The sequence below is a fragment of the Achromobacter aegrifaciens genome, from assembly GCF_902859735.1.
In the GTDB taxonomy this organism is placed as follows: Bacteria; Pseudomonadota; Gammaproteobacteria; order Burkholderiales; family Burkholderiaceae_B; genus Achromobacter; species Achromobacter aegrifaciens.
In genome coordinates, this window is record NZ_CADIJY010000015.1 from 57036 (window position 1) to 109426 (window position 52391).

Here is a 52391-nt window from a genome sequence, read left to right on the forward strand (position 1 = left end):
CAAGGATTTCGCCTTCAAGCGCGTGACCTTCCTGCCGATCCCGGACACCACCGTGCGCCTGTCCAACCTGCGCGCGGGCGACCTGGACATGCTGGAGCGCCTGAATCCCTCCGACGTGCCGCAGGTCAAGAGCGACGCGAGCCTGACCTTCGCGCCGGTGGCCGGCCTGGGCTTCCAGCAGTTCATGTTCAACGTCGCCAACGGCAAGCGCGCCGAGGACAATCCGTTCAAGAACAAGCTGGTGCGCCAGGCGTTCCAGTACGCCATCGACCGCAACGCCATCAGCGAAGTGGCCGGCGGCGGCATCTTCGATCCGGCGCAGCAGCCGTTCCCGCCCGCCAGCCCCTACCACAGCGACAAGTTCCCGCCGACCAAGCGCGACGTCGCCAAGGCCAAGGCGCTGCTCAAGCAGGCGGGCTTTGACCGCGTGAAGGCCGAGGTCATGTTCGGCAACAACACCACCACGTCCTCGATCGCCGAGATTGTGCAGGCCATGGCGTCCGAGGCGGGCTTCGACCTGTCGCTGCGCCCGACCGAGTACGCCGCGCTGCAAAAGGAATCGGCCGGCGGCAACTTCCAGGTCGTGATGCTGGGCTGGTCGGGCCGGGTCGATCCGGACGGCAACATCCACGCCTTCGTCACCTGCAAGGGCGCGCTGAACGATGGCCACTACTGCAACCCGGAAGTGGACAAGCTGCTGAACGAGGCCCGCACCGTGCCCGACGAGGCCAAGCGCCGCGCTATCTACGACCAGGCCCAGACCATCATCCAGGACGAATTGCCCGGGGTGTATAACTACTACCAGCCCTGGCCCTTCGCCATGGCCAAGAAGGTCAAGGGCTTCACGCCTTATCCTGACGGCATGATCCGCCTGAAAGGCGTGACCTACGCGCAGAAGTGATCGCGGCGCGGCAGTCAAGCGCCGCGCCAGCCGGACGCGCCTTGCGCGTCCGGTTGTCGTTTGCGGCGGCTGGGCGCGGTTTATCCTGCGCGTCCCGTCCGCCGTTCCTGTCTTACGGTTTCTCATATGCTTAAACTCATCTTGCGCCGCGTGCTCGTCGCGATACCGACACTGATACTGGTGTCGATGATCGTCTTCATGCTGCAGAAAATCCTGCCCGGCGACCCGGTGCTGACACTGGCCGGCGAAGAACGCGATCCCGCCGTCCTGGACTACCTGCGGGACAAGTACCGCCTCAACGATCCGCTGCCCGTGCAGTACGCCGCCTGGGCCGCGCAGGTCGTGCAAGGCGACCTGGGCAAGTCGCTGCGCACTGACGTCCCCGTCACCACGCTGATCGGCCAGAAGCTGCCGGTCACGCTGCAATTGGCCGCCATGGCCATGTTCTTCGCGCTGCTGATAGGCATCCCCATGGGGATCGTCGCCGCGGTGCGCAAGGGCAAGCCCATCGAAATGGGCGCCAACATCGCCGCGCTGTCCGGCATGTCCATCCCCAATTTCTGGCTTGGCATCATTCTCATCATGGTGGTGTCGGTGCAATGGAAGCTGCTGCCGGCCTCGGGCTATGTGTCGCCGTCCGAGGACTTCTGGCTGTCGATCAAGACCATGCTGATGCCGTCCCTGGTGCTGTCCACGGCCATCGCCGCGTATCTGATGCGCCATACCCGTTCGGCCATGCTGGAAGCCTTGTCGGCCGATTATGTGCGTACCGCCCGCGCCAAGGGCGTATCTCCGCGCAGCGTGGTGCTGCGCCATGCCTTGCGCAATGCGCTGATGCCCATTGTCACGCTGGTGACGCTGCTGTTCGGGGAACTGTTGGCGGGCGCAGTGCTGACCGAGCAGGTCTTCACGATCCCGGGCTTCGGCAAGCTGGTGGTCGACGCCGTCTTCACGCGCGACTACGCGGTGGTGCAGGGCGTGGTGCTCTGCGTGGCGGTGGGTTTCATCATCATGAACCTGCTGGCCGACATCCTGTACATCCTGGTCAATCCCCGCCTGAGGCACTCATGAGCGCAATTCCTGCAACGGCCGCAGCCGTCACGCCGCCCCGCAGCCGCAACCGCGCCTGGGGCAAATTCAAGCGCAACCACATCGCCATGCTGGGCCTGGGGATCGTGCTGTTCTTTGTCGTGATCGCCATCCTGGCGCCGCTGATCGCCAGCCACGATCCCTTCCAGACCAGCTTCACCACCATCCGCAAGGCGCCTTCGGCGTCCTACTGGCTGGGCACGGATGAATTGGGCCGCGATATCTTCAGCCGCATGGTCTATGGCGCCCGCGCCTCGCTGATGGCGGGCCTGGTGTCGGTCCTGATCGCGCTGGCGGTGGGCGTGCCCTTCGGTCTTGCCGCCGGCTATTTCGGCGGCTGGACCGACAGCATCATTTCCCGCGCCACCGAGGCGCTGCTGGCCATTCCCTTCCTGATCCTGGCCATCGCGCTGGCCGCCTTTCTCGGCCCCAGCCTGACCAACGCCATGATCGCAATCGGCGTCTCGGCCGCGCCCAAGTTCATCCGCCTCACGCGCGGACAGGTGCTCGCAGTCAAGAACGAGGATTACGTGCAGAGCGCGCGCGCCCTGGGCGCGTCCGACCTGCGCATCATCGGCCGGCACGTGTTCCCCAACGTGATGCCGCCGCTGATCGTGCAGGCCACCATCACCATCGCCACGGCCATCATCGCCGAGGCCAGCCTGTCGTTCCTGGGCCTGGGCCTGCAGCCGCCGAACCCGTCCTGGGGCTCGATGCTGAACACCGCCAAGAACTTCATGACCCAGGCCCCCTGGATGTCCATCTTCCCCGGATCGGCCATTTTCCTGGTGGTGCTGGGCTTCAATCTGCTGGGCGACGGCCTGCGCGACGCGCTCGATCCGCGTCAGGAAAAGTAATCACCATGGCAACAACAATGGACCCCAAGCGCGTCGTCCAGGTCAACGACCTGACCGTGCGCTTCAAGACCCCCGAGCGCACCGTGGAAGCGGTGCGCAAAGTCTCCTTCCACGTCGACCGCGGCGAAACCCTGGCCATCGTGGGCGAATCCGGCTCGGGCAAGTCAGTGACCTCGCTGGCGCTGATGCGCCTGGTCGAGTATGGCGGCGGCCGGATCGTCAATGGCGGCATGTTGCTGCGCCGGCGCAGCGGCGAAGTGCTGGATCTGCTCAACGCGCCCGACAGCACGCTGCAGCGCGTGCGCGGCGCGGACGTGGCGATGATCTTCCAGGAGCCCATGACGTCCCTGAACCCCAGTTTCACGGCCGGCAACCAGATTGCCGAAGCCCTGCAGCTGCACCAGGGACTGGACGCCGCCGCGGCCCGCGCCGAAACGCTGCGCATGCTGGAGCGGGTGCGCATCCCCGAAGCCCGCGCCATCCTGGACCGCTATCCGCACCAGTTGTCGGGCGGCATGCGCCAGCGCGTCATGATCGCCATGGCCCTGTCGTGCAAGCCCCAGTTGCTGATCGCCGACGAACCGACCACGGCCCTGGACGTGACCATCCAGGCCCAGATCCTGCAGCTGATCCGCCAGTTGCAGGAAGAAATGGACATGGGCGTGATCTTCATCACGCACGACATGGGCGTGGTAGCGGAAGTCGCCGACCGCGTGCTGGTCATGTACCGCGGCGACAAGGTCGAAGAGGGCAGCTCGGACGAGGTCTTCGCCCGCCCGCAGCACGCCTATACGCGCGCGCTGCTGTCGGCGGTGCCGCGGCTGGGCGCCATGCAAGGCACGGACGAACCCGCGCCGTTCCCGCTGCTGCGCGTGGACGACCCCACGGCGCGACCGCAAGCCGCCGCCGCGCCCGTCGCGGCTGCGTCCACCGTGCGCCGCGAGAACGGCCCGGTGCTGAAGGTGCGCGACCTGACCACCAGCTTCGACATCACCGGCGGTATCCTGGGCCGGGTGCAGAAGCGCGTGCACGCCGTGGAGAAGGTCAGCTTCGACCTGTATCCGGGCGAGACGCTGTCGCTGGTGGGCGAGTCCGGCTGCGGCAAGACCACCACCGGCCGTTCGCTGCTGCAGCTGGTCAAGAGCAAGGCCGGCAGCATCGAATTCGACGGCAAGAACATCGGCGCGCTGCGCGGCAGCGCCATGCAGACCCTGCGCCAGCACATCCAGTTCATCTTCCAGGATCCGTTCGCCTCGCTGGATCCGCGCATGACGGTGGGCTATTCCATCATGGAACCGCTGCTGATCCACGGCGTGGCGCGCGGCAAGGCGGCCCAGGACCGGGTGCGCTGGCTGATGGACAAGTGCGGCCTGCTGCCGGAAATGATCGACCGCTATCCGCACGAGTTCTCGGGCGGCCAGCGCCAGCGCATCTGCATCGCGCGCGCGCTGGCGCTGAACCCCAAGGTGGTGATCGCCGACGAATCCGTGTCGGCGCTGGACGTGTCGATCCAGGCGCAGATCGTCAACTTGTTGCTGGACCTGCAGCGCGAGCTGGGCGTGTCGTTCCTGTTCATCTCGCACGACATGGCGGTGGTCGAGCGCGTCAGCCACCGGGTGGCGGTGATGTACCTGGGCCAGATCGTCGAGATCGGCCCGCGCCGGGCCATCTTCGAGAACCCGCAGCATCCCTACACCAAGAAGTTGATGGCGGCGGTGCCCATCGCCGACCCGCAGCGCCGCCACCGCGAGCGCTCGCTGCTGGTCGACGAGATCCCCAGCCCGATGCGCAAGCTGGGCGACGATCCGCTGGTCGAGCCGCTGGTCGCCGTGGGCGAGGGCCATTTCGTGGCCCGCCATTCGATCGGGGTCTATTGAGGCAGGTGGCCGCCCGCTGGCAGCCGGTGGCCGCTTGCATCCCCCCGCTGCGCGCGGGGGGCCGAAATTAGCGCTTTTCCAGCGCCAGCTTCAGCCCGAAGGCGATGAAGACCGCGCCCGTCATGCGGTCCAGGCCGCGCATCACGGCCGGCCGCGACAGCCAGCGCGCCAGCGGGCGCGTCGCTGCCACCAGCACGCCAAACCACAGTATCCCCAGCATCGCGTGGATGCCTGCCAGCAGCAGGCTGAAGCGCAGCACGTCCGCGCCCGCGGGAATGAACTGCGGCAGGAAGGTGATGTAGAAGATCCCGATCTTGGGATTGAGGGCATTGGTCAGGCAGCCGCGCATGAACCAGCCGCCAGCGCTGGCTGCCGCGGCGGGGGCGGGCGGCGCGGAATCGGGTGCGGCCTGCTTGCCTGGCCGGGCGCCCCACAGCAGTTTCACGCCCAGATAAAACAGATACAGCGCCGCGCAGATGCGCAGCGTGTCGTAGGCCAGGGTCGATACCAGCAGCAGCGATCCCAGGCCGAATGCCGCCACCACACCCCAGGCCAGGCATCCGGCGGCGATACCCAGGCCAGCCATGAGCGCGCGGCGGCCCCCCTCGACGGCGGCGGTGCGCAGCACCAGGGCGGTATCCATGCCGGGCGTGACGGTCAGGATGGCGGCGGCCAGGGTAAAGGCGAGCAGGGCTGCGGTGGCGGTCATGGGCGGGATCCGGTGGCGGGCGCGGCGAAGCGGAGCCGCTCAGTGTAGCGCCGCCGGGCCGGCGCCTGCAGCCGTCTGTGGACGTGCCGCAGCGCCGCAGGCGTTATCATGGCGGCCTTCAGCAATTCGCTACATTCACCGGATTTACGCCATGGCCCTGCGCGCCACCATCTACAAGGCCGAGCTCAACGTCGCCGACACCGACCGCCACTACTACGGCAGCCACGCGCTGACGGTCGCCCGCCATCCCTCGGAAACCGACGAGCGCATGATGGTGCGGCTGGTCGCCTACGCCCTGCACGCGCAGGAAGAGCTGGCCTTCACCAAAGGCCTGAGCGACACCGACGAACCCGACCTGTGGGTCAAGGACCTGACCGGCGCGGTCAAGCTCTGGATCGAAGTCGGTCAGCCCGAAGAACGCCGCATCCTGCGCGCCTGTGGCCGCGCCGACGAAGTCATCGTCTATTGCTACGGTGGTTCCGCCAGCAAGATCTGGTGGGACGGCGTGAAGAACAAGCTGGAACGCACGCGCAACCTCAAGATCGTGAACCTGCCCTCGGAACAGACCCGTGCGCTGGCCCAGCTGGCCGAGCGCACCATGCGCCTGAATGCCAATATTTCGGACGGCGTGGTGTATTTTTCGGCCGACAAGGGCGAGGTCAGCGTCGAACCGGAAGCCTGGCGCTAGGCTCCCGGCCGCCTCAGTCGCAGGCGTCGGCGGCCTGATTCGCGGGATCGGCGCAGGCGCGCCAGCGGGCCTCGTCCATCGCAGGCAGCAGCAGCACCCGGCTCATCAAGTCCGAGTACCAGAAGATCCTGCCAGGCTTGTCGCGCATGGCCTGCCAGACGCGCGCCTGCGCGTCCGCCGCAAGCAGCGCGCGGCCTTGCGCATCGGTCACGCCCTGGGCCAGGATGGTCTGCGTGTCCGGATTCCAGGACTGCATGTCCGTGTCGTCCAGCGGCACGTCGTCGGCGATGCTGACGATGCGCCAGTCATTGCCCGGCACCTCGGTGGACAGCTGGTTCAACTCTTCCCGGTGCACTGGATAAGGGCGGGAGTCAGGGGAGGCGTGCGCGACATGGGCGTAGGATCTGGCGCCATCCCCGGGGGAATGGCGGCGCACATAACGTTGTTCCGGCTTGGCCTGGGCATCATAGGTCTGGACCTGGAACGCGCCGCCTTGCGCGGCGATATCGATGGCGCGCAGCAGGCGGCCCGCGGCGTCGCGCGCGTAGAACCGGCCGGCGGCCGGTTGTTGCTTGTCTTCGCAAGCCTCATTGGTGAAGGCGGTCAGCGCGCCCCGGGCATCGCGTTTCAGGCAGGCCTGGCCGCTTGCCTCGTAGGTGGCGGGCCGGCGGACCGCGGTCTGTTCGTACTCGACCACCCGCGTCAGGGCGCCGGCGCCGTCGTACTCCAGGGTGTAACCGCCCGACAGAAAGGGTGGGCCGTCGCCGCGCCGGGGAAGTTCATAGGATTCCGCGCGGCACAGCCGGCCATCGCCGTCGAAATACAGTCTGGCGGGCGCCCGAGACACGTTGTCCAGCTGGTAAGCGGACCAGTCGACCTTGTCCATCCAGGTCCGGGGCAGTGGATCGCCGGTTTCGTCGACCCATACCGGTTGGTTGCGGGCGGCAATGCGTTCGCCCTGTCGGCCCAGCAGGACACGGTCGCCGCCCAGGCCGACCGAGACGGGAACCGCCTTCAGCGGCACGGGCGCGGTGAAATCGACGGCGGCCGGGCCGCAGGCCGCGAGGGCTGGGCCGGCGTGCGCGATGGCCGCCAGCAGCAGGACCAGTCGCCTAGGCATATTGCAGCGTATCCATGAACCTCACCAGCTCCCAGAATTCCTTGGACACGCCGCCCAGCCGCAGCTTGCCGTCATGTTCTTCGAACAGCAGGAAGGGGTAGGCGTCGCGCTCCAGGGTGCCGGGCGCGGGCAGGCGGTAGGGTTTGAAGTGCTCGGGGTCGTTGAAAAAGGATTCCAGACGGCCGCCGCCATCCACGTGCATGTAACGCACACGCAATACTTGTTTCTGATACTTGGCCTGCGTTTCCGGGTAGTCTCCGCCGTCGCCCGCCACCACGGCGTCGGCCAGGGCGGCCAGGAAGACACGTTGCAAGCCTGCGTAGTGGATCTCGCCGCTGGTGGAGTCGCCCGGCGCCTGCGCCAGCGTCCTGACCAGCTGGGTGCCGCGGGAACCCGGCACGATGGTCTTCGCGAACAGGCTGTCGATGTCGGCCTTTGCCGAATCGGGCGATTGCCGCAGACGCTGGAGGTCGGCGCGGAAGTCTTCCAGCCATTGCCGGTAACGGGCGTTCTCCGCCTGGCGATCGAACGCCTGGGCGTGGGCCAGGCCGCCGTGAAGGGTGATCAGCAAGGCCAGCAGCAGTAGCCAGGCGCGTTGCAGCACGCGGGTAGGGTGTTCCATAGGCCGGTGATCATATCGTTCAAAATGATGCTATTTTGGTGCAGAGCGTGACAAAATGTCAGACATGGCCACCGGCATGGCCATGTTTATGAATCTCGTGTTGAGTCAGGTCCAGACATGCCAGCAACAGGTGACGTTCCTCCTGCAAGCGCGCCGGCCGGCGGCGCGGAAAATGTGCAAGCCGGGCTCGACGGCCCCCTGGACCGGCTCGTCCGCTTGGCCAGGCGGCAGTTCGGCGTGGACATGGCGCTGGTCGCCTGCAGCGACGCCGATGGCGTCTGGCAGGCCCAGGCGGGCGCCTTGCCCGCAACCGCGGCCGGTACGCTCCCTTTCTCCGTGGATTGCCCGCTGCGCGCCAGCGATGGCCGCCGGCTGGGCACGTTCCGGCTGCTGCATGCCCAGCCGCGGGATTTCGGCGACGAAGACCTGGATGCCTTGCACGATTTCGCCGAGCTGGCCGTCGCGGCCGTCGAGAAGCGCGAGGCCCTGGCGGCGGAGCGGGCGGCGGAAGACGGCTGGCGTACCGAGGCGCGCAACCTCTCCATGGCCATCGCAGGCAGCGGCACGGGGATCTGGGATCGCAACGTCGTAACCGGCGAAATCACCTATTCGCCGGGCTGGAAGGCCCTGCTGGGCTACGCCGAATCCGAAGTCACCAACCGCATCGAAGACTCCTACAAGCGCCTGCACCCAGACGATGCCGACTATGTGCGCGCCGCCATGCAGGCGCATTTCGAGGGCAAGACCGAGAGCTACGAGGTCGAGCACCGCATCCTCTGCAAGGACGGCAGCTACAAGTGGATCTGCAGCCGCGGCAAGGTCGTCAGCCGCGACGCGCAGGGGCGGGCCTTGCGCATGATGGGCACCACCACTGACATCAGCGCCATGCGCGCGATGTCGGAGCGCCTGCGGCGCACGGCGGACCTGCTGGTCAACCTGACCGACGCCGTGCCGGGCATGGTATTCCAGTGCGGCCAGCGGCCCGGAGGCGGGTCGCGCTTCCTGTACGTCAGCGCGGGCATCTGGGACATGTTCGAACTCACGCCTTACGAGGTGCGCACCAGCCCCGCGGCGATCGAGCAGCGCGTCCATCCCGAGGACCTGGCGACCTACCACGCCTCGCTGCAGGCCGCGGCCGCGGCGCAGACGCCCTGGCACCTGGAGTTCCGGGTGTGCCTGCCGCAGCAGGGCCTGCGCTGGCGCCAGGGCGACGCCAGTCCGCGCAAGGCGGCCGACGGCACCGTGGTCTGGCACGGCTTCGTGACCGACATCACCGACCGCAAGCGCGCTGATTTCGAACTGCGTGAACTCGCCGCCACGGACGCCCTGACCACGCTGCCGAACCGCCGCCACTTCATGTCGCGCATCGCCGCGGAACTGGCCCGGATCAAGCGCCAGGGCAGCGATTGCGCCGCCGTGCTGATGTGTGACCTGGACCATTTCAAGCGCATCAACGACACCTGGGGTCACGCCATTGGCGACGGCGTGCTGCAGCACTTCGCCAACACGCTGCGGGCCCAGCTGCGGGCGGTCGACCTGGTGGGGCGCATCGGCGGCGAGGAATTCGCCGTGGTGCTGCCGGATACCGACATCGAGCGCGCGCACGCCTTCGCCACGCGGGTGCAGCAGCGCATCGCGGCGGCGCCGTTTTCGCTGGGCGACGACCGTCATATTCCGCTGACGGTCAGCATCGGCATCTCGACCATGCACACCATGGACGCGGACGCCGAACTGGCGCTCAGCCGCAGCGACCGCGCCCTGTATTACGCCAAGCAGCGCGGGCGTAACCGGATCGAATCCGCGCCCTCAGTGTTTTCCCGATAGAACAACCCTCAAAGCCATTTGTTCCATTGACGGTACATTAGGACACTCCTAGAGTTCCCGTCATGGGAACCTCATTACCTCTGCCGAAGTACCACCAGATCTACCTCGTCCTGCGCGAACAGGTGCAGGAAGGGCGCTTCGATCAGGACGGCGTGCCAGGCGAGCACGCGCTGGCCGACCAGTTCGACGTGGCCCGCATCACCATCCGCAAGGCCATGGAGATGCTGGTGGCCGACGGGCTGGTGTCGCGCCGGCCCGGCCTGGGCACCTGGCCGCTGCGCGCGCCGGCGACTCCGGCCAGCGCGCCCAAGGCCAATCCGCCGCAGAAGGCCCATCTGACCGGCCTGCTGGAAAACATCGTCAACATGGGCCTGCGCACCTCGGTGCAGGTGCTGGACAGCGCCCTGGTGTCGGCGCCGCCCGTGGTAGCCGAAGCGTTGGACCTCGCGCCCGGCGCGCCCGTGCACAAGAGCCTGCGGGTGCGCAGCACCGAAGCCGGGCCGCTGTCCCACATCACGACCTACGTGCCGCAGGCCGTGGCCGATTTCACGCGCGAAGACCTGGAGCGCGAACCCCTGCTGATGTTGCTGGAAGCGGCCGGCGTGGAGTTCGGCGGCGCTACCCAGACCATTTCGGCGCGGCTGGCCGATGCGCAGGTGGCGCGCCATCTGGACGTGGCCGTGGGCTCCGCGCTGCTGGCCGTGACGCGCATCGTGCGCGACGTGAACGAGCGGCCCGTGCAGCTGCTGCAAGGCCTGTATCGCCCCGATCGCTATCAGTACCAGTTGCAGCTGTCACGCGTCGGCAGCATCGACGCCAAGGTATGGGTCAGCGAAGAGCTGTCCGCCCAATTCCATTGAACTCTCGGAGATCGCCCATGAATTCGCGCCGCACTTTCCTCTATCAATCCGCCGCCGCAGCTGCCCTGGTGTCGGCGCCATGGGTGGTACGCGCCCAGGGCGCCAAACCCGTCAAGGTCGGCATCCTGCATCCGGTGACGGGGGCGCTGGCCTATTCGGGCCAGCAATGCCGCCTGGGCGCGCTGCTGGCGATCGAGGACATCAACAAGGCCGGCGGCATCAAGTCGCTGGGCGGCGCGCCGCTGGAAGCCATGCTGGGCGACGCGCAGTCGCGCCCCGAGGCGGGGTCGGCCGAGGTCGAGAAAATGAACGAGGCGGGCGTGTCGGCCATTGTCGGGGCCTATGCGTCGGCGATCTGCCTGGCCACCACGCAGACCGCCGCCAAGTACAACCTGCCGCACGTGGTGGACGTGGGCGTGGCCGACCAGATCGTCGAGCGCGGCCTGAAGAACACTTTCCGTTTCGGCCCGGGCTATCGCGCCTGTAGCGAACGCGCCATCACCGACCTGGCCGCGCTCAACGACGCGGCAGGCAAGCCCGCCAAGACCGTGATGATCGTGCACGAGGATTCGCTGTTCGGCACCGGCACCGCGGCGCTGCTGTCCAAGGCGCTGCCGCAGCATGGCTTCGAGGTCAAGGACGTGGTCAAGCACCCGAACCCCACCCGCGACTTCAACAACATCGTGCTGCGCATGAAGTCCCTCAATCCGGACATCGTGATCCCGGCCAACTACTACAACGAATATGCCTTGCTGCTGCGCGCCATGAAGCAGCAGAAGGTGCAGCCCAAGGCGATCTACTCGGTGCTGGGCGGCGCGGCCTCCAGCTACAAGTTCCTGAAGGAATTCCCCGACATCGCCAATGGCATCCTCGACTGCAACCACTGGTTCAACCCCAAGGATGCGCGCGTGGCCCCGTTGAAGGCGCGCGTCGAAGAGAAGGGCGCCTACTTCAGCTACGAGGTCTTCATGACCTACACCTCGGTGCTGCTGCTGGCCGACGCGCTGGAACGCGCCAAGTCGGCCGACCGCGCCGCCATCATCGACGCGCTGGCTTCCAGCACCTTCTCGGACCACATCATGCCCTACGGCCCGACCAAGTTCGTGAACGGCCAGAACACCGGCGCGCAGCCCCTGCTGACGCAGGTCATCGGCGGCGACATCAAGGTCGTCATCCCGGCCGACTACCGCCAGGCCGACGCCATCTTTCCGCTGAAGGCCTGAGCGTGCTCGATCCCGCCATCCTCTTTTCGTCGGTGCTCAACGGCCTGACCACGGGCGCGGTGTACGCGCTGATCGCCCTGGGCCTGACCTTGATCTACGGCGTGCTGCACATCATCAACTTCGCCCATGGCGCGGCGCTGATGGTGGCGCTGTACGCGGTGTATCTGCTGAAGGACCGCCTGGGCATCGACCCGTACGCCGCCTTGCCGCTGGTGGTGGCGGGCATGTTCGCGCTGGGCTACGCCTTGCAGCGTTACGTGATCAACCGCGCCAGCCACGGCAAGGACGAGAACATCCTGCTGGTGACGCTGGGCCTGGCCATCGTGCTGGAGAACCTGGCGCTGGTGTGGTTCAAGTCGGATACGCGCACCATCGACACGGCCTACACGCTGTCCACCGTGGAGATCGGGCCGGCCATGATCGCCTTGCCCAAGGTCATCGCCTTCTGTGGCGCGCTGGCGGTGGCGGCGGTGCTGTTCTGGATCATCCGCAGCACCGACCTGGGCCGGGCGATCCGCGCGGTGGCCAAGGAAAAGCAAGGCGCCAAGCTCATGGGCATAGACGTGGAAAAGGTCTATGCATTGTCGTTCGGCATCGGCATGGCCTGCCTGGGCGCGGCGGCCTGCTTCCTGCTGCCGGCCTACTACGTCAATCCGCAGGTCGGCGGCGGCTTCGTGCTGGTGGCCTTCACCATCGTGGTGCTGGGCGGCATGGGCAGCTTCGTGGGCGCGCTGGTCGGCGGCCTGCTGATCGGGGTGGTGGAGTCCATCGGGGGCCTGTTCCTGGGCGACTCGCTGGGCCAGATGGGCATATTCGCGATCTTCATCGCGGTGCTGCTGTTTCGCCCGCAGGGGCTGTTCGGGGCGAGGGGCTGAGCATGGGCAAGGATCTTTTGACTATCGCGCTGTTCGGCGCGGCGCTGGCGGCCGCCGCCACGCTGACCGAATCGGGCGTGGCGCTGACGTTCGTCATGATGTCGCTGTACGCGGCCCTGTTGTCGCAGGCCTGGAACATCCTGGGCGGCTATGGCGGCCAGCTGTCGTTCGGCCATGCGCTGTTCTTCGGCGTGGGCGCCTATGCCCAGGCGCTGGGGCAGCTGAACCTGGGCATCAATCCCTGGCTGGCGCTGCCGATGGCCATCGCGCTGGGCGCACTGGTCGGGCTGGCGGTGGGCGGGCTGACGTTCCGCTATGGCCTGAAGGGCTCTTACTTCGCGCTGGTGACGCTGGCGTTTGCGGAAGTGTTCCGCATCCTGGCGTTGTCGGTGTCGTTCACCGGGGGCGGCGTGGGCCTGATGGTGCCGTTGCAGGAGGGCGTGGCGAACATGCAGTTCGGTTCGCGCCGCGGCTACATCTACCTGCTGCTGGGCTTCGTGCTGCTGGCGCTGGTGGTCACGGCATGGCTGCGCCATTCGCGCTTCGGCGCCTACCTGCAAGCCGTGCGCGACAACGAGGACGCGGCGCGCGCCATCGGCGTGAATCCGCTGCGGGTCAAGCTCGGCGGCATCGCGCTGTCTGCGGCCTTCATGAGCGCCGCGGGCGCCTTCTACGTGCAGGTGTTCCAGTACATCGATCCGGGCATCGCCTTCGGCTCGGCCGTGTCGGTGGAGGCCCTGGTCGGCGCCATCGTCGGCGGCCTGGGCACCTTGTGGGGGCCGGTGCTGGGAGCGGTCACGCTGCATGCGCTGAGCGACCTGACGCGCAACCTGTTTGGCGAACTGCCGGGCATCAGCATGGTCATCTACGGCGTGGTGCTCATCGTGATCGTGATGTTCCTGCCCCGCGGCATCACCGGCAGCGGCCAGGCTTTGGGCCGGCTGTTCAGTGCCAAGGAGCGCGCCCGTGTCTGAGATCCTGCTGCAAGCGCGCAATCTTTCCATCACTTTCGGCGGCCTGAAGGCGGTCCAGGATGTGAGCCTGGACGTGCGCCAGGGTTCGCTGACGGCCCTGGTCGGTCCCAACGGCGCGGGCAAGACCACGCTGTTCGGCCTGCTGTCAGGTTTCCTCAAACCCGGTTCCGGCTCGGTGCATTTCGCCGGCGCCGACATCACCGGCCGTCCGCCGCACGAATCGGCGCGGCTCGGGCTGACCCGCACCTTCCAGATCGTGCAGCCCTTCGGCGCGCAGACGGTGCGCCAGAACATCGCCGTGGGTGCGCACTTGCGCCTGGGCAATCGCCGCGAGGCGCTGCAAGCGGCCGAAGAGGTTGCGGCGCGGGTCAATCTGGCGGCCCTGCTGGACCGGCCGGCGGCGGATCTGACGGTGGCCGGCCGCAAGCGCCTGGAGCTGGCGCGCGCGCTGGCCACGCGGCCGCGCCTGCTGTTGCTGGACGAAGTGTTGGCGGGGCTCAACCCCAGCGAGATCGACGAGATGATACCGGTGGTGAAGAAGCTGGCCGAAGACGGCGTGACCGTGCTGATGATCGAACACGTGATGCGCGCGGTGATGAGCCTGGCCGAACATGTATGGGTGCTGGCGCAGGGCCGCCTTATCGCCTCGGGCACGCCGGGCGAGGTCACGCGCGATCCGGCGGTGGTCGAGGCCTATCTGGGCCAGGGCGCGGCGGCCAGGCTGGCCGCGCAGGGAGCGCCGGCATGAGCGCGCTGCTGGAAGTCCAGGGATTGCGCGCCGGCTACGGCCGCATGGAAGTACTGCGCGGCGTCGACCTGCGGGTCGACCAGGGCGAGATCGTGGTGCTGCTGGGCAGCAATGGCGCGGGCAAGTCCACGCTGAACAACACGGTCTGCGGTCTGTGCCGGCCCTGGGGCGGCACGGTCCGCTTCGAGGGCCAGGACCTGACCGGCCGCCATTACCGCGACGTGGTCAAGGCCGGGCTGATCCAGGTGCCGGAAGGCCGGCGCGTGTTCCCCAACCTGAGCGTGCGCGAAAACCTTGAACTCGGGTCATTCACCCGGGCGCGCGAGCGCCGCGCCGCCAACCTGGAGAAGGTGCTGCACATCTTCCCGCGCCTGCGCGAACGCCTGGCGCAACTGGCTGGCACCATGTCCGGCGGTGAACAGCAGATGCTGGCCATCGGCCGCGGCCTGATGGCCGAGCCGCGCCTTCTGATCCTGGACGAGCCGTCGCTGGGCCTGTCGCCGCTGATGGTCGAAGAGCTGTTCGGCCTGATCGCGCGCCTCCATGGCGAGGGACTGGCGATCCTGCTGGTGGAGCAGAACGTGGGGCAGTCCCTGGAGACGGGACAGCGCGCCTACGTGCTGGAAAACGGGGCGGTGCGCTATAGCGGCGCCTGTCCGGAACTGATGGCCAGCGACGACGTGCGCCGGGCCTATCTCGGGATGTAGCCATGGCCGAGCCTCAAACGCTGGCGCAGAAGCTGATCGCGGCGGCCTGCGGCCGTGCTTCCGTTGCCGAGGGCGAAATCGTCACCTGTGCGGTCGACCTGGCCATGTTCCATGATTCCAGCGGTCCGCGCCGCCTGCAGCCCATGTTGCAGGAACTGGGCGCCACGCTGTGGGATCCATCCAGGATCGTGCTGGTCATAGACCACTACGTGCCCGAATCCGATGACGAGTCGCGCCGCATCGTGCGCATCGCGCGCGATTGGGCGGCCGAACAGCGGTTGCCCAACGTCTATGACTCGCTCGGCATCTGCCACGTGGTGGTGCCGCAGCATGGGCATATCCGCCCCGGCATGTTCTGCGTGGGCGGGGACTCGCATTCGCCTACCGGCGGGGCATTCGGCGCCTACATGTTCGGCATCGGCAGCACCGAGATGCTGGGCGTGGCCGTCACCGGGCAGATCTGGGTGAAGGTGCCGCAAACCCTGATGATGCGCTGGAGCGGCCGGCTGGCGCCGGGCGTGACCGCCAAGGACATGATGCTGCACATGATAGGCCGCTACGGCATGAACGGCGGCCGCTACCAGGCGGTGGAATTCTGCGGCGAAGCGGTGCGCGCCTTGTCGATGCAGGAACGCATGACCCTGTCCAACATGAGCGCGGAGCTGGGCTCGCAGGTCGGCCTGATTGCGCCGGATGCCACCACCGTTGCCTACCTGCGCGAGGCAGGCGTCACGGACGAGATCGATCTGGCGCGCTGGCGCAGCGACGAAGGGGCGCAGGCCGAATGGCACGATTTCGATGCCGCGGCGCTGGCGCCGCAGGTCGCCGCGCCGCACAGCCCGGCCAATGCGCGCGACGTGGACCAGTATGGCGACGTGCCGCTGCAAGTGGCCTATATCGGCGCCTGCACCGGCGCCAAGCTGGAGGACCTGCGCGCCGCGGCCAGCGTGTTGCGCGGCCACCGGCTGGCCGCCGGCATGCGCCTGATGGTGGCGCCGGCCAGCCGGCAGGACCAGCGCCAGGCCGAGGCGGAAGGGGTGATGCAGGCGCTGCGCGATGCCGGCGCGGACGTGCTGGCCACATCCTGCGGAGCCTGCGCGGGCTACGGCGGGTCCATCCCCGACGGCGCCAGCGTCATCGCCACCACGGCGCGCAATTTCAAGGGGCGGATGGGCTCGGAGACGGCCCAGGTCTATCTGGCTTCGCCCTATACGGTGGCGGCATCGGCGATAGCCGGCCGCATCGCCGATCCGCGGGAGTTCATGGCATGACCGAGCAGTCCGTGACGCACCGCGTCTGGCGCGTGGGCGCAGATATCGACACCGACGCGCTGGCGCCGGGCGCGTATATGAAATTCGGCATCGACGAGATCGCGCGCCACTGCCTGCAGCGCGTTCGGCCCGAGTTCGCCGCCGGCGCGCGGCCGGGCGACGTGCTGGTGGCCGGTCCCAACTTCGGCATCGGCTCCTCGCGCGAGCAGGCTGCCGCGGCGCTGGTGCGCCTGGGCATCGCCGCGGTGGTCGCGCCGTCCTTCAACGGCCTGTATTTCCGCAACGCCTTCAACGTGGGCCTGCTGCTGTTGACCTGCCCACAGGCCGAAACCCTGCAAGAGGGCGAGCGCATCGCCCTGGATCCCGCCGCCGGCCGCATCCGCCGCGCCGCGGGAGAACCTGCGGAACTGCATTGCGACACCGTGCCCGCCTTCCTGCTGGAAATGGTGCAGGCCGGCGGACTGCTGAATTTGCTGAAACAGCGCAAGACTCATTAGGAACCACATCATGCTTGACCCCGTCACACTCGCGGTCCTGAAAGGCCGCCTGGAACAGATCGCCGACGAGATGGACGCCACGCTGTACCGCAGCGCGTTCAACCCCATCATCGCCGAGGCCCACGACGCCTGCCACGGCATGTACGACGCCGCCACCGGCGCCACGCTGGTGCAGGGCAAGTCCGGCCTGCCGGTATTCGTGGGCGCGATGGCATTCGCCGTCAAGGCCGCGGCCAAGGCGGCCGCCGAGCGCGGCGGCATGGTCGACGGCGACGTCTGGCTGTTCAACGATCCCTACGAAGGCGGCACCCACGCCAACGACTTCAAGCTGGTGCGTCCGGTGTTCCGCGGCGGCAAGCTGTTCTGCTTCCTGGCCTCGGCGGCCCACTGGCATGACGTCGGCGGCGCGGTGCCGGGCAACTACAACCCCGCCGCCACTGAATGCTGGCAGGAAGCCGTGCAGATTCCGCCGGTGCGCATCGTGCGCGCGGGCGTGCTCGACCTGGACGTGCTGGCCATCCTGAAGGCCAATACGCGCCTGCCGGACAGCCTGTGGGGCGACCTGAACGGTCAGTTGGCGGCGCTGGAACTGGGCGCGGGCCGGCTGGATGGCCTGCTCGACGAATACGGCGACGCCACCGTGCTGGAATCGCTGGACACGCTGCGCGAACGGGCGCGCCGCCTGATGCGCGACCATATCTCGCGCCTGCCCGACGGCGAGTACGCCTTCGAAGACATGCTGGACAACGACGGCGTGCGCGACCAGCCGTTGCGCATCGCGCTCAATCTCATAGTCCAGGGCGAGCGTCTGACGCTGGATTTCACCGGTACCTCGCCGGCCTGCGCCGGGCCGGTGAACATCTCCCGCGCCACGGCGATCGCGGCCTGCTACGTGGCCCTGAAGCACCTGTTCCCGGACGTGCCGGCCAACGCCGGAGTGCTGGACGCGGTGGACGTGGTGCTGCCGGACGGCCTGGTGATCTCGGCGGACCGCCCGCGTCCGGTCGGCGGCTATACCGAAACCATCCTGCGCATGATCGACGTGATCTTCTGCGCCATGGCCCAGGCCGAGCCGGCGCGCGCGCTGGCGCAGGCCTACGGCACCATCAATGCCTTGTCGATCGCCGGCTACCGCAGCGACCCCGCCCGGCGCGGCCAGCGCTGGGTGATGTTCAGCTTCTTCGGCGGCGGCCACGGCGGCCATTCAGACGGCGACGGGCTCAGCCACGGCAATGCGCCCATCTCTACGGCCACCATTCCGCCGCTGGAGATCCTGGAGGCGGCCTATCCCGTGCGTTTCACGCAATGGGCGCTGCGGCCCGATTCGGCGGGCGACGGCCAGCACCGCGGCGGGCTGGGCGCCATCTATGAAATCGAACTGCTGGAAGACAGCGCCGAAGCCTTCATCTTCGGCGAGCGTGGCAAGAGCGCGCCCAAGGGCATCGCAGGCGGCAGGGAAGCGGCGCTGAACGTTTTCCGCTATCAGCAGGACGGCGGCTGGCAGACCCCGCCCATGCGTTCGAAGATGCTGGGCATCCAGCTCCAGCGCGGCGACCGGGTTCGGCTGGAAACGCCCGGGGGAGGCGGCTATGGCGAGCCTGCCGCGCGTACGCAGGCGGCGCGCGAGCATGACCGCAAGATGGGCTATGTAAGTGGAAATCTGAAGGAGCAGTCGGCATGAGCGCGGCACAAGGCTTGGTCGTAGGCGTGGACGTGGGCGGCACGTTCACCGATATATTCGTGCTGGACGAGGCGGGCGGTAGCGCCCGCGTGGTGAAGGTGCCTTCCACCCGCGGCGAGGAAGCGCGCGGCTTCATGAACGGCATTGCCCGCGTGGCCGATGGCGCGGACGCCATCGCCACCATCGTGCACGGCACCACGGTAGGCACCAACGCGCTGCTGGAGCGCAAGGTGGCGCGCACCGGCATCATCACCACGGCAGGTTTTCGCGACGTGCTGGAAATGCGCCGTCGCGACCGACCCCAGACCTGGGGCCTGCGCGGCAACTATGAGCCGGTGGTTCCGCGCGACCTGCGCCTGGAAGTCGAGGAGCGCGTGCTGGCCGACGGCACCATCGACACGCCGGTAAACCTGGCCCAGGTCGAGGCCGCGGCCCGCCAACTGCTGGAGCAAGGCTGCGAGGCGGTCTGCCTCTTCTTCGTCAATGCCTATGCCAATCCGGCCAATGAGGCGCAGGCCGCGGCCTGCGTGCGCGCGCTCTGGCCCAACGGCAACGTCACCGCCGCGACCGAGGTGCTGCCCGAGATCCGCGAATTCGAGCGCTGTTCCACGGCCGTGCTCAACGCCTCGCTGCAGCCGGTGGTCGGCGGCTATCTGACCCGGCTGGAAGCGGATCTGAAGGACAACGGCTTCGGCGGCGAACTGTTGGTGGTGCAGAGCAACGGCGGCGTGATGTCGCGCCAGACCGCTTGCGACGTGCCGGTGCGCACCGCGCTGTCGGGCCCGGCCGCGGGTGTCATCGCCTGCGCTGCGATCGCGCGCGCCGCGGGCTTTCTCAACGTGGTCAGCGGCGACATGGGCGGCACTTCCTTCGACGTGTCGCTGGTGGCGGACGGCGAGGCCTCGCTGTCGGCGCAGACCGCCATCGACTTCGGCATGGTGGTGCGCGCGCCCATGATCCAGATCGAAACCATAGGCGCGGGCGGCGGCTCGATTGCCAGCGTGGACGCGGGCGGCCTGCTGCAGGTGGGTCCCGAATCCGCCGGCAGCGTGCCGGGGCCGGCCTGCTATGGCCGGGGCAACACCCGCCCCACCGTGACCGACGCCAACGTGCTGCTGGGCCGCATCGCGGCCGAGCGCCCGCTGGGCGGTGGCCTGCTTGCCACCATGGACGTGGCGCTGGCGCGCGCCGCCATCGAGGAACACGTGGCCAAGCCGCTCGGCCTGGACGTGCATGCCGCGGCCGAGGCCATCCTGACCGTGGCCAATGCCAAGATGGCGGGCGCGATCCGCGTGGTGTCCATCGAGCGCGGCCACGACCCGCGCAAGTTCGCCTACATGCCGTTTGGCGGCGGCGGCGCGCTGCACGTCTGCGCCATGATGAACGAAGTGGACGCGGCACGCGGCATCGTGCCGCGCTACCCCGGCGTGACCTCGGCCCTGGGCTGCGTCATGGCCGACATGCGGCATGACGGCGTGCAGACCCTGAATGTGGCGTTGGCCGCGCTGGACGCCGATGACCTGCTGGCCCGCATCGACGGCCTGGCGCTGGCCTGCCAGGAGAGGCTGGATTCCGCGGGCGTGAGCTTCGAGGGCATACGCGAGAGCATCGAACTGGACATGCTGTACGTGGGTCAGAGCCATACGGTGCGAGTGGAAGTCGGCCGTGATGAACTGAACCGCGCCGGCATCGGCGCCGCCTTCCAGCGCGCTTACCGCGCTGCTTTCGGCCGCAGCCTGGACGGCATCGCGGTGCGCATCCTGAACCTGCGCTATGCGCGCATCGGCCAGCGCCCCAAGTTCGATCTGGCGCTGCTGGCGCCGACCAGCACCGCGATGCCGGACGCGCTGGGCACGCAGCCCGTCTTCCATGGCGGGCAATGGCATGACGCCGTGCGCTATGCGCGGCTGGACCTGCCGGTGGGCGCAGAGGTGGCGGGACCCGCCATCCTGGAGCAGCCCGACACCACGATCTGGATCGAGCCCGGCTTTGCTGGCCAGGTCGATTTCCTGGGCAATCTGCTGATCGCCCGCCAGGCTTCCTAGGAGCAGAGCCCATGTCAGCCTTCGATCCCCGCAGCACAGCGCTGGTCGTCATCGATCTGCAGAACGATTTCCTCGCGCCCGGCGGCGCCTACGACCGCGGCGGCGCCGTCAGTCCGCAGGCGCGGGCCTTGCCCGCCCGGGTCGCGCCCGTGGCCCGCAAGCTCAAGGAGCGAGGAGGCTTCGTGGCGGCCAGCCAGTTCACGCTATGGCCGGACGCGCACGGCGAACCCATGATCTCGCCGCATCTGCGGCAGTTGCGCCCGTTCCTGCGCAAGGGCGATTTCGTCGCCGGCTCCAAGGGGCAGGCCAACGTCGCCGAACTGGACGGACTGGTGGACGTGTCGGTCTGGAAGGTGGCGTATTCCGCCTTCTTCAATACCCAGCTGGACTGGGTGCTGCGGCGCGCGGGCATCTCCAACGTGGTGATCGCCGGCATCGTCACCAATGGCGGCGTGGCCAGCACCGCGCGCGACGCCCACATGCGGGATTATCACGTGGCGGTGCTGGCCGATGGCTGCGCCGCGCCCACGCCGGCCATGCATGATGCCGCGCTGGCGGATTTGCGCACCGTGGCCGATGTGCTGTCCTGCCAGGAATTCCTGGACAGGCTGGCCTCGTGAGCGCGCCGCAAGTCCTGCGGGGTGCAGCGCCTGGCGCGGACGCGATGCACGTGCCGGTGGCCATCATCGGCGCGGGCGCTTGCGGCCTGACCGCCGCGCTGCGCCTGGCCGATGCCGGCATCGAGACCGTGCTGATCGAGCGCGACGCCGCGCCCAGCGGCTCCACCGCCTTGTCGTCCGGCTTCATCCCGGCAGCGGGATCGGCGGCGCAGCGGGCCGCCGGCATCGAGGACGACGCGCAGCGCTTTGCCGCGGATATCCAGGCCAAGACCGGCGGCACGGCCGCGCCGCAGCTGGTCGATGCCTACACGGGCGCGGCAGCCGCCGCGATCGACAACCTTGCGCGCCACGGCCTGGATTTCCAGGTGCTGGACGGCTTCCTGTATCCGGGCCACAGCGCCCGCCGCATGCACACCTTGCCCGAGCGCACGGGCGCGGCCCTGGTGGCCGCGCTGGAGCGCGCCGCCACCGCAGCCGGAGCCTATCTGCTGACCCGCGCCCTGGCGCGGCAGATCTGGACGGACGAAGCCGGCCGCATCACGGCGGTGGGCTGCGAGCGGCCGGACGGCTCCATCGACGTGATCGGTTGCGACGTGCTGATCCTGGCCTGCAACGGCTTTGGCGGCAACGCGGCGATGGTGGGCAAACATCTGCCGGCCATGCGCGAGGCCGTCTACGGCGGCCACGTCGGCAACGACGGCAGCGCGATCGAATGGGGAGTGCAGCTGGGCGTGCGCCTGGCCGACCTGGGCGGCTACCAGGGGCATGGCTCCTGGGCCACGCCGCAGGGCGCACTGATCTCCTGGGCGGTGATGATGGACGGCGGCGTGCAGATCAATGGCGCGGGGCGGCGCTTTCATGACGAGACGCACGGCTATTCCGAGGCCGCGGTGCATGTGCTGGCGCAACCGGGCGGCGTGGCCTGGAACGTATTCGACGACCGCACGCTGGCGCTGGCGCGCGGCTTTCCGGACTTCGTCCAGGCAGAGACGGGTCAGGCGCTGAAGACCTGCGCCGACGTTGCTGCGCTGGCGGGGGTGATCGGCTGCGACGAAGCGACGCTGCGCGCGACGCTCGCAAGCGTGGCCCCCGACGCCGCCGATCCGTACGGCCGGCGCTTCGAGCGGACGCTGCAGGCGCCGTATCACGCCGTCAAGGTGACAGGCGCGCTGTTCCATACGCAAGGTGGCCTGGACATCGACGCGGATTGCCGCGTGCTGGACCAGATGGGCCATGCCTTGCCCAATCTGCTGGCCGCAGGCGGCGCGGCGCGCGGCGTGTCGGGCAACGACGTGTCCGGCTACCTGTCCGGCAATGGCCTGCTCAGCGCAGTGGCGGGCGGCCATATCGCCGCGGCGACCGCCGCATCCCTGCTGGGCCGCGAGCTTTCCTAGGATTTTCCAGACCATGCAAATACAGAATCTGCAAGCACAGCTGGCCGGCGGCGCCGTGTTGGCTCCCGGCGTCTACGATGCCTTGTCCGCGCTGATCGCCGAACAGGCGGGCTTCGGCGCGCTATACCTGTCGGGCGCGTCCATCGCATACACGCGGCTGGGCCGCTCGGATATCGGCCTTACCACGTACAGCGAGGTCGAGGACACGCTGGCCCGCATCACCGAGCGGGTGGCCACGCCCGTTATCGTCGACGCCGACACCGGCTTCGGCAATGCCCTGAATACGCAGCGCACCGTGCGCGGCCTGGAGCGCGCCGGCGCCGCCATGATCCAGCTGGAAGACCAGACCTTTCCCAAGCGCTGCGGCCATCTGGACGGCAAGGCCGTGATCCCGGCCGCCGAGATGCGCGGCAAGCTGCGGGCCGCGGTGGATGCCCGCGCGCATGCGTCCACCCTGATCCTGGCGCGTACCGACGCACTGGCAGTGGAGGGACTGGAAGCGGCTCTGGACCGCGCGGAATCGTATCTGGAAGCGGGCGCGGACGCGCTGTTCATCGAGGCGTTGCGTACGCCGGAGCAGATGCAGGCGGCGTGCAGCCGCTTTGCGCACCGCGCGCCGCTGCTGGCCAACATGGTGGAAGGCGGCAAGACCCCGGTGCAAAGCGCCGATGCGCTGACCGCGCTGGGATTCCGCATCGTCATCTTCCCGGGCGGCACGGCGCGTGCGGTGGCGCACACGCTGCAGGGCTACTACGCCAGCCTGCGCCAGCATGGCACGACCGCGCCGTGGCGTGAGGGCATGCTGGATTTCGACGGCTTGAACGCTGTGATCGGCACGCCCGCACTGCTGGAGCGCGGGCGCCGCTACGAAGGCTGAGGCCGGGGTGTCAGCGCGGCGTGCGCTGATGCGGCACCAGCGGCGGCACCGGCTGATCGGCGACCAGCTCCCAGAACGCCGGCAGGAAGCACTCGGCCACCAGCAGCGGCTGGCCCTGGCGCCAGAACACCGAGCGGCGCGCCCAGATGCGTCCGCCATCGCGGTCGCGCTGGCCGGCCGGCAATACGCCCAGCGCGGTGGCATGGAACGGCACCGGCGAGGCCAGCCGGCGGCAGGCAAACGGCGAACGCTCGACCGTGCTGTCGTGGTAAAGCATGTCCGCCAATGGCCGGGTCAGGAGGCGGCGCATGCCTTGCCAGGCGCCGTGAGAGGCGCGCAGCGGCGTCAGGCTGCGCGCGGGCACGCTGTCCACGCCATTGACCGACATCAGCACCTCGCGAATCCACACCGGCGTGCCGGGTGCGAGGCCCATCGCCCGGGCTTCGTCCGGCGGCGCGCCGTCCGCGTATTCGGCCAGCACGCGCAGGCGCACCTGGCCAACCTGGCGCAAACCGGCGGTCAGCGCGCCGGGGCGGAACAGCCAGTGGCGCGGGGCAGGAGGCAGGATGGGAGGCGCGCTGGCCAGCCAGCCTGCGGCAAGGGGAGGGTGGTGTGCTGCGGGTTTGCTCATGGCTGCGTATTATGCCAAGCCGGGCGGGACGACCCAATGCGTCGCAATGACGCAGTGCCGGACTCCCGCCGGAATATCGTCCGGGAAAGCACTTATTGTCCCAGGAACCCGCGTCTCCCTATCATTCGCACACGGTCAACATTGACCTGAATGGCTTGCAGTACCCCGCAGCAATGATTGCTGCCTGAACATACAGTCTTGGCTATAGAAGCCCCCGACTTGCACGCAATGCGTGGTCGGGGGCTTTTTCGTTTTCAATTTCTGAATATGGAGCTCGCATGCAAGCGTCGGAACCGCAACGTTCTCCCGCCGCCGTGACCTGGGTGGCCAGCGTGCAGATGGAGCCCGCGATCGGCGAAACCGCCGCCAACATCGCGCGTTCCATCGAACTGGTGGAGCAGGCCGCGGCCCAGGGCGCGCGGCTGGTGGTGCTGCCTGAACTGGCCAACACGGGATATATGTTCGAGAGCCGCGAGGAGGCCTACGCCCTGGCTGAACCAGTGCCGGAAGGCCCGAGCTCGCAGGCGTGGATCGCGTTGGCGCAGCGCCTGGGCATCTATCTGGTGGCGGGCATCGCGGAGCGCGCCGGAGGGCGTCTCTACAACTCCGCACTGGTCGCGGGTCCGGATGGCTATCTGGGGACCTATCGCAAGCTGCATCTGTGGGGCGACGAGAACCTGTATTTCGAGGCGGGCGACCTGGGATTGCCGGTGTTCGATACCGAGCTGGGCCGCATCGGCGTGGCCATCTGCTACGACGGCTGGTTTCCCGAAGTCTACCGGCTGCTGGCGGTGCGCGGCGCGGACATCGTGGCGGTGCCGACCAATTGGGTGCCGATGCCGGGGCAGACCCGCGACGGACCGGTCATGGCCCATGCGCTGACCATGAGCGGCGCCCACAGCAACGGCTTGACAGTGGTGTGCGCGGACCGCGTCGGCACCGAGCGCGGCCAGCCCTTCGTGGGCCGCAGCCTGATCGTGGGGTCCCAGGGCTGGACGGCGGCGGGACCCGCCAGCATCGACCAGGAGGAGGTGCTGCTGGCGCCCATAGACCTGAAGGCATCGCGCCGTGCGCGCCAGTTGAACGATTTCAACCACGTGCTGCGCGACAGGCGCCGCGACATCTATGACGAGCAGTTGGGCGCCGCCGCAGGCCCGCGGCAACGCTGAACGACGGTCCACGGCCGTACCCCCCAAGGAGAAAACCCATGAAGAGCCTATTGAATAGCTGCCGGATCCGACTGTCGTTTGTCGCACTGCTGGCTGGCGCCGCCAGCGCGCACGCGGCCGAACCGCTGCGCATCGGCGTGCCCGTCGGCCTGTCCGGCGCCAACAGCGTGGTCGCGCCGGGCGTGGTGCAGGCCTCGCAACTGGCGGCCGACGAGATCAATGCGGCCGGCGGCATCCTCGGCCGCCAGATCGTGCTGGAGATCGCCGACGATGCCTCGGGCGCGGTCGGGGCGCAGAAGGCCTACGACACCCTGGTGTTCCAGAAGAAGGTCGATGCCATCATCGCCATGGAAACCAGCGCGGCGCGCAACGCCGCGCTGCCCATCGTGTCGCGCGGCAAGGTGCCCTATATCTACACGTCATTCTATGAAGGGCGGTCGTGCAACCGCTGGCTGCACGTGAACGGCTGGGTGCCGGAACAGCAGGTCGCGCCGGTGGTGGACCACTTCATGCAGGACCGCAAGGCCAAGACCTTCTTCCTGGTGGGCAGCGACTACGCCTTCGGCCGCGGCATGCTCAAGTTCACGCGGGAATACATCGAAAAGCAGGGCGGACGCGTGGTGGGAGAAGAGTACCTGCCGATCGACGGTTCCGACTGGACGCCGGTGGTCTCCAAGATACGCTCGGCCAACCCGGACGCGCTGATCAGCTCGACGGCGGGCGGCGGGCCCAACGTCAGCCTGGCCAAGCAGGTCAAGGCTGCTGGCCTGGCCATGCCCTACGGCAATCTGGCGATCGACGAAGGCACGGCCAAGACCATGGGCGACACGGCAGTGGGCATGTACATGTCGGCCTCGTACCTGACCAGCATCGACACGCCGCAGAACCGCAAATTCCTGGACGCCCTGAAGGCGAAGTTCGGCAACGACGCCAAGACCGCCAACGAATTCTCCGCGCCGCAGTATGAAGCCTTCTACCTGTACAAGGCTGCCGTCGAAAAGGCTGGCGGCACCGATGCGCCCAAGGTGGTGCAGGCGTTGAGCGCGGTCACGTTCGATGGCCCGCGCGGCCCGGTGACCATGGATCGCCAGCGCCACGCGGCGCTGACCATGCGCCTGGGGCAGGTGCAGCAGGACGGTTCCATCAAGATCCTGCAGACCTTCGACAAGGTCGACCCGGGCGCGCAGTGTCCGGACCTGAAGTGACGGCCATGCCATGACAAGCGCCGCCGGTCCTGCCGGCGGCGCCGGAGAGCGATATGGGTTTGCTGCTGGACATCCTGAGCACGGCCGCCATGCTGTTCATCGTGACGGCCGGGCTGATGATCATCTTCGGCGTGATGAAGATCGTCAACTTCGCGCACGGCGCGATTCTTACGCTGGGCAGCTACGCCAGCCTGGTGGTGACGCAACTGGGGCTGAATCCCTGGCTGGCGCTGCCGTTCGCGTTGGCGGTCGGCGTGCTGGTGGGCATGGGCGTGGAACGGCTGATCGTGCAGCCGCTGTACAAGCGGCCGCTGGACGCCATCCTGGCCACCTGGGGACTGGGCATCGTGATCGGCCAGCTCATCACCATGGCCTTCGGGCGCGAAGTGAAGTTCGCCGATTCGCCCATCCACGGCGCCGTGTCCTTTCTTGGGACGGAGTATTCGGCATACCGTCTGTTCCTGGTGCCGGCGGCATTGCTGATGTATGCCGCGATGACCCTGCTGCTCAGCGGCACGCGCTTTGGCGTGCGGACCCGGGCGGTCATCATGAACGAGGATCTGGCGCGCGGCCTGGGCATCAACGCCGAGCGCATCCGCTTCACCACATTCGGCCTGGGCGCGGGGCTGGGCGCGCTGGCCGGCGCGCTGATCACGCCCCTGTCCAGCGTCGACCCGAACATGGGGCTGCCGTGGCTGGTCAGCGCCTTCATGCTGGTCATGGTGTCGGGCCATTCGATCACCGCGCTGCTGCTGACCTGCCTGCTCTATGGCGCCTGCCAGGTGCTGGTGAGCGTCTACGTCAGCCCGATCCTGGGCGGCGTCACCATCGCCGTCCTGGCCGCGCTGACGCTGCGTCTGCGTCCTCAAGGATTCGCCCATGACTGACCGCGCATTGATCCCTCAAACACTGGCTGGCGCCGCTGACGACGCCTCGGCGCAAAAGACCGCGCGCAGCCGCAGCCTGCTGGGCCTGGCCGGGCTTTGCCTGGTCCTGACCGCGGCGGGTCCCTGGCTGTTCGACACCTATTTGCTGAATGTGCTGATCAAGGCGCTGTTCTTCGCCGTGGCGGCGATCACCGTGGACGTGCTGTGGGGCTACACCGGCTACCTGACTTTCGGCCAGTCCGCCTTTTTCGGGGTGGGCGCGTACGCCGCGGGCCTGGCCTTCACGCACTACGGATTCTCGCCCGCGATCGCCGCGCTGGCTGCCTTGGCCGCGGTGGGCGCCGCGGCGCTGCTGGCGCTGGTGACGGGCTGGCTGTCGTTCTACCGTGGGGCCTCGCCATTCTTCGCCACGGTGATTTCGCTGGTGCTGCCCATCGTGCTGATGCAGCTGGTGCTGTCCGGCGGCACCTACACCGGCTCTTCATCCGGCCTGACGGGCTACGAAACCTTCGACCTGTCGCTGGAGGCCTGGTACGTGATCGCGGCAGGCGGCCTGTCGGCGGTGGCGCTGCTGGCCTGGGTGGTGGTGCGCAGCGACGGCGGCCGCGTCCTGGTGGCGCTGCGCGACAACGAGGCGCGGTGCAGCTACCTCGGGTTGAACACCGCCCATTGGCGCATCGCGTTGCTGGTGGCCTGCGGCGCGGTGGCAGGCCTGGCGGGCTTCGGCTATGGCGCGTTCAGCGGCGTGGTGGCGCCGGAGCTGACGGGCTTAGTCTTCGGCACGGAACTGATCATCTGGGTCGCGCTGGGTGGGCGCGGCACCATCTGGGGGCCGGTGCTGGGAGCCATCCTCATCAACGTCGCGGGCTCCTATCTCAGCGGCAACATGCCGTTCGTCTGGCAACTGCTGCTGGGCGTGACCTTTGTGCTGGTGATCCTGCTGCTGCCGCGCGGGCTGCTTCCCCTGCTGACCGCGCCCTGGCGCGCAAGGGCAGGGCGCGCGGCCATGCCCGCGCTGGGCGAGCGCGTCGTCCCTGCGCGGCAGGCCGGCGGCGCGGCCCAGGCCTTGAGCCTGGCGGGCGTGTCCAAGCACTTCGGGAGCCTGAAGGTGCTGGAAGGCATAGACCTGCAAGCCTGCGGCGGCGAACTGCTGGGGCTGATCGGCCCCAACGGCGCCGGCAAGACTACGCTGATGCGCTGTATCGCGGACGGCGCCGAACGTTCCCAGGGCAGGCTGGAACTCTATGGCCATGAAGTGCTGCGGCGCGATGGTCCTGAACAATGCGTGCGCCACGGACTGGGCCGCAAGTTCCAGAACGCCAACGTGTTCGACACGCTGACGGTGGCCGAAAGCCTGCGCATCGCGACCACGCTGCGCGAACGGCCGTCTTGGTGGCGCCGATCTTCCACGCTGGATCTGCCGCCCTATGCGCTTGAAACGTTGCGCGTGACCGGCCTGGACCAGTGCCTGGACCATGTGGCGCGCGACCTGTCGCACGGACAGCAGCAGGCGCTGGAACTGGCGATGGTGCTGGCGCTGGAACCGGGCATCGTGCTGCTGGACGAGCCGACGGCCGGGCTGAGCAAGGCCGAACGCCTGCAGATCGGCCACGTGCTGTCGTCCCTGGCGCACCGTTATGGCCTGTGCTGCCTGCTGGTGGAACATGACCTGGATTTCGTCAAGGAGATCGCAACGCGCATCGTGGTCCTGCACCAGGGCCGCATCGTCATGGACGGAGGATTCCGCGAGGTCGTGGAATCCGAACTGGTGCGCACCATTTACGCCGGCAGCGCGCCGGCCGCGCAAGGAGCAGGGCAATGACGAGCATCGCAGCGCCGGCGTTGCGCATGGAAGCGGTATCCAGCGGCTACAAGAGGGCCATGGTGCTGCGTGACGTGTCGCTCACGGTCGAGCGCGGCGCCTGCGTCGCGCTGCTGGGCAAGAATGGCATGGGTAAGAGCACCTTGCTCAAGACCGTCATGGGCTATCTGCCCAAGCAGCGCGGGCGGGTCAGCGTGGGCGGAGTCGACGCCACCCGGCTGCGGCCGCACGAAGTGGCGCGTTGCGGCGTGGCCTACGCCGCCCAGGAACAGCCGCTGTTTCCTGACCTGAGCATCCGCGACAACCTGCGCCTGGGGCTGCCGCGCGACCAACTCTTCGACGAACGCTTCGCCGAGATCGCGGAGCTGTTTCCGGTGTTCACGAGCCGCCTGCGCCAGCACGCCGGCACCCTGTCGGGCGGAGAGCAGAAAATGCTGCTGGTGGCGCGCGGCCTGATGCAGCGGCCCGCGCTGCTGCTGTTGGACGAGATTACGGAAGGGCTGCAGCCCTCGGTGATCGAGCGCCTGGGCCGCGCGCTGAACTGGGAACGCGAGCGGCATGGCACGACGATGTTCATCGTGGAGCAGAACGTGGCGTTCGCGCTGGACGTGGCCGATCGCTACCTGGTGCTCAAGCAGGGCAGCATCGTCGATGAAGGCGAGGCTGGCGCGCCAGAGGCGGCGGGCAATATCATTGCTCATCTGAAAGTATGAAGGCCACGCGGCCCGGATTCGCCATGACGCACACGCGCACTACCCGTTCAAGGATTCCCTCATGAGTACGCCCCAGGACAAGCACGCAGAGCGGCCGGGCTGGCGCATCGGCGTGCTTTATTCGCGCAGCGGCGTCACCGGAACCACGGAATCGCAGCACTTCTTCGGCACGGTACTGGCGGTGGAAGAGATCAACGAACTGGGCGGCGTTCTGGGGCGGCCGCTGGCGCCGGTGGTGTACGACCCGCGCAGCGACGCCGAAGAGTACCGCCGGCTGGCGGCCAGGCTGCTGCTGGACGACGAGGTCAGCGTCATCTTTGGCGGCTGCACCTCGCACTGCCGCAAGGCCATGCTGCCGGTGGTCGAGCGCAGCAATTCCCTGCTGTGGTACGGCTCGGTCTACGAAGGCTTCGAGTATTCGCCCAACGTCATCTACACCGGCGCGGCGCCGAACCAGGGCAGCATGCAGCTGGCTGCATACCTGATCCAGAACTGCGGTTCGCGCATCTTCCTGGTGGGCGCGGACTATATCTACCCGCGCGAGACCAACCGCATCATGCGCGAGACGGTCGAGGAGCATGGCGGCGAGATCCTGGATGAAACCTATCTGCCGCTGGGCTGCGATGACAGCGAGATCAACGACGTGGTGGCGGACATCCGCCGCATCCAGCCCGACGTGGTGTTTTCCACCTTGATCGGCTCCGATGCGCAGCGCTTCTACCAGCGCTACCACGAGGCCTGCCAGGCCGAGGGCGCAGCCACCGCGCACATCCCCATCGCCAGCCTGACCATGGCGGAGTCGGAGGTGGCGGAGATCGGACCGCGGCGCTGCGTGGGCCACATCACCGCTGCGACCTATTTCAATACGGTGGATACGCCCGCCAACGCGCACTTCCTGGAACGCTGGCGCGCCCGCTTCGGCGACCATCCCGCCAGCGTCTATGCCGAGACCTGCTATAGCCAGATGCACCTGTTCGCACGTGCCTTGCAGCGCGTGGGCAGCATGGACACCCGCAAGCTGGTGCAGGCGGTGCATCAGGTGCAGTTCGACGCGCCGGACGGGCAGATGTCCGTGCTGGCGGAAAACAACCATAGCGTGCTGACGCCGCGCATAGGCGTGTGCCGCGAGGACGGTCGCTTCGACATCGTCTGGGAAAGCGACGAACCCGTGAAGCCGGACCCGTACCTCACCGCGTTCGGCCTGGACGAGTTCTGGTTGAAATAGCCATGGACCATAGCCTACGCCGCCTCTACGAGGACCTGCGCAGCGTGGCCGTCGCCGTGGTGTATCCGCCCGGCGAGGATCGCGACCTGCTGGTCGAACAGCTCAAGCGCATCGGTTGCCGCATCCATCTGCACTGGCCGTTTCCGGATGGCCCGCCCGCAGGGGTGGACGTCATCTTCTTCCAGGTATCGCAATGCGGCCGCAACAGCGCCGCCTGGACGGCCAGCGAGGTCGAGGCCACCCTGATCGCCTTGTCCGAGTACGAAACCCCGACCACGTTGAAGCAATTGCTAAAGACCAATGCGCACGGCGTGCTGACGCGGCCGTTCCGCTCGGCGGGCGTGCTCAGCACGCTGGTGCTGGCGCGTTCGGCCAAGCAGTTCCAGAGCCGCCAGCAGTCCAAGATCAACAAGCTGGAAAGCACGATCAAGGCGCGACGCGTCATCGAGAAGGCCATCCGCGTGCTGATGGACCACCAGCGCCTGGACGAGCGCGCCGCCTATGAGCACATGCGTACCCGGGCGACGGGCCTGCGCGTAAGCGTCGCGGAAGTGGCCGCGATGATCGTCGAGGCCAGCGAGGCCATGGAAAAGCTTGGCCTGGGGGCCTTGCGCCCGGGGCCGTCCCAGAACAACTGAACACACTGAATGCGCATGCAGAGGAGCCGGACAATGAAGGTCATGATCGCCCGCCTGAACCACGAGACCAACACGTTCTCGCCGGTGCCCACGCCGCTGTCCGCGTTCGGCAATGACGGTCCCGCCTTCGGCGCCCAGGCTTATGCCGAGAACAAGGGCAAGCGCACGGCCATGTCGGCCTTCATCGATATTGCCGAGGCCAACGGCGCGACCGTGGTCACGCCGGTTTCCGCGACTGCCTACCCCAGCGGCCCGGTGTCGGCGGATGCCTACAGCCGACTGTGCGACGCGATCGTGGCCGGCGCGCAGGGCTGTGGCGCCATCCTGCTCGATCTGCATGGCGCGATGGTGGCCGAGACCACCGACGATGGCGAGGGCGACTTGTTGGAGCGCCTGCGGCGGCGCACGCCGGACGTGCCCATCGCCGTGGCGCTGGATCTGCACGGCAATGTCACGCCCAAGATGATGGCCAACGCCGACGTGGTCGTCAGCTTCAAGACCTACCCGCATGTGGACATGTACGAGACCGGGGAGCACGCGGGCCGTATCCTGTATGACTGGCTCAACGGCGGTCCGCGCCCGGTCATGGCCTGGCGCCGCCTGCCGCTGATGACGCACACCCTGCGCAGCGCCACGTCCCAGGGCGCCATGCGCCGCGCGGTGCAGGCGGCGCGGGGCGCGGAAAAGGGCGGCATGCTGGGCGTCTCCGTGCTGGCGGGCTTCGCCCTGGCTGACATCCCCAACCCATGCCTGAGCGTGGTCGTGGTGGGCTCCGGGCCGCAGGAGCAGGCGGAACGGGTCGCAAGCGAAATGGCGCAGGCCATCTGGGCCGAGCGCGACGGTTACTTCTACGACAGCGAACCCCTGGGCGAGTCGCTGGCCCGCGCGGCGCAACTGGCCCATGGCGCGGACAAGCCCGTGCTTCTGCTGGATCATGGCGACAACTGCATGTCCGGCGGCACCTGCGACACCATGGAGGTGCTGACAGCCGCGGTCGACGCCGGCCTGACGGGCATTATTGCGGGCCTGTACTGTGACCCCGAGGCCGTCGCCGCGCTGGCCGCGGCGGGCGAGGGCGCGCAGGTGGAGCTGGCGGTGGGCAACAAACGGCCGATTCCGGCCATCGGCCGCCCGGCGGCGCCCGTGTTGCTGCGCGGGGTGGTCCGCGCCGTGACCGGCGGCGAATATGTCATTACCGGTCCGACGTACACGGGGCAGACGGCATGCATGGGCCGCAGCGCGGTGCTGGACATAGGCGCTGCGCAATTGGTGATCACCGAGAGAACGCACGAGCCCTGGGACCTGGGCGTGTTCGAGAGCATGGGGCTGGACCCGCGCCGGGCGCGCTTCGTGCTGGTGAAGTCGCGCATGTATTGCCGCCCTGTGTTCGAACCTATCTCCCAGGCGCTGGTGGAATGCGCCAGCGCGGGCGTCACGAGCTCGGACTTCGCGCTGTTTCCCTATCAGCGGCGCAGCCGGCCGCTCCATCCGCTGGATCCGATGGCGCCGTCGGACTACGACCCCGCGGCATGAAGAGTGTGGCGCATGGCGTCCGCATACAATACCGGCCATGGAAAAAGTACGTATCTCCAAGCTCATGTCCGAGCGTGGGCTGTGTTCGCGCCGCGAGGCCGACACCTATATCGAGCGCGGCTGGGTCCGCGTGGACGGCGCCGTCGTGTCCGAACTGGGCGCGCGGGCCTACCCTGACCAGGTCATCACCCTGGAACGCGCCGCGCAGGCGCGCCAGACCTCGCGCGTCACCATCCTGATCAACAAACCCGTGGGCTACGTCTCGGGCCAGGCGGAAAAGGGCTACACGCCCGCCGTGGCCCTGATCGACTCCCGCTCCCGCTTTGCGGGCGACCGCGCGCCGCAGCGTTTCGAGCGTTCGCACCTGGACGGGCTGGCCGTTGCCGGCCGCCTGGACATCGATTCCCAAGGCCTGCTGGTGCTGACCCAGGACGGCCGCATCGCCAAGCACCTGATCGGCGAAGATTCCAGCGTGGACAAGGAATACCTGGTGCGGGTGCAGGGCAACCTGTCCGACAACGGGCTGGCGCTGCTGAACCATGGTCTGTCCCTGGACGGCAAGGCGCTCAAGCCGGCGCAGGTGCGTTGGCAGAACAGCGACCAGCTGCGTTTCGTGCTGCGGGAAGGCAAAAAACGGCAGATCCGGCGCATGTGCGAACTGGTCGGCCTGAAGGTAATCGGCCTGAAACGCGTGCGCATCGGACGCGTGTCGCTAGGCGACCTGCCGCTGGGCCAATGGCGCTACCTGCGTGAAGACGAGCGCTTCTGATTGGTCGAATTGACCGACAGGTGTTGTCGGCCAGTCCTAAATTTTTCAGTCTGTTTCCGGCTTCCGTTTATTTCATGAAAGCGGGAGTATTCTTCGCTTGCCCGACGTCGCCCAGGCGCTCCATCAGGAATTCGATGAAGATCCGGGTCTTGGCGGGCAGCAGCCGTGTCTCCGTCACCGCGTAGACCGGGAACGGACCCAGTTGCCAGTCGGGCAGCACTCGCTGCAATTGGCCGGACTGCTGTTCGGCCAACTGGTCGCCCAACAGCACCACGATGCCCGCGCCCAGCAGGGCCAGGCGCCGGGCCATGGCGACGCCGTTGACGGAAAAGCGGTTGCCGGGCGTGAATTCGATGTGCTGCTGGCCGTCGGTCAGGGGCCAGCGGGTCACCTGCCCGGCGCCCTTGGCGCGGAACTCTATGCACTCGTGGCGGGTCAAGTCGCTGGGATGCCGCGGTTCGCCGTGCTTCTCCAGGTATTCGCGCGAGGCGTACAACTGGGCCGGCAGCATGCCCAAGAGCCTCGCAATCTGTGACGAATCGGGCAGTTCGCCGATTTCGATCGAAACATCGCAGGTCTGGAACACGCGCTGCGCGTGGTCCGGGTTGGCCAGGTCCAGGAAAAACGTGACGTCGGGGTAGCGGCGGGAAAACTCCATGAACGATTCAGCCAGGAAGTCCGTGCCGAAATCCGCGGGCATGTTCACCCGCAGCGGCCCGGCCGGCGTATCGACCAGCTTCTGCAGTTCCTCATGGGCGATCTGCGCCTCGGCCACGATGCGCTGGCAGCGGTCGAAGTACAGCCGGCCCGCGTCGGTCAGTTCGACCTTGCGGGTGGTGCGGCTGAGCAGCCGCAAGCCGACGGAGCGCTCCAGCTCGGCCACCTGGCGGGACAGTGTCGATTTCGGCACGCCGAGCATCGCCGCCGCGCGGCTGAAGCTGCGTGTTTTGGCGACTTCGACGAATAGTTCCATGCCTTGCAAGCGTTTCATGGCGGAATTTTGTCATATTCAACGGTAAAGCCATTGTCCCATAAATGGAATGATGTTTTCTCAACATGCCTCTTTGTTTCTGGGGCGGGATAACGCAGAATGCGAGTTCTGCAATGCAGCAATGCGACAAAGCCCAGCCTGCGTGTTCGAGGCAAATCCACCCAATCGATGCGCACGGAACGCTCATTACGCGATCCGGGGCGGGCTTTTTTTTTGTTGAAATCGGGAATGCAATCTATGGATAAGAAAAGCGCTATGTGGCGCAGCGCGGCAGTCGTCACGCTGACGGCATCGGCCCTCACGCTGGCCGCTTGCGGCAAGAAGCAAGACGCTCCCCAGGCGGGCAAGCCCCAGGTAACGGTCGTGACGCTTGCCACGCAGCCGGTTTCGCTGACCACCGAACTGCCTGGCCGCACCTCGCCGTTCCGCGTGGCCGAAGTGCGTCCCCAGGTCAATGGCATTGTCCAGAAGCGCCTCTTTACCGAAGGCGGCGAGGTCAAGGCGGGCCAGCAGCTCTACCAGATCGATCCCGCCCTCTACCAGGCCAGCCTGGACAGCCAGAAGGCCGCCTTGGCACGCGCCCAGGCGCAGCAGAAGACGGCCGCGTTGCTGGCCGAACGTTACAAGCCGCTGGTCGCCACTCGCGCCGTCAGCCAGCAGACCTACGACAACGCCGTCGCCTCGCGCGATCAGGCCGCCGCCGACGTGCTGTCGGCCAAGGCGGCGCTGGACACGGCCCGCATCAACCTGGTCTACACCAAGGTGCTGTCGCCCATCGACGGCATCATCGGCCGTTCGGCGGTGACCGAAGGCGCGCTAGTCACGGCCAACCAGACCACGGCCCTGGCCGCGGTGCAGCAGATCGATCCCATCTACGTCGACGTGACCCAATCCAGCGTCCAGCTGCTGCGCCTGCAGAACGCGCTGGCCAGCGGCCTGCTGAAAAAGGCCGATGGCGAGCAGGCCGCGCTGGTGACGCTGACCCTGGAAGACGGCTCGCAGTACAGCCAGCCGGGCAAGCTGCAGTTCTCCGAAGTCACGGTGGACCAGGGCACCGGTTCGGTCACCTTGCGCGCGGTGTTCCCCAATCCGGAACGCCGCCTGCTGCCGGGCATGTTCGTGCGCGCCCGCCTGGCCGACGGCGTCGCCGCCGACGGCCTGCTGGTGCCGCAGCGCGGCGTGACGCGCAACCAGCGCGGCATCCCGACGGCGCTGGTGGTCAACGCCAAGAACCAGGTCGAATTGCGCGAACTGAAGACCGACCGCGCCATCGGCGACAAGTGGCTGGTCACCGACGGCCTGGCTGCCGGCGACAAGGTCATCGTGGAAGGTCTGCAGATGGTGCGTCCGGGGGCTGAAGTCGTCGCCACCGAAGCCAGCGCCGCGCAACCGGCGCAGCAGCCGCAAGCAGCCGCCGCGGCGGCCAAGCAGTAGTAGTCAGGAGCCTTGCATGGCAAAGTTTTTTATCGATAGACCGGTCTTCGCATGGGTGATCGCGATCGTGCTGATGATGGCCGGCGCGCTGTCCATCCTGAAGCTGCCGGTCTCCCAATACCCCAACATCGCGCCGCCAGCCATCGGCATCGCGGTGACCTACCCGGGCGCGTCCGCGCAGACCGTGCAGGACACCGTGGTGCAGGTGATCGAGCAGCAGATGAACGGCCTGGACGGCCTGCAGTACATCTCCTCGGAAAGCAACTCCGACGGCAGCATGTCCATCACCCTGACCTTCACGCAGGGCACCAACCCTGATACCGCGCAGGTCCAGGTGCAGAACAAGCTGTCGCTGGCGCAGCCGCTCCTGCCGCAGGAAGTGCAGCAGCAGGGCATCCGCGTCACCAAGGCCACCAAGAACTTCCTGATCGTGGCGGGCTTCGTGTCCACCGACGGCTCGATGACCAAGGACGACCTGGCCGACTACGTCGCCTCGTATGTCCAGGATCCCATCAGCCGCACGCAGGGCGTGGGCGACTTCCAGCTGTTCGGCTCGCAGTACGCGATGCGCATCTGGCTGGATCCCGCCAAGCTCGTCAACTACGGCTTGACCACGGTCGACGTCGTGGCGGCGATCAAGGAACAGAACGTGCAGGTGTCGTCCGGCCAGCTGGGCGGCTTGCCGTCCGTGCGCGGCCAGCAACTGAACGCGACCATCATCGGGCCTTCGCGCCTGGAAAAGGCGGAAGACTTCGGCCGCATCCTGCTCAAGGTCAACGCCGACGGTTCGCAAGTGCGCCTGGGCGACGTGTCCAGCATCGAGCTGGGCGGCCAGACCTACGCCATCGACAGCTTCTACAACGGCAAGCCGGCCTCGGGCCTGGCGGTCAAGCTGGCGCCGGGCGCCAACGCGCTGGATACGGCCCAGGCGGTGCGCGACACCATCAACAACCTGAAGCCTTACTTCCCGCCGGGCATGGACGTCGTCTATCCGTACGACACCACGCCGTTCGTCAGCCTGTCGATCCATGAGGTGTTCAAGACGCTGATCGAGGCCATCATCCTGGTCTTCCTGGTGATGTACTTGTTCCTGCAGAACTTCCGCGCCACCATCATCCCGACGCTGGCAGTGCCGGTGGTGCTGCTGGGCACGTTCGGCGTGCTGGCGGCGTTCGGCTACTCCATCAACACGCTGACCATGTTCGGCATGGTGCTGGCCATCGGCCTCTTGGTGGACGATGCCATCGTGGTGGTGGAAAACGTCGAGCGCGTGATGGCCGAAGAGGGCTTGTCGCCCAAGCAGGCCACCCGCAAGTCCATGTCGCAGATCACCGGCGCCCTGATCGGCATCGCCATGGTGCTGGCGGCCGTGTTCATTCCCATGGCCTTCTTCGGCGGGTCCACGGGCGTGATCTACCGCCAGTTCTCCATCACCATCGTGTCCTCCATGGTGCTGTCGGTGATCGTGGCCATCGTGTTCACGCCGGCCTTGTGCGCGACCTTGCTCAAGCCCATCCCCAAGGGCCATCATGGCTCGAAGAAGGGCTTTTTCGGCTGGTTCAACCGCACGTTCGAGCGCAGCAGCAACGGCTACGCCAATACCGTCGCGCGCGGCTTGAACCGCAGCAAGCGTCTGATGGTGATCTACCTGGCGCTGGTCCTCGCCATGGGCTGGATGTTCACGCGCATTCCGACCGCGTTCCTGCCGGATGAGGACCAGGGCATTCTGTTCGCCCAGATCCAGACGCCTGCTGGCGCCACGGCGGAAGCCACCAAGGCCGTCATCGACGACGCCACCAAGTACTTGCTGAACGAGGAAAAGGACGCCGTCACCTCGGTGTTCGCGGTCAATGGCTTCAACTTCGGCGGCCGCGGCCAGAACGCGTCCATCCTGTTCATCAAGCTGCGCGACTGGGAAGAACGCGGCGACGCCCGCCTGAAGGCCGGCGCCGTGGCGGCACGGGCCAACGCGCACTTCCGCAAGACCGAGCGCCGCGGGCAATTGTTCGTGGTGCCGCCGCCGTCCGTGATGGAACTGGGCAACGTCACCGGTTTCGACTTCCAGTTGATGGACCGCGCAGGCGTGGGCCACGAGAAGCTGCTTGCCGCGCGCAACCAGTTGCTGGGCGAAGCCGCCAAGAGTCCGGTCCTGCAGGGCGTGCGCCCCAACGGCATCGAAGACGCGCCGCAGTACCAGCTGGACATCGACCGCGAGAAGGCGCGCGCCCTGGGCGTGGCGGTCTCGGACATCAACAGCACGCTGGCCACGGCCTGGGGTTCGTCGTACGTCAACGACTTCATCGACCGCGGCCGCGTGAAGAAGGTGTTCGCGCAGGGCGAGGCGTCGTCGCGCATGCTGCCGGAAGACCTGGACAAATGGTACGTGCGCAACAAGGCGGGCGATATGGTGCCGTTCTCGGCGTTCGCCAAGGCCACCTGGAGCTACGGTCCGCAAAAGCTGAACCGCTACAACGGCGTGCCGTCGTACAACATCCAGGGCCAGGCGGCGCCGGGCTACAGCTCGGGCGCGGCGATGGAAGAAATGGAACGCCTGGCGGGCAAGCTGCCGGTGGGCGTGGGCTTTGAATGGACCGGCCTGTCGTTCGAAGAACGCCTGTCCGGCGCCCAGGCGCCCGCGCTATACGCGATTTCGTTGATCGTGGTGTTCCTGTGCCTGGCGGCGCTGTACGAAAGCTGGACCATCCCGTCGGCGGTGATGCTGGTGGTGCCGTTGGGTATCATCGGGGCCTTGCTCGCCACCATGCTGCGGGGCCTGTCCAACGACGTGTACTTCCAGGTGGGCCTGCTCACAACCATCGGCCTGGCGGCCAAGAACGCGATCCTGATCGTCGAGTTCGCCAAAGAGCACTACGAGCAGGGCGCCAGCCTGACGGAATCGGCCATCCACGCCGCGCGGCAGCGCCTGCGTCCCATCCTGATGACGTCGCTGGCGTTCATCCTGGGCGTGACGCCGCTGGCGATCTCGTCGGGGGCGGGTTCGGGCAGCCAGAACGCCATCGGCACGGGCGTGATCGGCGGCATGCTGACCGGCACCTTCCTGGCCATCTTCTTTGTTCCGGCCTTCTTCGTGATCATGCTGCGCGTCTTCAAGGTCAAGCGCATGAGCGAAAACGTCGACGAGCACGACACCAGCGCCAATGGCACGCAGGGCGTCTCGACGGAGGGCCAACCGCAATGACATTCCCGATGAGAACCTTGCTGTCTGTTTCCCTGGCGGCGGCCCTGGCGGGCTGCTCGCTGGCCCCCACCTACGAACGGCCGGACGCGCCGGTCGACGCGGCCTATCCCACGGGTCCGTCCTACCAGGCGGCCCAGCCGGCCGACGCGGGCGGCCTGATGACGGCCGACATCGGCTGGCGCGATTTCTTCGGCTCGGACCCGCTGCTGCAACAGCTGATCGAGCAGTCGCTGGCCAACAACCGCGACCTGCGCGTGGCGGCCCTGAACGTCGAGGCGGCGCGCGCCCAGTACCGCATCCAGCGCGCCGACCTGATGCCCAGCATCGGCATCGCCGGCCAGGAAACGGCCCAGCGTTCGCCGGCCGATCTGTCGCCCAGCGGCCGCGCCACCACCAGCCACAGCTACCAGGTCGGCGCCGCCATGTCGGCCTGGGAGCTGGATCTGTTCGGCCGCATCCGCAGCCTGAGCGACAAAGCGCTGGAATCCTATCTGGCGCTGGACGAAACCCGCACGGCGACCCAGCTGACGCTGATCGCCGAAGTGGCCAACGCCTACCTGACCCTGCGCGCCGACCAGGAACTCGTCGGCCTGACGCGCGACACGCTCAAGAGCCAGCAGGATTCCTTCAAGCTCACGCAGCAGAGCTACGACCAGGGCTTGTCCACGGCGCTGGACCTGAGCCAGGCGGAAGTGTCGCTGCGCACCGCCGAGCGCAACCTGTCGCAATACACGCGCCAGGCCGCGCAGGACCGCAATGCGCTGGTCCTGCTGGTGGGCCAGCCGCTGTCGCCCGAGCTGACGGCGGCGCTGGATAACGCGGTCAAGCTAGACGATGCCATGCTGCCGACCACCTTGCCCGCCGGCCTGCCGTCGGACCTGCTGGCCCGCCGCCCGGACATCCGCGCGGCCGAGCACCAATTGAAGGGCGCCAACGCCAATATCGGCGCGGCGCGCGCCGCCTTCTTCCCGACCATCAGCCTGACGGGCTCGGCCGGTACCGCCAGCGCCAGCCTGGGCGGGCTGTTCGAAGGCGGCTCGGGCGCCTGGAGCTTCGTGCCCCAGATCACCGTGCCGATCTTCGCGGGCGGCTCGCTGCTTGCCGGCCTGGATCTGGCCAAGGTGCAGAAGAACATCCAGGTCGCGCAGTACGAGAAGTCGATCCAGACGGGTTTCCGCGAAGTGGCGGACGCCCTGGCCGGGCGCGGCACCCTGGACGAGCAGATCCAGGCGCAGCGGCTCCTGGTGGCCGCCAACCAGCGCGCCTACGACGCCTCGGATCAGCGTTTCCGCCAAGGCATCGACGACTACCTGAGCGTGCTGGATTCGCAGCGCTCCCTGTACAGCGCGCAGCAGGCCCTGGTGGACACGCGTCGGGCCAGGCTGTCCAACCTGGTCACGCTGTACAAGGTGCTGGGCGGCGGCTGGACCGAACGCACGGTGACCGCGCAGGCCCAGCAGCAATAAGGGCAGGCCGAAAAAAAACGGGCCGATCGAAAGATCGGCCCGTTTTCATTTCAGGTCCAGCAGAACGTCAGGCGCGTTTCTTGGCGATCAGGCCCACCACGAACAGCACGACGATCGCGCCGACGACCGATCCGATCCACCCGGCGGGTTCGCCCGGCGCGTACCAGCCCAGCGATTGGCCCAGGAATCCGGCGACGACCGAACCGACGATACCCAGGATGGTGGTCATGATGATCCCCATGTTCTGGTCTCCGGGCATGATGGCGCGGGCGATCAGGCCCACGACGAACCCGACGATGATCATGATGATTATGCTCATGCGCGTACTCCTTGCTGGAAGTAAAAGGGGGCAGTGTGGCTAGATGATACTCACGCCCCGCGCGTAGCGGCTGTAACAACTGGTGTATGGGGCGCACGGGCAACATTGCGCCCCGCCGGCGCTCAGGAAGTCAGGTCGATCAACTGGCGCACGTCCTTGGTCATGGCCTCGATGCTGTCCGTGTCCGATGCCAGCAAGCGGGCCTTGCCGTCCTTGTCGAATATATACACGCCGCGGCTGTGCGTGACTTCGTACATATTGGCGTCGTCGCCCGGGCGCGGCTTCTCTATCTGGTAGGCCACGCGATAGCGGCGCGCCAGGTCGGCAATCTGCTTTTCATCGCCGGTCACGCCGATGGCGTTGTTGTTGAAGGCATTGACGTAGGCCTGCAGGATGTCCGGCGTGTCGCGGTGCGGGTCCACGCTGACGAACAGGATGCGTACATCGCGGGCCTTGTCGCCCAGGTTCTGCAGCACGGCCGTCAACTGCGCCATGGTGGTCGGGCAGATGTCGGGGCAACTGGCATAGCCGAAGAACAGCAGCACCGTCTTGCCTTTCAGGTCGTCGCTGCTGACCATCTTGCCGCCTGCGCCGGGCAGCGAGAACTTCAGGTCGGGCAGGTGTCCCTTCACGTTGTACAGGGTCCAATCGACGTTCCTGTCGCCGCAGGCAGCGAGAAACACGCACAGGGTCAGCAGCAGGCTGCGCAGGGCGCGGCCGGAAATGAGGTGTCGCATGAGTCCAAGGGCCGGTAGGGGGTAAACCTTTTGATTCTACCCGCAAGGCGCGGGCAGGGCAGGGTGCGGGGGGCGGGCGGACCTGGGGCCGGCTTGTCCTGGCGCAAGCCGCGGGGCCGGGACCGGCCGTCGGACTTGTAAAGCTTTGTCTGGTTATTGTTTGGAAGTGGCGAATTCGCCAGACCGGATGCCATGGCTGCCGCTACATTCAGGACCGTGTCAGATTTCAGAATCCAGAGGCGCCACATATGGACATGCCGGTCAGGAATTCCCTGGGCTACCCCTACTATCCCTACTATCCCGTCGTGCTCGACATCCTGCGCAGCCGCCTGGCGGATTCGGTGCTGGACGCGCCCTGCGGCACGGGCTGGCTGGGCGACATGCTGCCCGCCGCCAGCGGCCGGCAGGTCGATATCGACGGCGTGGGCCTGTGGGAGTTTCCGCAGGCCGGCGGCTACCGCCGCGTGACGGAGCACGACCTGGAAACGCCGTTGACGGTTGCCGAACCCTATGACGCCGTGGTCTGCTGCGAGGCGATCCATCTGCTGACCAACCCCGGCGTGCTGATGCAGAGCCTTTACCGCGCGCTGCGCCCGGGCGGCACCCTGATCGTCACCACGCCCAACACCTGGTATTTCCGTTCGCGCCTGCAGTTCCTGCTGCGCGGCTTCCATTCGGGGTTCCGGCCCATGGTGGGACGGCAGCGCGGCGAGGATTACGTCACGTACTTCCCCTGGAGCTGTCCGCAGCTGCACCTGCTGTTCCAGCACTACGGTTTCAGGGACATCAGCTTGCACGATGTGGACGAGATCAAGCCCAAGCGCATGGTGGAGCATGTACTGGCCGTGCCGTCGCGCCTGTATTACGGCCGCCGGCTCAAACAGGCGCAGGACGAGGAAAGCCGCCGCTATTGGAAGCAGGCCGGCTCCGACCAGTCCGTGCATGGACGCTGGCTGGTGATGTCGGCGCGCCGGCCAGTCGACGACGCCGCCGCAACATAGCAAACGGCCCGCCAGGGCGGGCCGTCGGGTAGCGACCGGGAAGCGGACGCTCAGGCAGGCGTCATGCCGCTATGGCGCAGCAGGGCGTCGATGCGAGGCGCACGTCCGCGGAAGGCGGCGAAGGACTCGGCCGCCGGGCGCGAACCGCCTACTGCCAGCACTTCGCGCCGGAAGCGTGCGCCCGTTTCGGGATCCAGCGTGCCCAGCGCGTTGCCGGCCTGGCGGGCCGCCGCCTCTTCGAAGGCCTCATAGGCGTCGGCCGACAGCACCTCTGCCCACTTGTAGCTGTAATAGCCCGCGCCGTAGCCGCCCGCGAACAGGTGCGAGAAGGCATGCGGCAGACGGTGCCAGGCGGGCGGGAACAGCACGGCCACTTCCTGGCGCACTTCCTGCAGCAGTGCCAGCACTTCGGCAATCGACGCGCCCTGGGCGCGGTCATGCATCAGCATGTCGAACAGCGCGAACTCGATCTGGCGCACGGTCTGCATGCCGCTCTGGTAGTTGCGGGCGGCGACCAGGCGGTCGTAGAGCGCGCGCGGCAGGGGCTCGCCCGTGTCCACATGGGCGGACAGCTTCTGCACCACCGCCCATTCCCAGCAGAAGTTCTCCATGAACTGCGAGGGCAGCTCGATGGCGTCCCATTCCACGCTGGCGAAGGCCGCCGCGCCGGGCTCGTCCACTTCGGACAGCAGGGCATGCAGCGCATGGCCGGTTTCATGGAACAGCGTGATGACGTCGTCGTGCGTCAGGACGGCGGGCTTGTCGCCGTTGGGGCGCGAGAAATTGCAGGTCAGGTAGGCGATGGGCGTCTGCACCTTGCCAGCCACGACGCGGCGCGTGCGTTCGCTGTCGACCCAGGCGCCGCTTTGCTTGCCGGCGCGGGCGTACAGGTCCAGATACAGATAACCGATGAGTTCGCCCTTGGGGCTTTCCACGCGCACGCCGCGCACGTCGCCATGCCAGGACGAGACGGGCGTTTCAGCCAGGCGCACATCGAACAGGGTCTCGATGACCTCGAACAGGCCCGACAGCACGCGCGGCTCGGTGAAATACTGCTTCACCTCGTCTTCGGAGTAGGCGTAGCGCGATTCGCGCAGGCGCTCGGAAGCGTAGGCCACGTCCCAGGGCTGCAGGTCGTCCAGGTCCAGTTCGCCGGTGGCGTAGGCTTTCAGTTCAGCCAGGTCGCGCTGGGCGTAGGGCTTGGCGCGCGCGGCCAGGTCGCGCAGGAACACGGTGACTTCCTGCGCGTCGCGGGCCATGCGGGTCTGCAGGCGCAGCGCGGCGAAGGTGCCCAGGCCGAGCAGGCCGGCTTCCTCGGCGCGCAGGGCCAGCAGCTCTTCGATGAGCGGGGAGTTGTCGAACTTGCCGTCGCCATGTTCCGACGCCACGGTGCCGTAGCCGCGGTACAGCGCCTCGCGCAGCGAGCGGTCCTGGGCGTACTGCATCACCGGCAGGTAGCACGGCATTTTCAGCGTCAGCTTCCAGCCCGGCTTGCCGTCTTCCTCGGCCGCGGCGCGGGCGGCCGCCAGCACGTCAGCCGGAATCCCGGCCAGGCGGGCTTCGTCCTCGACCAGCAGCGCCCAGGCGTCGATCGAGTCCAGCACGTTTTCAGAGAATTTCTGCGAGGCCTGGGCCTCGCGGTCGGAAATGGCGGCGTAGCGTTCGCGGTCTGCGCCTTGCAGCTCCACGCCGCTCAGGCGGAAGTCGCGCAGGGCCATTTCCACGATGCGGCGGCGCACTGGCGTCCAGGACGCGAAATCGGGGGCGGCGGCCAGGCGCTGGTACTGCTTGTACAGGCCTTCGTGCAGGCCGACCCAGGTGGAGAATTCGGTCACCAGGGGCAGGGCGGCGTTGTAGGCTTCGCGCAGTTCCGGGGTGTTGACCACGGCGTTCAGGTGGCCGGCGACCGACCAGGCGCGCCACAGGCGCTCCGAGGCCGTGTCCAGCGGTTCAACCACGGCTTCCCAGGTGGGCGCCAGCGCGGGATCGGCGGCGCGGTCCACGGCCTGGCGGGCGATGCCCAGCAGTTCCTCGACCGCCGGCACGATGTGTCCGGGCTTGACGGCCGCGTAGTCGACGAGGTCGGAGACAGGGGCGAGCAGGGGGTTCTGGGTCATGGTGTTACAGGCTGGGAAGAGGTGAGCAGCGCCACGAGGCGCCGGCAAGGGCATGAGAATCAGGTGAGGGCGATCTGCCCGAACGCAAGGGCAGATCGCAATCCCCGTCCCGCGGCCTGGCCGGCCGCGGGTACGCCGGCCGTCAGGCTGCGGCGCGTTCGGCCGCTTCGATGGTGTTGACCAGCAGCATGGCGATGGTCATGGGGCCCACGCCGCCCGGAACGGGCGTGATGGCGCCGGCCACTTCCTTGGCCGAGGCGAAGTCCACGTCGCCGCACAGCTTGCCGTCGGCGCCGCGGTTGATGCCCACGTCGATGACGACCGCGCCGGGCTTGATCATCGAACCGTTGATCATGCCGGGCTTGCCGGTGGCGACCACCAGCACGTCGGCGCGGCGGGTCTGGGCCGCCAGGTCGCGCGTCTTGGAATTGCAGATGGTGATGGTGGCGCCGGCCTGCAGCAGCAGCATCGCCATGGGCTTGCCGACGATGTTGCTGGCGCCCACGATCACGGCCTCGGCGCCGCGCAGCGTCACGCCTTCCGATTCCAGCATCTTCATCACGCCATAGGGCGTGCAGGGGCGGAACAGCGGCTGGCCGGTCATGAGCAGGCCGGCGTTGCTGATATGGAAGCCGTCCACGTCCTTCTCGGCCGCGATGGCCTCGATGACCTTGTGCGAGTCCATGTGCTTGGGCAGCGGCAACTGCACCAGGATGCCGTGGATGGTCGGGTCCTGGTTCAGGATGGCGATGCGGGCCAGCAGTTCGGCCTCGGTCATGTCCGCGGGGTACTGCTCCTTGACGGAATGCAGGCCGGCCTTTTCGCAGGCGGCTACCTTGTTGCGGACGTACACCTGGGAAGCGGGGTCTTCACCCACCAGCACCACGGCCAGGCCGGGGCGCGTGCCCTTGGCGGCCAGGGCCGCAACGCGTTGGGCAGCTTCTTCGCGAATGCGCGCCGACAGGGCCGCGCCGTCGATAATCCTTGCCGTCATGCCGTCGCCTCGGGTTTGGCCAAGGCCACTTTCATCAAATCAGCTACGGTGGTCACTTCAAGTTTTTCCATGATGTTGGCGCGGTGCGCCTCTACGGTCTTGATGCTGATGCCCAGGTCGTCGGCGATCTGCTTGTTCAAGCGGCCGGCGACGATGCGCTCCAGCACCTGCTGCTCGCGCGCGGTCAGGCGCGCCAGCATGGCTTCGTGGTCTTTCTGGGCCTGGTGCTTGCTCACGCGCTGCGTGGCCTGCTCCAGCATGCGCGCCACGATCTCGCGCAAATCGGATTCATTGAACGGCTTTTCCAGGAAGTCGACCGCGCCTTTCTTCATGGTGGACACGGCCATCGGCACGTCGCCGTGGCCGGTGATGAACACGATGGGCAGCGGCGCATTGCGGGCGATCAGCTGCTCCTGCAGTTCCAGGCCGCTCATGCCGGGCATGCGCACGTCCGCGATCAGCACGCCGATCTGGCTGGCGTCGTAGTCTTCCAGGAAGGACTCGCCGCTGGCGTAGGCGCGAACGCGATAGCCATTGGCCTCCAATAGCCAGCGCAGCGAATCGCGGACCGCTTCGTCGTCGTCAACAATGAAAACCGTGCTCGACAGGTGGGGCGTGTTCATGCGTGCAACTCCTCGGACTGATCGTTCTGGGCCTGCGACTGGGGTGCAGCGCAGGGCAGGGTAAAGCGGAAAATGGTGCCACCGGCGGGATTGGGATCTGCCCACAAGCGGCCGTGGTGCGATTCAATAATGGTACGGCAGATGTTCAGCCCCATGCCCAGGCCCTGGGTCTTGGTGCTGAAGAAGGGTTCGAACAGGCGTTCGGGTTCGGCCAGGCCGTGGCCGCGATCGACCACCGCGACCTCGATGTGCTGTTCATGCAGGATCACGGCGACCTTGAGTTCGTCGGATTCGCTTTTTTCCATGGCCTCCAGCCCGTTCTTCAGCAGGTTCAACAGCACCTGCTCGATCAGGATGGGGTCGGCCAGCACGTCCGGCGCGTTGGACGGCACGAAGCGGTCGATGCGGATACGGCGCTTGCGGGCGTCGATCTCGGCGAAACCGATGGCATTGTCCACGATCCGGCTGATGGCCACGCGCTGGCGGCGGGGCTCGCTGCGCTTCACGAATTCGCGGATGCGGCTGATGATCTTGCCGGCGCGCTCGGCTTGCGAGGCGGCCTTTTCCAGGGCCGGCAGCAGCATGTTGGGGCTGGTGTGGCCGGCCTTGACCAGGGCGACGGCGCCCATGCTGTAGTTGGCGATGGCGGTCAGGGGCTGGTTCAGTTCATGCGCCAGCGAAGACGCCATTTCGCCCATGGTGGTCAGGCGGCTGGTGAGCTGGATCTTTTCCTGCTGCACACGCGAGGCTTCCTCGTGCACGCGGCGCTCGGTGATGTCGCGCGCCACCTGCATGCGCACGCGGCGGCCGTCGGTCCAGGCCAGCATGCGGTGGTGCACTTCGAACCAACGCTGCACCGAGGGCGCGAAGACTTCCACGGATTCGTCGGTGAAGCGGCCGCGGCGGCCGGCCAGCAGCTCGTCGTGGCCGCCGGTCTGGGCGCCGAACACGCGGCGGTAGGTACGGTTGGCGAACAGCAGTTCCAGGCCGTCGTGGGTGTCGGCGGTGACCGAGATGGCGTCGTCCAAGCCTTCCAGCACCGTCATGAAGCGCTCGTGCGCCGCGGTCAGGGCCTCGCGGATGCGCTTGGGCTCGGTGATGTCGGTCATGGAGGTCATCCAGCCGATCTGGTTGCCGTTGGGGTCCAGTAGCGGGGACACATACATGCGCGCCGTGAATCGCGATCCGTCGCGGCGCTGCGCCTCGACCTCCAGGCCGCTGCTGGGCGTCTTGCCGGACATCAGCACGTCCAGGGTGTGCTGATGCTGTTCATGGCGGCCCGGCACCCAATAAGGGAAGGGCGGGCTGCGGCCGATCAGGTCAGCCTCGTTCCAGCCGATCATGCGGCAGAAGGCCGGGTTCACGTAGGCGATGCGGCCTTCCATGTCCAGCACGCGCATGCCGGTGGACATGGAGTTCTCCATGGCGCGGCGGAATCCGGTTTCGGCGATCAGGGCGGCTTCGGCCGCCGAACGGAAACGGGTATAGCGCCACAGCATCAGCAGGCTGATGACGATCACACAGGACAGGGCCAGCACTACCCAGATCAGGCGCTGCTGGCGCATTTCCTGGTCGATGGTGACAAACATGACACTGTCGTCATGGATGCGCTGCAGCCAGAAAAACACCGCCATCACACAGATATAGAGGATCAGCACCATTGCTGGCGTGACCCAGTACACCCCGCGTCGGCGAGTGCGGGCGTGATCGTGGAACGGCGTAGGAATATTGGACTTGGGCGCGCTGGACATGGAATTCGGGCCGGATAGACCGCGCATTTTAGTGCGTGTTGGCAGGGATTTGCCGGGAATCGACTCGTCCTTTTGGAGTACCTAAGTAAAAGTATGACGCCAAAGCGTTCAGCTGGCTTTAAATTTTCCGCATTATGAAATGCCGTACCGCAACATGAAATTTTTCTTGCGACCGGTTAATCTTCTTTCTTAGAATGCCGGCTGATAGGGAACCGACCCAGTAGCAGGTCTCTAGAACACCCCGACCCCATGCATTGCATGGTAGCCCGGATGATCCCGGCTACCATGCAATGTCCGCGAGTAGATATAAGTAAGCGGGTGCGGTCACGAACAATCCAACAGGAGACACACGATGTCCTCTTACGCCCAGGCTGGCGCCGTACAGGCTGCCAACGACGAAGACACCCTTGAAACCCAGGAGTGGCTCGAAGCCCTGGCGGCTGTCCTTGATCGTGAAGGACCGCAGCGCGCCCACTATCTGCTCGAACGTCTGATCGACGAAGCCCGCCGTTCCGGCGCGCATATCCCGTTCTCGCCCAACACCGCCTACGTCAACACGATTCCCCCCGGCCTGGAGCCGGCGCACCCGGGCAACCTGGAGCTGGAATCGCGCATCCGTTCGTACGTGCGCTGGAACGCCATGGCCATGGTGGTCAAGGCCAATAAGCACAATCCGCCGGACGGCGGCGACCTGGGCGGCCACATCGCCTCCTTCGCCTCGCTGGCCACCATGATCGGCTGCGGCCAGAACCATTTCTGGCACGCCGAAGACGAAAACCATGGCGGCGACCTGGTCTACTTCCAGGGCCACACCTCCCCGGGCATGTACGGCCGCGCCTACCTCGAAGGCCGCCTGACCGAAGACCAGCTGAACCACTTCCGCCAGGAAGTGGACGGCAAGGGCCTGTCCTCGTACCCGCATCCCAAGCTGATGCCGGACTTCTGGCAGTTCCCGACGGTGTCGATGGGCCTGGGCCCGCTGATGGCCATCTACCAGGCCCGCTTCCTGAAGTACCTGCACGCCCGCGGCATCGCCGACACCAGCAAGCGCAAGGTCTGGGTGTTCTGCGGCGACGGCGAAATGGACGAACCCGAATCCCTGGGCGCCATCGCCCTGGCTGCCCGCGAAAAGCTGGACAACCTGATCTTCGTCATCAACTGCAACCTGCAGCGCCTGGACGGCCCGGTGCGTGGCAACGGCAAGATCATCCAGGAACTCGAAGGCGACTTCCGCGGCTCGGGCTGGAACGTGATCAAGCTGATCTGGGGTGGCTACTGGGATCCGCTGCTTGCGCACGACAAGGAAGGCATCCTGCGCAAGATCATGGAAGACACCGTCGACGGCGAGTACCAGGCGTACAAGGCCAACGACGGCAAGTTCGTGCGCGAGCACTTCTTCGGCAAGCATCCGAAGCTGCTGGAAGCCGTGTCGCGCATGAGCGACGAAGACATCTGGCGCCTGAACCGCGGCGGCCATGACCCGCACAAGGTGTACGCCGCGTTCAACGCCGCCGCCACCCACGAGGGCCAGCCCACCGTCATCCTGGCCAAGACCATCAAGGGCTACGGCATGGGCCACGTCGGCCAGGCCAAGAACCCCACCCACCAGCAGAAGAAGCTGGAGCTGGACTCGATCCGCGAATTCCGCGACCGTTTCGGCATCCCCATCCCGGACGACCAGCTGGCCGACCTGCCGTACTTCAAGCCGGCCGAAGACTCGCCCGAAATGAAGTACCTGCACGAGCGCCGCGCCGCGCTGGGCGGCTACCTGCCCCGCCGCCGCGCCAAGGCCGACGAGCAACTCAAGGCCCCGGCGCTGGACGCCTTCAAGGCCGTGCTGGAACCCACCGCCGAAGGCCGTGAAATCTCCACCACCCAAGCCTTCGTGCGCATCCTGAACCAGGTGCTGCGCGACAAGGAGCTGGGTCCGCGCGTCGTGCCGATCCTGGCCGACGAATCGCGCACCTTTGGCATGGAAGGCCTGTTCCGCCAAATCGGCATTTATGCGCCGGAAGGCCAGAAGTACACCCCGGTCGACAAGGACCAGGTCATGTACTACAAGGAAGCGGCCGACGGCCAGCTCCTGCAGGAAGGCATCAACGAAGCGGGCGCGATGAGCTCCTGGATTGCGGCGGCCACGTCGTACTCCTCGAACAACCGCATCATGATCCCGTTCTTCATCTACTACTCGATGTTCGGGTTCCAGCGCATCGGCGACCTGGCCTGGGCCGCCGGCGACATGCAGGCGCGCGGCTTCCTCCTGGGCGGCACCGCCGGGCGCACCACGCTCAACGGCGAAGGTCTGCAGCACGAAGACGGCCACAGCCACATCCTGGCGTCGACCATCCCGAACTGCGTCTCGTACGACCCGACCTTCGGCCACGAACTGGCCGTGATCATCCAGCATGGCCTGAAGCGCATGGTGGAAGACCAGGAAAACGTCTACTACTACCTGACGGTGATGAACGAAAACTACCCGCAGCCCGGTCTGACCCAGGGCGACGAGGAAGGCATCATCAAGGGCATGTACAAGCTCAAGTCGCACGGCAAGGGCAAGAACCGCGTGCAGCTGATGGGCTCGGGCACCATCCTGCGCGAAGTCATGGCCGCGCAAGAACTGCTGGAAGCCGACTGGGGCGTGGCTTCGGACCTGTGGAGCGTCACCAGCTTCACGGAACTGCGCCGCAACGGCCTGGACGCCGAGCGCCACAACATGCTGCACCCCGACGAGAAGAAGCCGCAGGTGGCTTACGTCACGGAACAGCTGGCCAAGACGGAAGGCCCGATCATCGCGTCGACCGACTACATGAAGCTCTTCGCCGACCAGATCCGTCCGTTCGTGCCCAAGGGCCGCGAGTACAAGGTGCTGGGCACCGACGGTTTCGGCCGCTCGGATTTCCGCTCGAAGCTGCGTGAGCACTTCGAAGTGGATCGCCACTTCGTCGTCGTCGCCGCGCTGCGCGCGCTGGCCGACGAAGGCAAGGTGCCGGTCGCCAAGGTGGCCGAAGCCATCAAGAAGTACGGCATCAATCCGAACAAAGCCAACCCGCAATACGCCTGAGGGTAAAGAGACATGAGCAACATCGTGCAAATCAAGGTTCCCGACATCGGCGACTTCAAGGAAGTGGAAGTCATCGAAGTGCTGGTGGCGGTGGGCGACACGATCAAGGCTGAACAAAGCCTGATCACCGTCGAGTCCGACAAGGCCTCGATGGAGATCCCCGCGTCGCAAGGCGGCGTGGTGAAGTCGATCAGCGTGAAGGTGGGCGACAAGGTTGCCGAAGGCACGGTCGTGCTGGAAGTGGAAGCGTCGGGCGCGGGCGAGGCTGCGGCCCCCGCGGCTGCGCCGGCCAAGGAAGAGGCTCCCAAGGCCGAAGCCAACGCTGCCGCGCAGCCGGCCGCTGCCGCCGCACCGGCCACCTCCAGCGGTCCGGTGAACATCGAAGTGCCCGACATCGGCGACTTCAAGGAAGTCGAAGTCATCGAAGTCATGGTCGCGGTGGGCGACACCATCAAGGCCGAGCAAAGCTTGATCACCGTCGAGTCCGACAAGGCCTCGATGGAAATCCCCGCCTCGCAAGGCGGCGTGGTCAAGGAAGTGAAGGTCAAGGTCGGCGACAAGGTTGCCAAGGGCTCGGTCGTGGTCGTGGTGGAGGGCGCCGCGCCCGCTGCCGCTGCCGCCGCCGCCCCGGCTCCGGCCGCCAAGGC

At 67.2% G+C, this 52391-nt stretch carries 45 protein-coding genes (1 of these 45 only partly in view); 34 read left to right on the forward strand and 11 right to left on the reverse strand.

Features of this window, described 5'->3' with window-relative positions:
- From HV766_RS26190 to HV766_RS26205, 4 genes are all read left to right on the forward strand, one after another.
- Positions 1-901 carry the 3' portion of an ABC transporter substrate-binding protein gene (locus HV766_RS26190; RefSeq protein WP_175182115.1) on the forward strand. The gene continues 611 nt to the left of window position 1, outside the view, so only the last 901 of its 1512 coding nucleotides appear in the window; its start codon lies off the left edge, out of view; its stop codon occupies positions 899-901.
- Between the two features lie 126 nt (positions 902-1027).
- Positions 1028-1972, forward strand: coding sequence for an ABC transporter permease (locus HV766_RS26195; RefSeq protein WP_054456607.1), 945 nt, complete (start codon positions 1028-1030; stop codon positions 1970-1972).
- Positions 1969-2847, forward strand: coding sequence for an ABC transporter permease (locus tag HV766_RS26200; RefSeq protein WP_054456608.1), 879 nt, complete (start codon positions 1969-1971; stop codon positions 2845-2847). Before HV766_RS26195 ends, HV766_RS26200 begins: the two co-directional genes overlap by 4 nt.
- Before the next feature lie 17 nt (positions 2848-2864).
- Positions 2865-4724 carry a dipeptide ABC transporter ATP-binding protein gene (locus HV766_RS26205; RefSeq protein WP_119449505.1) on the forward strand — a complete coding sequence of 620 codons (1860 nt, stop codon included), beginning with the start codon at positions 2865-2867 and terminating at the stop codon, positions 4722-4724.
- A 67-nt stretch (positions 4725-4791) separates the two neighbouring features.
- Here HV766_RS26205 and HV766_RS26210 read toward each other — a convergent pair whose 3' ends face one another.
- The gene (locus HV766_RS26210) at positions 4792-5433 is read right to left on the reverse strand and encodes a LysE family translocator (RefSeq protein ID WP_054456610.1); all 642 of its coding nucleotides are present in this window, start codon (positions 5431-5433) and stop codon (positions 4792-4794) included.
- Positions 5434-5584: 151 nt separating this feature from the next.
- On the opposite strand from HV766_RS26210, the gene HV766_RS26215 reads away from it, so the two are divergent.
- Positions 5585-6121 carry a YaeQ family protein gene (locus tag HV766_RS26215; RefSeq protein WP_119449507.1) on the forward strand — a complete coding sequence of 179 codons (537 nt, stop codon included), beginning with the start codon at positions 5585-5587 and terminating at the stop codon, positions 6119-6121.
- 13 nt (positions 6122-6134) lie between these two features.
- On the opposite strand, the gene HV766_RS26220 is transcribed toward HV766_RS26215, so the two are convergent.
- Positions 6135-7241 (reverse strand): hypothetical protein, encoded by a 1107-nt coding sequence (locus tag HV766_RS26220; RefSeq protein ID WP_175182116.1) that lies wholly within the window; start codon positions 7239-7241, stop codon positions 6135-6137.
- Complete coding sequence (locus HV766_RS26225; protein WP_175182117.1) at positions 7234-7863, reverse strand: hypothetical protein; 630 nt, start codon at positions 7861-7863, stop codon at positions 7234-7236. Before HV766_RS26225 ends, HV766_RS26220 begins: the two co-directional genes overlap by 8 nt.
- Positions 7864-7980: 117 nt before the next feature.
- Between HV766_RS26225 and HV766_RS26230 the strand changes: the two genes are divergently transcribed.
- From HV766_RS26230 to HV766_RS26295, 14 genes are all read left to right on the forward strand, one after another.
- On the forward strand, positions 7981-9687 hold the full coding sequence (locus tag HV766_RS26230; RefSeq protein WP_054456614.1) for a sensor domain-containing diguanylate cyclase: 1707 nt from the start codon (positions 7981-7983) through the stop codon (positions 9685-9687).
- 62 nt (positions 9688-9749) lie between these two features.
- Positions 9750-10547 carry a GntR family transcriptional regulator gene (locus HV766_RS26235; protein WP_054456615.1) on the forward strand — a complete coding sequence of 266 codons (798 nt, stop codon included), beginning with the start codon at positions 9750-9752 and terminating at the stop codon, positions 10545-10547.
- 17 nt (positions 10548-10564) lie between these two features.
- Positions 10565-11770, forward strand: coding sequence for an ABC transporter substrate-binding protein (locus tag HV766_RS26240; protein WP_119449510.1), 1206 nt, complete (start codon positions 10565-10567; stop codon positions 11768-11770).
- Positions 11771-11772: 2 nt separating this feature from the next.
- A complete protein-coding gene (locus tag HV766_RS26245) occupies positions 11773-12645 on the forward strand; it encodes a branched-chain amino acid ABC transporter permease (RefSeq protein WP_013393327.1) in 873 nt (290 codons plus the stop codon).
- Positions 12646-12647: 2 nt separating this feature from the next.
- Positions 12648-13619: a branched-chain amino acid ABC transporter permease gene (locus HV766_RS26250; RefSeq protein WP_119449511.1), complete on the forward strand. Its 972-nt coding sequence runs from the start codon at positions 12648-12650 to the stop codon at positions 13617-13619.
- A complete protein-coding gene (locus HV766_RS26255; protein ID WP_054456618.1) occupies positions 13612-14367 on the forward strand; it encodes an ABC transporter ATP-binding protein in 756 nt (251 codons plus the stop codon). Before HV766_RS26250 ends, HV766_RS26255 begins: the two co-directional genes overlap by 8 nt.
- Positions 14364-15074, forward strand: a complete 711-nt coding sequence (locus HV766_RS26260) for an ABC transporter ATP-binding protein (protein WP_119449513.1) — start codon at positions 14364-14366, stop codon at positions 15072-15074. Before HV766_RS26255 ends, HV766_RS26260 begins: the two co-directional genes overlap by 4 nt.
- Positions 15075-15076: 2 nt before the next feature.
- On the forward strand, positions 15077-16345 hold the full coding sequence (locus HV766_RS26265) for a 3-isopropylmalate dehydratase large subunit (RefSeq protein ID WP_175182118.1): 1269 nt from the start codon (positions 15077-15079) through the stop codon (positions 16343-16345).
- A complete protein-coding gene (locus HV766_RS26270; RefSeq protein ID WP_054456621.1) occupies positions 16342-16842 on the forward strand; it encodes a LeuD/DmdB family oxidoreductase small subunit in 501 nt (166 codons plus the stop codon). Before HV766_RS26265 ends, HV766_RS26270 begins: the two co-directional genes overlap by 4 nt.
- Before the next feature lie 10 nt (positions 16843-16852).
- Positions 16853-18523, forward strand: coding sequence for a hydantoinase B/oxoprolinase family protein (locus HV766_RS26275; RefSeq protein ID WP_054456622.1), 1671 nt, complete (start codon positions 16853-16855; stop codon positions 18521-18523).
- Complete coding sequence (locus tag HV766_RS26280) at positions 18520-20568, forward strand: hydantoinase/oxoprolinase family protein (protein ID WP_175182119.1); 2049 nt, start codon at positions 18520-18522, stop codon at positions 20566-20568. The genes HV766_RS26275 and HV766_RS26280 overlap by 4 nt, the downstream gene beginning before the upstream one ends.
- Positions 20569-20579: 11 nt before the next feature.
- A complete protein-coding gene (locus HV766_RS26285) occupies positions 20580-21188 on the forward strand; it encodes a cysteine hydrolase family protein (RefSeq protein WP_054456624.1) in 609 nt (202 codons plus the stop codon).
- Positions 21185-22582 (forward strand): FAD-dependent oxidoreductase, encoded by a 1398-nt coding sequence (locus tag HV766_RS26290; RefSeq protein WP_175182120.1) that lies wholly within the window; start codon positions 21185-21187, stop codon positions 22580-22582. The genes HV766_RS26285 and HV766_RS26290 overlap by 4 nt, the downstream gene beginning before the upstream one ends.
- Positions 22583-22595: 13 nt before the next feature.
- Entirely contained in the window at positions 22596-23459 is an 864-nt protein-coding gene (locus HV766_RS26295) for an isocitrate lyase/PEP mutase family protein (protein WP_054456626.1), read from the forward strand.
- A gap of 10 nt (positions 23460-23469) precedes the next feature.
- On the opposite strand, the gene HV766_RS26300 is transcribed toward HV766_RS26295, so the two are convergent.
- A complete protein-coding gene (locus HV766_RS26300; protein ID WP_119449517.1) occupies positions 23470-24090 on the reverse strand; it encodes a chorismate--pyruvate lyase family protein in 621 nt (206 codons plus the stop codon).
- 278 nt (positions 24091-24368) lie between these two features.
- Between HV766_RS26300 and HV766_RS26305 the strand changes: the two genes are divergently transcribed.
- The 9 genes from HV766_RS26305 to HV766_RS26345 all read left to right on the forward strand — a co-directional run bounded on the left by HV766_RS26305 (position 24369) and on the right by HV766_RS26345 (position 34051).
- The gene (locus HV766_RS26305; protein ID WP_054456628.1) at positions 24369-25259 is read left to right on the forward strand and encodes a nitrilase family protein; all 891 of its coding nucleotides are present in this window, start codon (positions 24369-24371) and stop codon (positions 25257-25259) included.
- A gap of 38 nt (positions 25260-25297) precedes the next feature.
- Positions 25298-26464 carry a substrate-binding protein gene (locus HV766_RS26310; protein ID WP_054456629.1) on the forward strand — a complete coding sequence of 389 codons (1167 nt, stop codon included), beginning with the start codon at positions 25298-25300 and terminating at the stop codon, positions 26462-26464.
- Between the two features lie 53 nt (positions 26465-26517).
- On the forward strand, positions 26518-27351 hold the full coding sequence (locus tag HV766_RS26315) for a branched-chain amino acid ABC transporter permease (protein ID WP_054456630.1): 834 nt from the start codon (positions 26518-26520) through the stop codon (positions 27349-27351).
- Entirely contained in the window at positions 27344-29173 is a 1830-nt protein-coding gene (locus HV766_RS26320) for a branched-chain amino acid ABC transporter ATP-binding protein/permease (protein ID WP_175182121.1), read from the forward strand. The genes HV766_RS26315 and HV766_RS26320 overlap by 8 nt, the downstream gene beginning before the upstream one ends.
- On the forward strand, positions 29170-29886 hold the full coding sequence (locus HV766_RS26325) for an ABC transporter ATP-binding protein (protein WP_119449519.1): 717 nt from the start codon (positions 29170-29172) through the stop codon (positions 29884-29886). Before HV766_RS26320 ends, HV766_RS26325 begins: the two co-directional genes overlap by 4 nt.
- 61 nt (positions 29887-29947) lie before the next feature.
- Positions 29948-31111 (forward strand): transporter substrate-binding domain-containing protein, encoded by a 1164-nt coding sequence (locus HV766_RS26330; protein ID WP_054456632.1) that lies wholly within the window; start codon positions 29948-29950, stop codon positions 31109-31111.
- 2 nt (positions 31112-31113) lie between these two features.
- Positions 31114-31749: an ANTAR domain-containing response regulator gene (locus HV766_RS26335; RefSeq protein ID WP_054456633.1), complete on the forward strand. Its 636-nt coding sequence runs from the start codon at positions 31114-31116 to the stop codon at positions 31747-31749.
- A 33-nt stretch (positions 31750-31782) separates the two neighbouring features.
- Positions 31783-33282: a M81 family metallopeptidase gene (locus tag HV766_RS26340; protein WP_175182122.1), complete on the forward strand. Its 1500-nt coding sequence runs from the start codon at positions 31783-31785 to the stop codon at positions 33280-33282.
- A gap of 37 nt (positions 33283-33319) precedes the next feature.
- Positions 33320-34051 (forward strand): pseudouridine synthase, encoded by a 732-nt coding sequence (locus tag HV766_RS26345; RefSeq protein WP_054456635.1) that lies wholly within the window; start codon positions 33320-33322, stop codon positions 34049-34051.
- 67 nt (positions 34052-34118) lie between these two features.
- Here the strand turns inward: HV766_RS26345 and HV766_RS26350 are convergent, their stop codons facing one another.
- Positions 34119-35024: a LysR family transcriptional regulator gene (locus HV766_RS26350; RefSeq protein ID WP_054456859.1), complete on the reverse strand. Its 906-nt coding sequence runs from the start codon at positions 35022-35024 to the stop codon at positions 34119-34121.
- Between the two features lie 255 nt (positions 35025-35279).
- Here HV766_RS26350 and HV766_RS26355 point away from each other — a divergent pair, with 255 nt between their 5' ends.
- The 3 genes from HV766_RS26355 to adeC are packed head-to-tail and all read left to right on the forward strand — an operon-like array spanning position 35280 to position 41141.
- Positions 35280-36476: an efflux RND transporter periplasmic adaptor subunit gene (locus HV766_RS26355; protein WP_054456636.1), complete on the forward strand. Its 1197-nt coding sequence runs from the start codon at positions 35280-35282 to the stop codon at positions 36474-36476.
- Between the two features lie 16 nt (positions 36477-36492).
- A complete protein-coding gene (locus HV766_RS26360; RefSeq protein WP_054456637.1) occupies positions 36493-39675 on the forward strand; it encodes an efflux RND transporter permease subunit in 3183 nt (1060 codons plus the stop codon).
- On the forward strand, positions 39672-41141 hold the full coding sequence (gene adeC, locus HV766_RS26365; protein WP_054456638.1) for an AdeC/AdeK/OprM family multidrug efflux complex outer membrane factor: 1470 nt from the start codon (positions 39672-39674) through the stop codon (positions 41139-41141). Before HV766_RS26360 ends, adeC begins: the two co-directional genes overlap by 4 nt.
- 67 nt (positions 41142-41208) lie before the next feature.
- On the opposite strand, the gene HV766_RS26370 is transcribed toward adeC, so the two are convergent.
- On the reverse strand, positions 41209-41460 hold the full coding sequence (locus HV766_RS26370; protein ID WP_013393352.1) for a GlsB/YeaQ/YmgE family stress response membrane protein: 252 nt from the start codon (positions 41458-41460) through the stop codon (positions 41209-41211).
- 122 nt (positions 41461-41582) lie between these two features.
- Positions 41583-42197, reverse strand: coding sequence for an SCO family protein (locus HV766_RS26375; RefSeq protein WP_119449524.1), 615 nt, complete (start codon positions 42195-42197; stop codon positions 41583-41585).
- A 248-nt stretch (positions 42198-42445) separates the two neighbouring features.
- On the opposite strand from HV766_RS26375, the gene HV766_RS26380 reads away from it, so the two are divergent.
- Entirely contained in the window at positions 42446-43198 is a 753-nt protein-coding gene (locus HV766_RS26380) for a class I SAM-dependent methyltransferase (protein WP_175182123.1), read from the forward strand.
- A 50-nt stretch (positions 43199-43248) separates the two neighbouring features.
- On the opposite strand, the gene HV766_RS26385 is transcribed toward HV766_RS26380, so the two are convergent.
- From HV766_RS26385 to HV766_RS26400, 4 genes are all read right to left on the reverse strand, one after another.
- Positions 43249-45315 carry a M3 family metallopeptidase gene (locus tag HV766_RS26385; protein ID WP_175182124.1) on the reverse strand — a complete coding sequence of 689 codons (2067 nt, stop codon included), beginning with the start codon at positions 45313-45315 and terminating at the stop codon, positions 43249-43251.
- A 142-nt stretch (positions 45316-45457) separates the two neighbouring features.
- On the reverse strand, positions 45458-46309 hold the full coding sequence (gene folD / locus HV766_RS26390) for a bifunctional methylenetetrahydrofolate dehydrogenase/methenyltetrahydrofolate cyclohydrolase FolD (protein ID WP_175182125.1): 852 nt from the start codon (positions 46307-46309) through the stop codon (positions 45458-45460).
- Positions 46306-46932 carry a response regulator transcription factor gene (locus HV766_RS26395; RefSeq protein WP_054456641.1) on the reverse strand — a complete coding sequence of 209 codons (627 nt, stop codon included), beginning with the start codon at positions 46930-46932 and terminating at the stop codon, positions 46306-46308. The genes folD and HV766_RS26395 overlap by 4 nt, the downstream gene beginning before the upstream one ends.
- Entirely contained in the window at positions 46929-48683 is a 1755-nt protein-coding gene (locus HV766_RS26400) for a PAS domain-containing sensor histidine kinase (RefSeq protein ID WP_013393358.1), read from the reverse strand. The genes HV766_RS26395 and HV766_RS26400 overlap by 4 nt, the downstream gene beginning before the upstream one ends.
- 352 nt (positions 48684-49035) lie before the next feature.
- Here HV766_RS26400 and aceE point away from each other — a divergent pair, with 352 nt between their 5' ends.
- Both aceE and HV766_RS26410 read left to right on the forward strand, forming a co-directional pair.
- Entirely contained in the window at positions 49036-51744 is a 2709-nt protein-coding gene (gene aceE, locus HV766_RS26405; protein WP_054456642.1) for a pyruvate dehydrogenase (acetyl-transferring), homodimeric type, read from the forward strand.
- Between the two features lie 12 nt (positions 51745-51756).
- On the forward strand, positions 51757-52391 hold a 635-nt coding region (locus HV766_RS26410; protein ID WP_302476949.1), incomplete at its 3' end, for a biotin/lipoyl-containing protein.

Bases quoted from the DNA above. Each gene is read 5' to 3' on its own strand.
- HV766_RS26195 (WP_054456607.1), top strand. From the start codon at position 1,028: ATGCTTAAACTCATCTTGCGCCGCGTGCTCGTCGCGATACCGACACTG.
- HV766_RS26200 (WP_054456608.1), top strand. From the start codon at position 1,969: ATGAGCGCAATTCCTGCAACGGCCGCAGCCGTCACGCCGCCCCGCAGC.
- HV766_RS26205 (WP_119449505.1), top strand. From the start codon at position 2,865: ATGGACCCCAAGCGCGTCGTCCAGGTCAACGACCTGACCGTGCGCTTC.
- HV766_RS26210 (WP_054456610.1), bottom strand. From the start codon at position 5,433: ATGACCGCCACCGCAGCCCTGCTCGCCTTTACCCTGGCCGCCGCCATC.
- HV766_RS26215 (WP_119449507.1), top strand. From the start codon at position 5,585: ATGGCCCTGCGCGCCACCATCTACAAGGCCGAGCTCAACGTCGCCGAC.
- HV766_RS26220 (WP_175182116.1), bottom strand. From the start codon at position 7,241: ATGCCTAGGCGACTGGTCCTGCTGCTGGCGGCCATCGCGCACGCCGGC.
- HV766_RS26225 (WP_175182117.1), bottom strand. From the start codon at position 7,863: ATGGAACACCCTACCCGCGTGCTGCAACGCGCCTGGCTACTGCTGCTG.
- HV766_RS26230 (WP_054456614.1), top strand. From the start codon at position 7,981: ATGCCAGCAACAGGTGACGTTCCTCCTGCAAGCGCGCCGGCCGGCGGC.
- HV766_RS26235 (WP_054456615.1), top strand. From the start codon at position 9,750: ATGGGAACCTCATTACCTCTGCCGAAGTACCACCAGATCTACCTCGTC.
- HV766_RS26240 (WP_119449510.1), top strand. From the start codon at position 10,565: ATGAATTCGCGCCGCACTTTCCTCTATCAATCCGCCGCCGCAGCTGCC.
- HV766_RS26250 (WP_119449511.1), top strand. From the start codon at position 12,648: ATGGGCAAGGATCTTTTGACTATCGCGCTGTTCGGCGCGGCGCTGGCG.
- HV766_RS26260 (WP_119449513.1), top strand. From the start codon at position 14,364: ATGAGCGCGCTGCTGGAAGTCCAGGGATTGCGCGCCGGCTACGGCCGC.
- HV766_RS26265 (WP_175182118.1), top strand. From the start codon at position 15,077: ATGGCCGAGCCTCAAACGCTGGCGCAGAAGCTGATCGCGGCGGCCTGC.
- HV766_RS26270 (WP_054456621.1), top strand. From the start codon at position 16,342: ATGACCGAGCAGTCCGTGACGCACCGCGTCTGGCGCGTGGGCGCAGAT.
- HV766_RS26275 (WP_054456622.1), top strand. From the start codon at position 16,853: ATGCTTGACCCCGTCACACTCGCGGTCCTGAAAGGCCGCCTGGAACAG.
- HV766_RS26280 (WP_175182119.1), top strand. From the start codon at position 18,520: ATGAGCGCGGCACAAGGCTTGGTCGTAGGCGTGGACGTGGGCGGCACG.
- HV766_RS26285 (WP_054456624.1), top strand. From the start codon at position 20,580: ATGTCAGCCTTCGATCCCCGCAGCACAGCGCTGGTCGTCATCGATCTG.
- HV766_RS26295 (WP_054456626.1), top strand. From the start codon at position 22,596: ATGCAAATACAGAATCTGCAAGCACAGCTGGCCGGCGGCGCCGTGTTG.
- HV766_RS26300 (WP_119449517.1), bottom strand. From the start codon at position 24,090: ATGAGCAAACCCGCAGCACACCACCCTCCCCTTGCCGCAGGCTGGCTG.
- HV766_RS26305 (WP_054456628.1), top strand. From the start codon at position 24,369: ATGCAAGCGTCGGAACCGCAACGTTCTCCCGCCGCCGTGACCTGGGTG.
- HV766_RS26310 (WP_054456629.1), top strand. From the start codon at position 25,298: ATGAAGAGCCTATTGAATAGCTGCCGGATCCGACTGTCGTTTGTCGCA.
- HV766_RS26315 (WP_054456630.1), top strand. From the start codon at position 26,518: ATGGGTTTGCTGCTGGACATCCTGAGCACGGCCGCCATGCTGTTCATC.
- HV766_RS26320 (WP_175182121.1), top strand. From the start codon at position 27,344: ATGACTGACCGCGCATTGATCCCTCAAACACTGGCTGGCGCCGCTGAC.
- HV766_RS26325 (WP_119449519.1), top strand. From the start codon at position 29,170: ATGACGAGCATCGCAGCGCCGGCGTTGCGCATGGAAGCGGTATCCAGC.
- HV766_RS26330 (WP_054456632.1), top strand. From the start codon at position 29,948: ATGAGTACGCCCCAGGACAAGCACGCAGAGCGGCCGGGCTGGCGCATC.
- HV766_RS26335 (WP_054456633.1), top strand. From the start codon at position 31,114: ATGGACCATAGCCTACGCCGCCTCTACGAGGACCTGCGCAGCGTGGCC.
- HV766_RS26340 (WP_175182122.1), top strand. From the start codon at position 31,783: ATGAAGGTCATGATCGCCCGCCTGAACCACGAGACCAACACGTTCTCG.
- HV766_RS26345 (WP_054456635.1), top strand. From the start codon at position 33,320: ATGGAAAAAGTACGTATCTCCAAGCTCATGTCCGAGCGTGGGCTGTGT.
- HV766_RS26350 (WP_054456859.1), bottom strand. From the start codon at position 35,024: ATGGAACTATTCGTCGAAGTCGCCAAAACACGCAGCTTCAGCCGCGCG.
- HV766_RS26355 (WP_054456636.1), top strand. From the start codon at position 35,280: ATGGATAAGAAAAGCGCTATGTGGCGCAGCGCGGCAGTCGTCACGCTG.
- HV766_RS26360 (WP_054456637.1), top strand. From the start codon at position 36,493: ATGGCAAAGTTTTTTATCGATAGACCGGTCTTCGCATGGGTGATCGCG.
- adeC (WP_054456638.1), top strand. From the start codon at position 39,672: ATGACATTCCCGATGAGAACCTTGCTGTCTGTTTCCCTGGCGGCGGCC.
- HV766_RS26370 (WP_013393352.1), bottom strand. From the start codon at position 41,460: ATGAGCATAATCATCATGATCATCGTCGGGTTCGTCGTGGGCCTGATC.
- HV766_RS26375 (WP_119449524.1), bottom strand. From the start codon at position 42,197: ATGCGACACCTCATTTCCGGCCGCGCCCTGCGCAGCCTGCTGCTGACC.
- HV766_RS26380 (WP_175182123.1), top strand. From the start codon at position 42,446: ATGGACATGCCGGTCAGGAATTCCCTGGGCTACCCCTACTATCCCTAC.
- HV766_RS26385 (WP_175182124.1), bottom strand. From the start codon at position 45,315: ATGACCCAGAACCCCCTGCTCGCCCCTGTCTCCGACCTCGTCGACTAC.
- folD (WP_175182125.1), bottom strand. From the start codon at position 46,309: ATGACGGCAAGGATTATCGACGGCGCGGCCCTGTCGGCGCGCATTCGC.
- HV766_RS26395 (WP_054456641.1), bottom strand. From the start codon at position 46,932: ATGAACACGCCCCACCTGTCGAGCACGGTTTTCATTGTTGACGACGAC.
- HV766_RS26400 (WP_013393358.1), bottom strand. From the start codon at position 48,683: ATGTCCAGCGCGCCCAAGTCCAATATTCCTACGCCGTTCCACGATCAC.
- aceE (WP_054456642.1), top strand. From the start codon at position 49,036: ATGTCCTCTTACGCCCAGGCTGGCGCCGTACAGGCTGCCAACGACGAA.